Genomic DNA, 57,671 nt, shown 5'->3' on the forward strand with positions numbered 1-57,671 from the left:
TACACATATCAAAACCGTCTCTCGATAAAAATTAACGATTTATGAAACACCCTCAATTAATTCGTGATGGTTCTTATGAATTCGGCAAGCCTCTTGATATTAATGTTCAAACATTGATTGGTGAAAATGGCGAAGTAATTGTATCACCACACGCTGACGAATGGATTGCAGGTACGCTTAAAAAGATAGTTGGACGGTGTGGATTCCAATTTCCCGTCAACCGATCAAAACTGTTAGATCCGCCAGATTGAAAAGGCATGCAGACACAATGAAGAGATGTCCGAATGTGTGATCGCTGCAGATGTGAAGCTTTAGGAATGTACAACCACTAAAGGTTCCCGACAACGATCCAGTATAAAATCATAGCAAATCCCTAAATCCCATAAATCACAGTTCAGACCATTAACCCCAAAAATCCGCGCAATCCACGTCATCCGCGAAAATCAGCGATTTGCGGCGTACGTGAAGAAACCCCCAAGCAAAAACCCCAAATGCGACCTGCATTCAGACAATTAACGGCTGATCGCTACATCAAATCCCCATACGGAGCGCAACCGCAGCGAGCAGAATCAACAACGAAACCACACCCATCAGACTGGATATAACTGACATCTGCGAGCGGAGCGGCTTGATTTCGGGTGGAAGCTCTTCAAGTGTCGGATCTAAATCCTCTATCGCTGCCGCCAAGCGGGGTGCGAAAATCATACTGTGCAAGACCGTGAGGATAATCAACACGAAGAAAAGTCCGATTTTGATGAGAAGGGTTCGCATAAACGCATCAGAGATTGGACTTGCGGAAGTGATGTCAACGGAGAAAAAGATGTTAACGATGCCGGTAAAAAATAGCACACCGATACAACCCCAAACAACAGGCTCAAAGCGTTTGCCAATCTGCGTCAAGAGTCTGATACGTTCGACAGGTGGTAGGTTCTGTCTGAAGTGCGGGACAATCACCATCGCTAAAATGAGGTTACCCCCGACCCATACAACAGCGGCAATAACGTGTATCCAGAGAACCAAGAGAGAGAATATATCCATAGTATCCATATTAGCAATTCCTTATAGAGTTATCGGTTATCGATTATCAGTTATCGGAAAGTTTTATAGTAGATTTTGAAATTACTTATACACTTGTTTCTTACCAGAGCAGCGTTTGTAGTAGGGCAATTCATTGCCCGTCTCTTCAAAACGTGCGCAAATAATTACGGGCTCTACTATAAATGCCTCGCAGTGACCCTAAAGTGGTTAACAACTTTAGGATACTTCGCAACTTTAGATACACTCGCAAACTTTCTGACCGCTGATAGAAACTTCTTACCTGACGGCTAATTCGCTGATAACTGCTTCGGCGCGTGCGATTAACGTGCGACGCTCGTTCGCCGTGAGCGGCACGGGTGCGAAGCGATGGTAATCACATTTCGTAAGGAGATCAACGAGCTCTTCAAGTGTAGCCTCGGGGACACCGGCTTGCACGCAGACCTCGCGCGCCGTGTCAATATTGCGTTGTGCCAACCCAAGTGTGTCCTCAAGATATTGATACAATGTCTGTGCGAGTGTATTCGCAAACGCCGTCGCTGCATCTGTAGCATCGTTGCGGGCGAGTGCTATAAGCGCATCACGTGCTTCTGAAATAGGCGGTGCGGTTTCCGTTTCCGCCTGTCTTCCGCTGCGTCCTTTCGGTTCGTTGTTGTTAACCGGCACCGTTCCGGTCGTCGCGTTTACTGCCGTATCCGTAGCCCTCTGAAACCTAACACGGTACCAGAGAAAACTTGCAACCAACACACCGAAACTCAGCACCACCAATAATACTATCCATATCCACCACCGTGAAGACTCGGTATCAACAACACCAACGGCATCATTCGGATTTGGACGCACGGAGACAGGAATAGGGTTCGTCTGTACCGTTGCATAAACCGCCCGGCTTGGATCGAAGTAGATATAGGCAATAGCAGGGATACGCAGCGTTCCCGATCGAGCAGGAATTAAGGCATACGCGTAAGTTCGAGTTGTCGGTGCAGAGCCTTCAACGAGGTTGGGTCCGTTCACAACAACACCCGGTATCGCTGGCAGTTGAGGTGCTGTGACCGTTTGCATGCTGCCCCGTCCAGAGATCTGCACGGACAACGTCAGCGCACGTCCCGCTTCAATAGCACTCCGATCCGCATAAGCGGAAATTTGGTATTCGCCGACGGCACCGCTGAACTGCGAAGGCTTTCCAGTTTCGGGCAGCGGTTGGACAGTCAATTTCAAGGGGTTCGTTTTCAACGTCTTACGTCCACGAGGAATCGGGAGTATTAATGTTGCAGGTTCGATGACAAGTTGTCCTGTCCGCTGTGGATATAACCGGCGCACCTGTTCCTGCACCCAAAATGTTCTCCCACGAATCCGCTGCGTCTGTGGGGACAGCGGTGGGAGTTCCTCAACTAAGAAGTCGGGGAACGTTGGGAGCTGTGGGGTTGGCGACGCTTGCGTCGGCAGCACCGCGGTATAGAGATAGCGAAAGGTATATGTCAGCGGGGCATTGAGATACGGTTCGGCGGTACTCACCTCGGCTTCAACTTGATGAACGCTCCGCGTCGAAACATCCGTATAAGTGTTGGCACCACTGACGCGGATGGACCCGGGATTCGCGAAATAGGTGTTGCCTTGGTAGGCAAAACGGACATCGGAGAGTGAAAAGTCGCCGATTGCCTGTGGAATCAGTTCATACGCCCACGCCATAGAAACGGCAATCTTATTTGATTCCAATCGGGGTGTCGTTTCGGAATGTAGCGGGACCGCGAGAAACGCAGGCAGGAAATTGAACTTCGGTGCCTCAATGTGCGCGATAGCGGTATCCCCTGAAAGCGTGAGGTCCAACCGTGCCTTCTCGTCAAGCTGAATCTGACGTGGATTTACCACAGCAGCGACATTGATAATAGGCTGCGCAGCCGCTGCTACCAGACACAGGTCAGTGGTGAGAAGCCCGGATAGGCAGAGAAGTACCGTGAAAATAACACGGATCGTTTTTCTTTGCGGTTTACCAATCCTTCTCACGTCGAGGTCCGCTCTTGCGCTGTTGCTGCAGTAATTTTTGCCGTAGCCTATTTTCATTCTTACCAAAACGTTTGAGGAGTTGAAGTGCCTCCGCTTCGCCAATATCGTCCGGTTTAGTTTGCGGTTCCGCGTTTTTATTCGCACGCTGCTGTTGTGCTAAATCCTTTTGTTGTTGCGCGAGTCGAAGCGCCAATGCAAGGTTGTGTTGGGCATCAGTATCCTGTGGGTTCAAACGGAGCGAGTGCCTGTAAGCATCAATAGCGCGCCCGAGATCACCGGTTTTAAATTCGGCATTTCCCAAGTTGTAATAGATATGTGCCAGATTTAGCGTCCGCTCGGTTTTTCCACTGTGCCTTGCCAACGCTTCCCGAAACGCCTGTCCTGCTTCGCCAAACCTACCGCTTCTATAGAGTACAGTGCCGAGATTATAATAAGCGACCGGATTATTAGGCTTCTGAAACGTCGCCTCTTGAAAAGCGATTTGTGCCGCGTTATAGTCTCCTTGCAGATACGCCTCGTGCCCGGTGTTCATCCCGCGCGACCAACCGCCGATCCAGCCGACGAGCACAGAAGCGAGTAAAATTAAGAAGCAGATAAGGCATGTATGTCGCATAGGCCGAGTTAGGGTAGATGCTGTGGAAATATTTTAACGTGCCAATCCGGATTTGTCAAGTTTAATAGTTGTCAGAGGGGATAGTTATCAGAGAAAATAGTTATCAGTTATCAGTTATCAGTCTGGGTTTGGATTCATTAACGTCTTTTTGTTACGGTTGTTTCCCAAATCCATAACAACGCTTACAAAGAGATGATAGACTATCAGAAACCTCTTAACTGAAAACTGACGACTGACAACCGATGACGCCTTTAACTGAAAACTGACAACTGAAAACTGATAACTATTAAAAAAATAAGGCGCGCCGTAAGAAGCGCGCCTCGAAAAAATAGCGATAATAGATGGCTATTTCCGCTTGATGTCTGCCCAGGTTGTAGTCAACTTCCCGGCAGGTTCAACGGAGGTCAGCGGTGCGATTTCATCGAAGAAACTCTGCTTATCCGTTGCGTCTTTCGGGTAAATAGTGACTGCGTCATGGGTTGCATCATCAAAGTGCAGGTTGAAATATGCGGAACCGCCAGATTCGCCGCAGCGATACAGGAGTACGTTCCCGCCTTTTTGCAACTCGACTTCAACATTGTGAAGAATCGTTCGTGCCGCCCCTGTCCATCTGGAGTTGTTGTGCCATTTCTCGCCGTTAATCCAGATGTGGGCATGGTCATCGTGTGCAGGAGACATGATAGAGGTCATAGCACTCGGCGCGTCAATAACAATAACCGCATAGGTTTCGATATTATCAGCAGGACCGTCTCTGTTCATGTTGTTCCCATCTGCGGGATCAATTTCAAAGACCGTCCAAGCACGTGTGCCACCGTGGTCGTCTCCCCATTCCACATCAATATCTTGTGTCATGAGCAAGCCTGCCATAGTTGAAAGCGAGGCATCGGTAATTTGTCCGCCGGTACCTTCTGCTATAACGTCAACGAGTGCGGAAGCTTGAAAACCACCATTGTTTTCATAGTTGCCATCGGGCCCATACCACTTCGTAATCCAGTTTTCATTGTCAGCGTGATCTTCTCTCAGATCGTCCCCGTTCGGGTCTGGGTCTTCCAAGTGTGCGTCTTCAGCCAGTGGGCCCCCTTGGATGAGGTCAGCCGCAAATAGATACTGCGAGCCACTGATAACGAGTGTGAAAACAATTGCAATCGTAAGTGTGAGAATGCTAAATTTTTTCATTCTATATCCTTTTTTGTAGACTAATAGTTAAGAGTCCTAAGTTAAACGACAACGTAACTTAGACTTCTCTGTAGATTAATAACGTTGAAACAGCGTTCAACATTACAAATTATTATAATATCTCAACGAAAATTTGTCAATAGAACTATTAGGACTTACGCATCCCGCTTTAGAGTCCCCCTGATAAGGGGGATTTAGGGGGTTTATAGTGAAGCCCATAAATAAGTGAACATCTTTGTAGCATAAACTTTTAGTTTGTGCCAGTCTGAATGCCTGTTATAGGCATTTAGACTGTTTGAGAGTGCCCAATTAATTATAGGTTTTACTATAAAAGACGGAAATTCCAACTTTTTGCATAAGTCCTGACTATAATGAACGCGAGGAAGGACTTCGGGTTCACTAACGGTTTTGCTTAATATCTGCCCAAGTCGTTGTCAACTTCCCTACAGGATCGACATCAAGGACACCAGCGACTTCGTTAAAGAAACCCTTCTGATCCTTCGATTTATTCGGGTAAATTTTGGCTTTGTTGTGGGTCTCATCATCAAAATGGAGGTTAATATACGCGGAGCCCCCGGATTCACCAACCCGATAGAGCACTACATTGCCACCCTTTTTCAAATCGACTTCGACATTGTGAAGGATCGTTTGTGCGGCACCCGTCCATCTGGAGTTGTTGTACCACTTTTCGCCGTTAATCCAAATTTGGGCGTGATCGTCATGTGCGGGGGACATGATGGCTTTTCTCGCTATAGGCGAGTGAATAACGATCATTCCATAAGTATCAATGTTATCCACGGGGCCACCGCGGTTCATGTTGTTCCCGTCTGCCGGATCGAGTTCAAAGACTGTCCATTTTCGTGTCCCGCCGTTCCCAGCTTTCCACTCCATATCAAAGGTCTTTGTAAGGTTCAAGCCTGCGGCTGTCGAAAGTTTGGTTTCCGTGAGTTTACCGTTGGTGCCTTCATCAATAAGATCTCTCCGAGAAGAAGCCTGAAAACCACCGTTGTTTTCATAGTTGCCATCGGGACCATACCACTTCGTAATCCAATTTTTGTTGTTAGCGTGGCTTTCTCTCAGACCGTCGCCGTTCGGGTCTGGATCTTTCAGGAGTTCGTCGGCCTTCAGGGGGCCCCCCTCGATATCGTTCGCTTGCGCGAACACAGTGTGCGAAGTTCCAATAACCAGTGCAAAGACAATCGCGATTGCGAATGTCAGTCCATAAACAATTTTCATTAAAATTTGCCTCCTTATAGACAATTCATAAAAATAGCAGGCTTTAGGAACCTACTATTTTGTGAGCAGATTTTGAATCCGAATGTAATTGGGATTCATAATAGGATTTATCGCTATGTATATAGTATACATTCTAAACGATAATTTGTCAAGAAATAATTCGCAGCTGCTACACACCACACCCATTATTTTTTATTCGGTTGGATAAGCATCTAAAGCGGTTTGCCACTTCGTGAGCTGCGCGACGCGTTGTTCGGGGTCCGTGGTCATTTCAAGCGGTCTGCCGCGCGTATCAACAACCAAACCAACAACACCGCCTATCGCCTCGGTTTCAATGGCGTTCCCGTTCCCCGCCCCGAGATCAAACCGACGTGCAGGTTGGAGCTTCAATGTCGCTTTCTCGCCCAATGGCAGCGGGTAGCGACGGAGTTCACCGAACTGAATGTCTTCACGTGTTGACGGTATATCTTCACCACTGATTTCGATAGTCAGACACTCATCGCCAGTATGCCCTTTACCGATCGGAGCAATAGCGGTGCCTAAGTGGATAAGACAGTCGCGTTCAAAGACGTGTGTAGCCGCTTCAGGATTGACTTGCGCAAGCACACCGAGTTGGGGCATCATGAAGATGCTGTCAACGGCGAGATGGGTTATGCCTTCGGGTTGAAACGCATCTATCATCATGAGCATCGCCTGCTGCCGACGCGGCGCGTGCGATAAAACGCCACCGCTTCCGATGAGCATATCCAAAGCAAGCATATTCACAAGCGTCTGACCACTTTCCGCCTGATCAAAGGCTTCAGAGATCGTGCGCTGTTGCTGCACACCCCGCAACTCAACTGCGAGTTGTTTGTGCTGTTCAAAGGCAAGTCTGAGCGCCTCACGCGCAATCGCTTGCTCCAGGATTAACTCTTGCAAGGTTTGCGGAATCGTTGTCGGACGAATCATCTTGTTCTTGACACGATTACGCAGATCCCCCACTTCAATATCGAACGGTACCCATCGGAGCACGTTTTCCAAACCGGCTTCAGCGAGGACATTTGAGACACTGTAACTCATACCGAGGTTCGCACTCACGGTCCGGTTAAAGATCGGTGCTGCCTCTTTATTTTTAAAGACAGAAAAGACATCCGTCGTTGCACCGCCGATGTCTACACCAACCACTTCAATATCCTGTTGTGCAGAGACCGTCTGGATGATTTCACCCACTGCCCCAGGGGTCGGCATAATCGGGGCATCTGTCCAGTCGATGAGTCGTTTGTAACCCGGGGCGTGCGCCATGACATGCTCAAGGAACTGTTCCTGAATTTTATGGCGTGTCGGCATCAGGTTTTCACGCTCTAAAACGGGACGCAGGTTATCTACCGTCTGGAGTGCCATGACATCTTGCAAGCGTTCCTGAATCGATTCTCGTGCGTCTATATTCCCAGCATAGATAAGAGGGAGTTCATAAGCGATACCGAGCCGTGGTCTCGGACGTGCAGCGGCGATAATCTCAGCCAATTCAACGACGTGTGAAGTCGTCCCACCGTCAACCCCGCCAGAGAGGAGTAACATATCAGGTCGGAGATGTCGAATGCGCTCGATTTTTTCATGTGGAAGCCGTTTGTCGTTAGAAGCGATGACATCCATGACGATCGCACCAGCACCGAGCGCAGCACGTTCCGCGCTTTCGCCTGTCAGGTTACGGACAACACCCGCTACCATCATCTGCAACCCACCTCCAGCACTACTCGTCGAAATATAGACATCAACACCGGTGTCCCCGCTTTGTGGTTTTATGATAACACCGTTATCAAGGAGTTTGCGTCCAGCAAGTTCCTCAACTTCGGTGATGGCGTTAATAACGCCTGCGGTTACATCTTCGACAGGTGCCTCAACAGTAGTAGGTGCTTCACCACGCACGATGAGTTGATACTCGTCGCCGCGTTTTTCAATCAGAATCGCCTTGGTAGTTGTGCTGCCACAATCCGTGGCAAGAATAGAGCGGATATCGCCCGCTGGTTTGTTCATATAATTCGTCTCCTCTTTCCGATTTTCCCCAGACCCAGTAGGGTTTTTGCTTGGTGTCTTTGATAGGGGTATTTGATAGGGTGTTTCTGCGTATTTCTGCGTATTCTTCACGGTTTGCAACCGCACCGGACTTCCGGCTTCCATCAACTATCAGGACGCATAGGTTTCTTCTGTCCGTCTGACAGCTGATAAATTAGAGCTTTACTGGCTTTACACACCGAAATCCGAAAGTGTAGTCCGAGTGCAAAGCATCATACGATGATCGAGAGTAGACACGCACATGTATCGGTTCAGTGTTAGGCTCCCAATCCGTATCGTAAGCACCGCCGCGTATGACACGCCTATTTTCAATAGTCGTGAAGTTATTTATAATATCCTCTATACTGCCACCAGCAACTGGGTTCCGCCGCGGTGAATTCGCATAGAAATCCTCTTCATACGCATCGAGAACCCATTCCCAGACATTACCCGACATATCATATAAACCGTAGGCGTTCGCTGGATATGTCCCGGCAGATTTGGGACTACCAAACCTATTTCCGTAGTTTGCCATATCGCGATTTAGTTCATTGCCCCAAGGATACTCTTTTCCCTCCAAGCCGCCGCGGGCTGCTCGCTCCCATTCTGCCTCCGTCGGTAAACGCTTGTCTGCCCACTTCGCATACGCCATTGCGGCGTGCCAATTCACCCCGGTAACAGGTTCATTATCTTTACCCGCAAGTACGCTGTCCCCTTTCCAACTCGGGAAGTAAGTGGCGATATGACGGTTTTTTGCTACAACTGCCTCTTTTTGCCAGTCTGGGTTCGCAGCGACAAACGCTTTAAACTCCGCATTTGTCACCTCTCGGACATCCATATAGAATGCGTCAACATAGACAGTATGTACAGGTTTTTCGGAGGCATCCGCTTCAGCGTCATTACTCCCCATCTGAAACTCACCTGCTGGAATCAGTACCATTCCCTCTGGCACCTTCGGCGGTTCACCGTCCCCACTTATTGTGAAAACTAAAAGCAAAATTGGGAACAACGCGGTAAGAAATTTAATTTTATTTTCATATTTCATCAGACATTAGTATCCCAATTGCCGCAAGTACTCCCGATTCACTGTCATCCGTTCTTCATCTGAACGGTCCTCGACCATACCCGGGCACGCCGTAATCCACCGATCATAATTGAGTTCCGCTAAGGTAGACATGATGCCTGGAAAATCCATCACATTTCCAGCACCCACATCAACCCAATCCACATCGTATGAGCTATCATCTCCGCCAGTGTAGCCGGAATAATCTTGAAGGTGGACATAGACGAGGACATCGCTATAACGCCGAATGGACGCAATCGGATCATAGCCCCAGAGTGCGGAATGCGACACGTCTATGCATAACTTGCACTTCCGGAGCAGGCTCATATATTTCGCCCAGTCGTCAATCGAATCAACGGTGGTGTTCGTGTGGATATGGTAACAAACATCCAATCCGTACTGTGCAGCGTATTCCGCCCAATCTTCGGAGACATCGGCAAGTGCTGCGAGGTCGGAACTATCAACAGGACGATCTTGCGGTTTGCCTGCGCCCATGAACATGAAACAGTCGGCTTCGACTTCTGCTGCGAAATCAATCCTTCGTTTATTGAGTTCCATCTGTTCCGGGTTTTTGTCGATCGGCAGCCCACGTGCTGTAATCGCAGCGATAGGCAGATCAACATTATCACAGACCTGTCGGATCCGCTGCGGTGTTCCGACCCAATCCAAGGATTGACGCATCTCCCAACCGTCCCAACCTGCGTCCTTGAGTTGCGTCAACAGTTCTTCAAAATCAGGTTGTTGCCAGCGTAACGTGCTATATCCAAATTTGAAACCCATAGTGTTCCTCCTATCTTGGTTGTCAGTTATCGGTTATCAGCAGTCGGTAAAGAGGTTTCTAATTAAACCAAACGCCTCCTTTACATTATAACACAATTGCAAATAAATTGCAGTTTTCAATGGTTATTATAGTGAACCTAAAAATAAAGAGACACTTTACCTCCCCCCGGTAAGGTTTTTGATAGGGTGTTTCTTCGCGGTTTCCTAACCGAACCGGTGTGGAGTGTCCTGTTAATTCTAAACTTTACTATAGTTTTCAGTTTTCAGTTAAAAGAGTTCTTGTGGCAGTTGAAGTTACTGGTCAAGCAACAGCAAACCTCTTTAACTGACAACTGACAACTGACAACTACTGACGACTGAAAGGTTTTTCGGAGAAAAACCGTACTGAAAACTGACAACCCTTAAAAAATAAATTGCTTGCTATATAACAGCGGGTTTTGTTAAACTATAGCAGTAAAACTTAGGGATTTTGAAATACCCATTTTTAAGGAGAAAATATGGATAAAGTGAAACTCGGTTTTATCGGGACCGGCGGTATGGCAGGTGCCCACATGCGCAACCTCAAAGATAACTTTGAGGATGTCGAATTTTCTGCGATGTGCGATATTTCGGAAGACCGCGCCAAGGCCCGCGCCGAAGAGTATGGCGGAAACGCTTATACCGACTACCGTGTCATGTACGATAAAGAGGATTTGGACGCGGTTTATATCTGCACACCGCCCTTTGCACACGGCGAACAAGAACGCATCGCTTGTGAACAGGGCATCGCAATGTTTATTGAGAAACCGATTCATTCTGAACTCGAACCGGCAATTATCATCAACGAAGACGTTGAGCGGAGTGGGGTCATCACGAGCGTTGGTTACCATTGGCGTTATGGTGGCAACGCGCAGAATGCGAAGGCGATGCTTGAAGAACAGCCACAAATTCTCGGCGCACTCGGCTACTGGATCGGCGGTATGCCCGGTACGCCCTGGTGGCGGGTTCGCGCACAATCCGGCGGACAGCACGTCGAACAGACAACGCATATCTTTGATCTCGCACGGTTCCTCGTCGGTAGCGACGGTAAAACCGTACACGGTGTCGCCGCAAGTGGTAGCATGACGCACATCGAAAACTACGATGTAGACGACATCAGCATGGTGAACATTGAGTTTAAGAACGGCGCAGTCGCGAATATCGTCTCAAGTTGCGCCATGGAAGGCTTCGGTCGTGTCCATCTTGAAGTGTTCACCCGTGGACTCGTTGTCACCGTTGGCGGTCCGAATAACGTCAACCGAGGGGGCGAGACAGAACCGCTCTCCGGCGACGGTGGGGCAGACAGAGACCGGGTCTTTATTGATGCTGTAAAAACAGGTGACGCCTCTAAGATCCTATCGCCTTATAGCGACGCCTTAGAGACGCTCCGCATCATGCTCGCAGCAAGCACCTCCTTCTGCACCGGTAAGGCTGTTGATCTGTAAAACTTGAACTTTGAGGGACGGTTCCACTACCGTCCCAATGCAAACTCAATACAAAGAAGAAAGAGAGAATTATGCCAATTAATCAATCCATCTGTTTTGGCGGTTTTAGTCGGGGTAGAGACCCTGTAGAGGTTATCAAGAAAGCCGCTGACATCGGTTATAAATCTGTTGAGATGCTTCCCGCAGAATACTGGTCCGTCGTGCAAGACCACGGGATGCGGATTGCGATTATCGTAGGGCACGCGTCCCTGCCGTCCGGATTGAACGATCCAAGCAACCATGATCGGATAGAGGATGAAATCCTCAAGAACATCGACATCGCAGCGGAAAACAATATCCCCGGACTCATCTGTTTCTCCGGTAATAGAGAGGGTAGATCAGAAGAAGAGGGACGCGATAACACAATCGCAGGGTTGTCCCGCGTCACGAAATATGCTGAAGAAAAAGGGATTAACCTCTGCGTTGAACTCCTCAACAGCAAAGTCAACCACCCCGATTATCAATGCGACACGACAGCGTGGGGTGTTGAAGTCTGCAAGGGTGTCGGTTCACCACGGGCGCAGCTCCTCTACGACATCTACCACATGCAGATTATGGAAGGCGACCTCATCCGTAACATCACAGACTACAGCGATTACATCGGGCATTACCATACTGCCGGTAATCCGGGCAGACACGACCTCGATGACGAGCAGGAGATTTACTATCCTGCCGTGATGCGCGCCATTGTAAACACCGGATACGAACTCTACGTAGGGCACGAATTCGGTCCCAAAGGTGATGCCTTTGACGCCATGCAACACGCGTATGACGTATGTAACGTCTAATTAAAGTCCACAGTGTTATAGGGACAGGTCTCCCTATATCTGTCCCTTTTTTCCCGCATCGAATGCAGACGGGGTTTGCAACCCCCCGCTACTTAACCGAACACCACATATAGGAGGAATTCTAAATGAGAACCCTAAATTGGCTCATACTCACAACACTCATAGTGACTGTTTACCTGACATCGGTCGCAAGTGCTGGTCTGAATGACGGTTTACTGATCTATTTGCCTTTTGACGACCGTTCAGGACAAACTGCTGCTGATGAGAGCGGAAATGGCAACGCCGCTAAACTTATTGAGGGTGCCAAATGGAAACCGAATGGCGGTAAGATTGGCGGTGCTGTGGCACTTGATGGTGCGGGTGCTGCCGTTGAAGATGCGAAAGGTGGAGACTATATCAACGGACTTAAGGCTTTTAGCATTTCTGTTTGGGTAAAATCTGATTCCGTTGGACACGATAGAGGTATTGTCTTTGGTAAGGACCCTGCTGGCGGCGATGATGTTTTCGGATTCCGCTACGATGCCGCAAGTTGGGCAACGAAAGGTGGTACGAATCTCGTCAAGGGCGCAATTACGACAACGGGTGGCGGTCAAGCGTATGAGGGTAAAAGCGATGTGCAAACGACTGACTGGCAACACCTCGTTTTTACTTGGAAAAGTGGTGAAAAACTGGCACTCTATATTGATGGCGAGCTTGATGATGATCCTATACACAATGACGATGGTAAACAGGGAGAAATCTCTGGTGCCACCAAATTAATCATTGGTAAAGGGGCAAAGGATAATAATGGCACATCGTGGCCTGGACTCATAGACGACCTGCGCATCTATGACAGAGCACTTGATGTAGCAGAAATCGAGCAGTTGGCGAGCGGTATTCTCGCCGTCGAAGCGGACGGCAAGTTAGCAACCACTTGGGCACACCTTAAGCACAGATAAGTCGATAATAGTATGTAGCGCGCGTTTGGGTTCCCCAATACGCGCGCGCTCCGAAATGACTGTGTTCAAAGCTGGAAAACACGCCGAAGAGGTATCCATAAATGCCAACACCAAAAGAAGTCTTTGATAATCCTCTGCAGTATCTTGATTTCCTTAAGTCTGCTGATTTTGAAGGGCAGTATTTTGAACGTAAAGAAGTTCGCATTGATACCAACAATCAAATCAATACACTGAAGGACAAAATCAAACAGTGTATTTCCGCCTTCGCGAATCGAAACAGAGAAGGTGGGATCTTAGTGCTTGGGATCACAGATGAGGGGAATATCAAAGGCACACAGCATGTTGATGAATCGACGATGAATAGTATCTTGCAAGTTATCCGGGATTTAAATAACCACGCGACACAGGTGCAAGACCTGGAATTACCAAATTCAAACGGAAGACAATTACATATTCTTTATACCCCATGGACACCGAATGCAATTTGTGGAACGGTTGGCGATTTTCCAAAAGCATGGAAAAGGGCTGGGGCACAAAACCTTGCCTTGACGGAACCAGATAGGGAGCATCTTAAACGGGAAAAAAGAATAGTTGATTTTGAAACATCCTACTGCTGCCCCTATGATCCCGATGAACTTGATATAAAAGTGGTCGAAGAGTTTAAGAAGGCTTACCTTGAAGCAGCAGGCGCGGAGTACGATTATACAACAGAAGAGATTTTGCACCGAGCCGGTGCACTGATAAAAGAGAAAAGGGGATATGCATTTACAAACGCAGGTTTTCTGTTTTTTTCTTCAAACCCTCGGAGGCTTTTTGCAAGTGCGTATGTAAGAGTACTACGCTTTGAAGTGGATGTGGAGGAGTCTCGAGACCGAGGCGCGACAACTTTTGATAAAGATTTCGATGGAGCACTTCCAAACATTATCCGTAAACTTCAAACCTTTTTCAAAGATTCGGCTCTTTTTCGGACGATGATAAGGCGAAGCTCTCATGGAGGATTCATTGAGGACCCTGAGTATCCACTCTTGGCAGTTGATGAAGCCCTTATAAACGCTGTTATTCATAGAGACTATGGGGCTACCACAGCGATTCACAGTATCGCGTACCGGAATGGTCTGGTCGTGGAAAATCCAGGCGGCATTCCTCAACCGGTTCCACAGCACTTCAGCCTTTCGGATACAGTCCTTGATTCTGTTCTGCGTAATCAGAGAATTGCCGAGTGGATGCGTCTTTTGAAAGATGAACGCGGACAGCCTTTGGTGCGCGCCTTGAGAGAAGGCACGAGAAGAATGCTTCAAGAAATGGAAAAAGTAGGGCTACCAGCCCCACATTATGAAACGACTTTTGTGAAAACTTCTGTGACACTCTATAATCGTTTTGAAGAGAGACTGGAACCCCACGCATACACACGTACTAAAGAAACACGGGATAACACACTTGCAACATCTTCTGAACAAGGCAGCGTAAAGAAGGCACTGCGTTCTATCGGTGAACGTCTCGCCAAAATCGAATAAAAATAAAGCGAATCTATAACATTGGTATGAATCGTTAAATTTGCTATTTGAAGGTGCTATCGTTGAAATAGGCATTGTATTTGACGAAAATCTGTGCTAAAGTCAGGACATATTAAGGAATTTATCTCATAATAGAATATCCAGACAGAATTAGATAGTAAGGACTAAATGAAAACACACCTCCTTGAAAACCTCCTCGGTTGTAATATAGAAGATACACTTGCTGCGATTTCAGCAGATACTACTGCACTTGAAAATCTCCTTTCCACACTTCCCGCAGACACACTTGAACACCAACTCACACCGCAATGGGTAGTCCTCGCTGCTGGTAAAGGCACGCGGATTGATCCCACGGGACGTTTGAGCAAAACGTTGGACATCACCTTCGGGGAACAGAACACGCTCCAACACGCACGACGTTACTTGCCCGGCAGTCGTTCTGATATTGTTGTCATCAATTCACAGATGGCATCGCGTATTGAGAACAACGAATCTGCAGAGCAGTTGTTAGGTCCCAATGCTACTTTTTGTATTCAAGAAGAGATGAACGGCACGGGTGGCGCGCTGCAAGCAGCTCTTCCAGCACTTCGAGACTCCGACGCTGAGTGGATCGGGGTAGCGTTCGGTGACGAACCCTTTTTGGAGCGCGAGATTTTCGCACAGACACTGCTCTCACATTTTCTCTCCGGTGCGGATGTTACACTCTGCGGCAAAATCCCTGAAACTGTTGAGGATAAGGGCGGACTTTTCTTTGATGCTGAAGGCAGACTCACACGGACCAAAGAGTGGTACGATATGACAGAAGCCGAAAAACAGGAGATGTGGGACCGCTGGCACAATGGTGAAGCATATACTAACACAGGTATCACACTTATTCGGAAAAGTGTGTTGTTAGAACGGATACATCGGTTGGAACCCCACGCAAATCGGAACGACGAACTCCACCACGTCGATCTCATTCGCCACTGTTACGAAGACGGGCTGAAAACGAACGCCTTTATCTATCGCGGCGAAGTATTGTCTGGCGTGAACCGCTGGTCGAATGTTTTATCGGGCGAAGCAGCACTGTATGCACAGGTTCGGGAATCCCTGGCGCGAAAAGGCGTTCGCGTCGATCCGAATGCCCAGATAACATTGGCAGGTGATGATATTGAGATCGGTACGGCGTGCTATTTTATCGGTAGGGTGCATCTCGGTGAACAGGTGCAGGTTGGCGACTATTGTAGACTTGAAAACGTTACGTTGCTGGGTGCAACAAGGGTAGGAAACGCTGTCGGATTGCAGGATGTCTCCGCGAACGATACGACCTTTGAACCAAACCCACTCCCAGAAACACTGGCAGCACCCGTACGTGGACTCGCGACAGGCAGCACGATCAAAAACGCTACATTCGATGCAGCGTGCATCGGCACGGATGTTCAACTTTCGGGAATTGTGGCGCGCGGAACCGTAATTCCGTCCAGTGTCGTTCTGACGGATCGGACGCTCGGTGTCCCACCCGCACAAGTCCCGCCTGCTGTACCAAAGCCACTATTCGATCAGATTGTGCCGTCGGATTACATTCCTGGGGTCTTCACTTTCGGAGAAAAGAAGGAATTACCGGATTGGGAGAACCTCCGGCAACACGTACAATCGCATAGTGCTGCGGAACTCATTCCGCGTGCGACGCGCGATCCGCAGTTACAGCAGACGACTTGCGATGCTGTAAAGACCCTCTTGGATCTGCGACGCGCAAACTCTGATTACCTCATTGAATCGCTCACACCAGAAGAACTCTGGGGAAGTATCTTCGAGTTGGTAGCACTCCATACCGGCAATCCGAATCCATATCATCATGATAAACTCAAAGCGCGGCAGACTGCGCTCGACCTACTGCCGGAGTTTTGGGATAATAATTGGCTGACACGTCTAAAACTGGTTGTCGCTGGAAATATCATCGACTATAGCAGCGAGCGAGTTGTTAAAAAATTAAAAGCGAATCCCGATTACTTTTCTGAAGCTCTACGCGCAGCGGTCGAAACCCGTTTCACTATTGACTGTTACGAAGCATTCCGCGAAAAAGTGCTTGAAGGGACACCGCAGCACATTCTCTGGCTCGCTGATAATGACGGAGAAGTAATATTTGACATCGCTTTCATTCAGGATCTTGTCGTGTCTGGACACCAGATCTCTGTTGTTGGGAAAGCAGACAACGCCAGTAACGACGCGACGGTGGCAGACCTGCATACAATCATCAACTATCCACAATTTCAGGAACTTCAGGCAGCCCTTCGCGACGGTACGCTCCAACTGCTGTCGTCAGGTGCGGTAACGATCGGGAGCAATCTCTATCAGGCGACTCCAGAATTCATTAACGCCCTGTCAGGAGCAGATCTTGTTATTTCAAAAGGACAGGGGAATTTCTATACCACACCGGGATGGGGAAAGGATACCTTCTATCTTCTACTTTCCAAGGGTTTGACAGCAGAACGGAGTACCGGTGTTGTGGCGGATCGGAATTTGCCGATTGATGGGATGATTTTGGCTTATGTGCCAGCAGGCACAAAACGGGACGCGCCTTTGTTGGATATTTGTCGGGAATGGACGACGGAAAGCTAAAGTCCGCGTACCTATACTTTTGAAATCGTGTATTCCCGCTTTCCTGACTCAGGAATCGGAATATAGTCTACAAATTTCACAGTGACAACGACATCTCCACCGAGTGCCTTCTGGATACACTGAACGAGGTAACGGCGTGTTGACTCTGTCCACTGCCTATTAACAACCACTTTTAAGACACAATGCTTAAGGGTCTCTTGGATGATCTGGAACTGATTCACGCCTTTGACCCCGTAGAACTGTCGTGTAAAATAGCCACCGTGTATCAATGTCCCAATTCTCGTACGGAAAGTCGCAGTGGTGCGTCCAAGCAATTCAGCCAAAACAGGTAACGCATTACCGCAGGGGCACGGCTCGGCTGAAAGCATACCGACATCTCCAATCCGATACCGAATAAACGGCATAGCATAATTATTCAGCTGCGTGACGAGAATCTCTCCGGGTTCAGTGTATGGATCGGGACTGTCTATTTCAAGGTAAATATCGCGACAGTTGATATGCATCCTGCCTTCTGCGCATTCCATTCCGATTAACCCGACTTCCCGTCCACCATAGCGATTATAGACTTTCGCCTTGAAAACAATCTCGGCTAAGGCGCGGTAATGTGGGTGTAACATCTCAGCGGAAGATATAATGCCCTTCAAATTCCATCGCGGGATCAAGCCATTATCTGAAAGAAACGCAGCAAATTGGTAAAGTGATGACGGATAAGCGAGGATGGTCTGAGGGGATGATTGATTCATCTGTTCAAACGCCGCCAGCATCGCTTTTTCTGTAAGGTGAAACCCGTTGAGCCAATACTGATTCCGCCAGAAGTTGCTGACCCGATGCTTCCAGTGTCCATCGTCTTCCAAATCTACCGGAGCACCCCAGATAATCAATTGCGGTTGCCCGAAATTCCATCCCGCCCATCGATCGAAATAGTAGACACTCAAGTTTCGTTGATTCCAATAGTTCCTATCCTGATAAAACTTCAGTGGCGTACCTGTTGAGCCACCCGTAGCGTTCTCAATCCGTTGCTCCGCTGTGAAGACTGTAGAACAGAGTCTCTCGAATTGTTCCCGGATATCCTGTTTCTCAAGTGGCGGAATTTGCGATATATCAAGCGTTTCCGTCTTGAGTAATTCACGGTAATAAGGTGTTGTCTGGTAGGCGTGCTGGAGGAGTCTTTTCAAACGCTCTGCCTGAAATGTTTCAATAGTTTCGCGCGGCGCATCTAATAACGCAGCGGTTTGCGACAGTTGTGAATGGTAGTGTACACCTTTACGATAAATGTTATAGGCGTGCCATCCTGCCTTTGAAATTAACGTTTTAATAGCGCGATGAATAGGCATAATTCAAGATTGTATGTATAGGTAACATGTCCGAACTTGTTTTTTTAAAGAAAACGGAAAATCACAAAAATCGTTTCAAATAATACGTAATTATTAATTTTAATATGCTTCAACACGACAATTACCTAAGCACTAAGCAAATTTCATGCCAAAGACATGTTTGTATTGCAACATCTAAAACGCTGAGAATATTTCATCGTCATCCGCCTAAAACAAAGGAAGCAACTCGGATTACCGCTGCTAAAAACCCGGATGCTATTCACAATTCCCGTTCTATTATGAGTATGTAAGAATTGTGAGTGACACGCAAGAATTGTAGTATATAACGCAAAAATTGCACTACCCGTCAATTTCAGATCGCCGTATTGCCTATAGATCGAAAATTTTTAACCTGTCCGGGTGAACAGACTTCAATTATTGCCTCGCACTCAATTTCTAAGTGTGTCCACACTCGGTGAATACCCCGGTGGAAACTGATCGCTCACAGAACGTCCATCTTGGAAGAGTTGCCCAGCGTCCGGATTCTCAGGTTCAACGGGTGGCGGGAAGTCTCGCCATCTATTACCGTCAAGAGGAACTTCATAGCCGTCGTCGCGGAGCCATTCAATCAAACGTTTTCGATAAGCGTTCAGCACCCTGCCATACCCAGGATTACCCCCGAGGTTCCGCTCGTCAAGTCTGCCTTGCATACGCTTGAAAAGCCATTCCTGCCGATCAGCAGCAGAGTAGATGTATTTGTAGTCGCTGGTTAGGAGCATATAGAGGCCTGTATTTTCCTGTCCGAGTTGACCGATAATCGTATCCCGTTGCGCATTTCCGGTAGCAAGTGCCGCGAGATCCGTTCCGCTGCGATCCGTCTGTGATGGCAAACCCGCTGCACCGAGACAGGTCGGTAGCACATCAACAAGACTCACTGGTGTGTCACACTGCGCGCCTGTCTCAAAACGTTCAGGATAACGGACAAGCAACGGAATCCGAGCAGCCGCATCAAGGAAGGCGCGTTTACCGTAGCAGTCATAATCGCCGAGCAATTCGCCGTGGTCGGAAGTGTAAAGGATTAACGTGTTGTCCAATTCGCCTTCCGATTCAAGGTAGTCAAGGATGCGCCCGACCTGATAATCGATGAAAGAGATGGCTGCATAGTAAGCGGCACGCATTGTCCGAAGGAGATTCATATCTCGTCCTTGGTCGCGGTATTTGTAACGATTTTGATGGCGGTTCCAGTAGGTATGCAGGTGCTCGTAATCTGCTGGCAGAAACGGTAACGGCATCTCCACGGTTCGGTAGAGCCTGTTCCACGGCACTGGTGATTCAAACGGTGGATGCGGCTTAATAAAACTGCTCCAACACAAAAATGGGCGGTCGGTATCGCGCTGTGAGAAGAATTCAAGCGTTCTATCGCCTACCCACTGCGTATGATGTAACCGCCCGGGGAGTTGTGAGGGCTGCGGGATATAATAGTATTCACTCCGCTCACCGTGCGGTGCCACAACGTGGTCATAACCGTTTTCAACCAGAGAAACCGTGAAATCGTCAGGACCGGGACCCTCTTCGGAATAGTCTCGCGTCTCAAATCCCCACATTTTACGCCCTTGCGGCGTGAAGTGCATCTTGCCGATCCCGTGTGTCTGATAGCCTGCATCGTTGAGCAGCTCCATTACTGAGACACGATCTTGGGGCATTGCGGAATTGCTTGTGCAGCCTGTCTGATGCGGCCATTGTCCAAGTAGGAAACTACAGCGCGATGCAACACATACAGGCGACGGACAATAGGTTGAAGTGAAACTTGTACCGTCTCGCACAATTCGGTCCAACGCCGGGGTCTGAATAATAGGATTGCCGAGTGCACCGATAGTATCAAAACGCTGCTGATCTGTCATGAGAAGAAGAATATTCGGTTGTTTTGCCATGAGGTGTTCCCGTCCTTTCAGAGAAAATGCGCTTTGGTTTGTGTCTGAAATATACGGATAGCATAGCACTTTTTCGTGTAGAATGCAACCCATCTTTCAAGTTAGCCATCAGCCGTCAGCAATCAACACGCAGTCGATGTCGCTATTACCGATAACCGAATATCTCAGTTCTGACTTTATACGGGATTTTCAAAAGAAAATCAACAAAAAATTTATGTAGACATTAATGAATTTATGTGATATACTTTAATAACTGATCAACTGGTAATCCCAGTTAGCAGTGCCGCGGTAGGTGCAACGGCAATTGCACCTACCACCCAATAATTTTAGAAATACGCTTTAAAAAAATATAAACAGATGCAAAAATGGTATGAAAACAAAAAACTCCTGAACACCTTCATTGTTGTGATGTGTGCCAGTTTCATCGCCTACTTTTTCTTTAACTGGCATTGGGGGTTGCCTTTAACACTATGTCTCGGCACAGCGATCATGGTGAGAGGTGTCGTAAAAATCACGATGCGGATGCGTGGGAGAAAAAAGCAGAAAGAGAAATAACAGTCAGCAAAGAGGCAGGCGGTATATTATAACCCGCTTTTTCAGAAGCACACGTAGCTTGAAACGAAGTGGAAAGCGGATATACGGCGAGCGACACGAAGGTCTCAAACCCAGCTGACCGAACCGCAAGGAAAATTAAAATAATGAAAAGACGCAGGTTCATAAAACTGAGCGCGATTAGTGCCGCAGGGATGGTACTCCCCCTTCAATTGGAAGGAAACGCAGCAGCGAAACCGCTCCTTAAACCGAGTACGCTGATTACTCCCAACGCTGACTTCTATATTTTGCAGATCGGTAACCCTGCCGTCCTTGACGCGAAGAATTGGCGGATGGCAATCACTGGCTTAATCGAGAAACAGCCGCTCTCCTTAGGACTTGCGGATATCACAGCGATGGAAGCCGCTGAGGCGATGCGGACTTTGAAATGTATCGGTGACCCGATTGGCACGGAACAGATGAGCAATGCGAATTGGAAAGGTGTTCGGCTTCGGGACCTGCTTGAGAAAGTCGAACCCAAACCCGAAGCAAAAGTGGTTGTTTTCCGTTGTGCGGATCGGTATCATACAGCAATTCCACTCGAAGATGCGATGGGCGAAGAGACGCTCCTCGCCTACGAAATGAATGGGGTACCACTTCCCACGGAACACGGCTTTCCTATCCGACTCCTTAATCCGGGACACTACGGCACGAAAAACCCGAAATGGATAGTGAATATCCACTTGGCGAAAGCGCATGAAAGTTATTGGGAGAAACAGGGCTGGGATCCGATTGCGAATGTGAAACTCGGTACAATGATTGGGACTCCGAGTGAGGGTGAGGAAATCATTGGCGGCAAGGTTTACACAGTCAGCGGCGCGGCGTTTGATGCGGGCAACCACGGCGGTATCAAGAAGGTAGAAGTCAGCGTTGATTTCGGACAAACATGGCAAGAGGCAGAAATTTGGGCGAAGGATACACCACTGGCGTGGGTACTCTGGAAATGGGATTGGCACGTCCCAGCGGAAGCGAATCCCGTCGAAATCTATGCAAGAGCCACTGCGAATAGCGGTCTCATACAAGACGAAATCGGTATTGAAGTGGAACCAGTTGGTGCGATACCTTACCACATGATTGATGCGAAGATTGTAGAACCCTAACATCCGGTGCGGAACGATATAATATGCGCCAACTTTGGTCGGGCAAGTTTTGGCTGGCGATCGTCGCCAAAATGTGCCAACTGTTTACAGTTTATCTCCCTGTCCTACTCATCGATCTCGCTTTTAGCGGCATCATCACCAACACCTCCTTTTATACCAGTTACTTAGGACTCTCCTCAACCTTTTTAGGCATGCTGAAAGCAGTCATGACTGCCTTCTTCGTGGTCCTTGCGATCCCGTTCGGACGGTTATCAGATCGAATAGAGCGGCGATATGTGCTTTACGCAGCGTGTCTGGTGCTCAGTGCTGTTAGTATCGCGCTACCGCTATGCCGAAACAGCCTGCACCTGATGCTTATTTTTCCGGGCATCGGCATCAGTATGGCACTTTTCTGGCCAGCTTATGAGGCCTGGCTCGCTGAACGCGAAGGTGAAGGTCAACTGATCCAACGGGTTATGCTCTTTAACCTTTTCTGGAGCGTTGGGGTCACTTTAGGACCAGCACTTTCAAGTTACCTCTATGGCGATACGAACCCGTTTAGATCGTTCTATCTCGCAGCGGTCTTCAGTTTACTCACCTTAGCGACAATTGTCGCGAACACTCTCCGAACATCGGATGTACCAGAAACCGATGCTGCCTCTCAAATCGCTTCGGAACCGCCTGAAACGCTTTATCCACCTCAACCCGTGCGAACGACTTATCTTAACCTTGCGCGGTGCGCGAATTTCACGTCGTGGTTCCTGCTTGGCGTGTTGCGCCGCCTCGCGCCAAAACTCACGAAGGAAATGGGGATGCCGCCGACAACATTCGGCAACCTGATGTTGACACTTGGCGGTATGCAGACGTTAGCCTTTCTTGTGCTTGGGAGTGGCTACTCGACCCGATGGCACTACCGTTTCGCCCCCATATTGATCGTTCAGGTGTTGGCAGTTGTCAGCTTTCTCGGAATATGGAAAATCCAACACACGACTCTCTGGGTATTCGCGTTCGGGGTTATCGGCGTGTCTGCCGCTTTCACCTATTTCAGTAGCCTCTACTACGGTTTGGATCGGCATGCGGACAAGGGGAATAAGAGCGGATGGCATGAGGGGATATTGGGGTTAGGGATTCTGTTGGGACCTCTCTTAGGGGGCATTCTGGCGGATTCGAGATTCGGGACACAGAGTCCGTATCTGCTCTGTGCAGTGGCAATCCTTATCGCTATTATTGTTGAAGTCTTTATTATATCTAAGAATAATCGATCTTCAGGAGATTCGCCTCAATATAGTCCTCATCAGGCGTAACACCGAGTCCAGGACCGTCCGGAACTGTCACAACATGGTCGTGTATTTCGACACCACACACCGCCATCGTTTCCAAAAAGGCGGGGGCATTGAGTTCAGCAGGAAGTACGAGATCCAAAGTCGCAAAGAGGTGAACACTGGCGATGAAACCGATACCGGCTTCCGTCAGACCGCTACCGAGGAGTTCCAACGCATTGGCTTCGGCGACATGAGTGCTTTTGAGACATTCCGCTAAACCGCCAGATTTACACACCTTCAAAACGACGGCATCTGCACATTCCAAGCGCGCTATTTTCGCCAAGTCGAAGTAAGTAAAGCAGCCTTCGTCAATAGCGATCGGAACGGGTGCGTCCTCCCGAACCCGTTTCATCCCGAACCAGTCTTGGCTCGCAACGGGTTGTTCCATACAGTAAATTTCCCGGATGTCTCCGACACGCTTTAGCAATTCCAGCGCATTAGACGGTGTATAGGACTGATTCGCATCAATCCAAAGCCTCGCATCCGGCATCGCTTCATGGACTGCGCGTAAGCGGTCTTCATCAGCCGCGGGGATCCCCGCAACTTTCACTTTGAAACAAGAACAGGGTGCCAAGGCTTTCGCCTTCAATCCCATTATTTCTGGCGTATCAATACTCAAGGCATAACAGAGCGGAAGTGTGTCGTGGCGTTTACCACCGAAGAGGGTGTGTAGCGGAACATCAAGGATGCGGCCACACAGATCATGCAAAGCAATATCCACTGCTGCTTTTGCGAAGGGGTGTCCGTTGCTGACAGCAGGTTTCAATGCGTTATAAATAGCAGAATGGATGGCATTGAGATTCAGTGGATCTTGTCCGAGCAGTAGCGGGGCGATGTGGTGTCGGATAGTAGTTGTGATGGATTCGGTCGTTTCGTAACTCCACGAGGGGAGGGCGCGTTGTTCGCCCCAACCTACGTAGCCGTCGTCTGTTGTGACTTTGACGAAGACGTGGTCCCCTGCGGAGCCGGTATCTCCGACAAAGCCGGTCCCGATATTAAAGACATCTTTCATCCCGACAGCAGTCGGATAAACGTCTACGTGTACTATTTTACGCATGTGCGAATAGAATCCCTGTTATTATTGTAGTTAATTTTCGCGTAGATAACCACTGCGAAACCCATAAACATCAATAACCCTAAATTGATCTCCATGAGTAGGTTCTGGTTCTACCCAACTTACGCCCTGTCCATATTTTAGCACAGCGACCACGAATTAATCAAAACAATTTCCCAAAGGTAGACAGCTGTCAGTTATCGGTTATCGGAAAGTTTTAAATGCCTCGCAGTGAGAGTAAAGTGGCTAACAACTTTAGGATACTTCGCAGCTTTAGATACACTCGCAAACTTTCTGACCGCTGACCGAAACTTCTTAACTGATAACTGACTGCTATTAGACAATTTCCGTTGACATCTTCGGCGTTATCAACTATAGTAATAAGCATTATAGTTGCTGTAGATTGTTAGAAGGAAACGCGCAATGCTATTTGTTATTTTTGTAATTTTCACACCGATCGCTGTTTGGTTGATTCTGCATCTCACGTCTCGGCAAAAAAAAGGGGATGAGACGGATGAACCCAAAGACCCCATAGAACTTTGTGCGGTTTGCCAAGAAGAGTTCCCGATGAACCAACTGCTTGAAAAAGAGGTCGGCGGATATGGCAGGGTCTACTGTTTCTGTGGGCAGTGTATTGAAAATCTTTATCACGAATATCAGAATACAACAGACATCAAAACAGGAGAATGATATATGTATGATTTAGTCACATTTGGAGAAGCGATGATTCGTCTCACCTCGCCAGAGTTTATGCGTCTTGAGAACGCGACATCGCTGTCAATCACGGCTGGCGGTGCGGAGATGAACGTCGCTGTCAACGCTGCCCAGCTCGGACTGCAGACAGCATGGGTATCACGACTCGTGGATAACTGGTCGGGTCGCTACATCCGCAACAAAGGACGCGAACTCGGGGTCGACATGTCCAACATCGTCTGGGTGGACTTCGACGGTGTCGGCTTTGAACGTAACGGGTTTTATCACCTCGAAATGGGGGCGGGACCGCGTGCGAGTAGTGTTACTTATGACCGTGGATACTCGGCAATCTCCAAAGTGCAACCCGGTGAAATCGATTGGGCATCTATTTTTACCAATGCACGGTGGTTTCATCTCAGCGGGATTACACCGGCGTTGTCGGAATCCGCGGCTGCCGTCTCGGCAGAAGCACTTCAAGCGGCGCGTGCGGCAGGGGTCAAAACCAGTTACGATCTGAACTTCCGCTCTAAATTGTGGAGTGCGGAGGAAGCACAAGCAGCAAACCGACCCATGATGGAGCATGTTTCTGTTCTCATCGGTAATGAGGAAGACTTTGAGAAATCGCTCGGTTTCGCAGCGGAAGGGGCAACCGAATCCTATAGTAAACTTGAACCTGAGAGCTACAAAGCGGTTGCTGAGCGCGTCAAAGACGCTTTTCCGAATATTGAGATGATCGGTACGACACTACGCGATGCCAAAACCGGTTGGCTCAACGATTGGCGGACGCTCTTGTTTGATGGTGAAGACTTCTATTTGTCACGTATCTATGAGAACTTAGAACTCGTTGACCGTGTCGGTGGCGGTGATAGCTTCTCATCAGGGTTAATCTATAGTCTCTTGAACGGCAAATCGCCACAGGAGGCAGTCGATTTCGCTGGTGGGTATTCCGCCTTAGCACACACCTTCCCTGGAGATTTCAATTGGGCAACGGCAGAAGAGGCAGAGAAGGCGATGCAAGCGGGCGGTGTTCGCATCAGTCGCTAAACACATAAAACTATGGAAACCAAAATTTTACTATCTCCTATTTTTGAAAATACCGAATTCGATACTGCGAAACGCCGGGCAGCGTTGGCAGATTTGAAGAAACTTGGTGAGTTGAGTATCCATCCACCGGAACTGACAGCGGAACACGCCGATGGTGTTGTTGGCGTGATCGCGGGCGGAGTACCCTTTCATGAAAGCTTCTACGAAGCGGCCGAATCGCTCCGAATCATTGCGCGGTGGGGTGTCGGATACGAAACTGTTAACGTTGATTTGGCGACGGAGTCCGGTGTCATTGTCACAATCGCGCCTGAACACATGGTCACTGTCGCTGAGTATGCGATTGCGCAGTGGTTCGCAACTATGAAGCGGGTCTACACGCTCAATAGAGCCTCCCATAGCGGAGATTTTGGACTTATCAAGACCCATGAGGTGATGGGTTCTACGCTCGGTTTATACGGTTTCGGTCGGATTGGGCAAGAGGTTGCCCGTCGTGCGCGACCGCTGCTCGGCGAGGAAGGGCGACTCTTGGTTTATGATGTCCGTCCGGATATCGCTGAACTCGCAGCGGAATTCGGGGCGGAGGCTGTTGATGCCCCCCTGACCCTCTTCAAAGAGAGCGATACCGTATCTTTGCACCTATCGGGTGCGGATACTGTTGTCGGCTACGAGGAATTCTGTGCCATGAAACCGCATGCCTCGCTCATTAATCCGTCACGTGGAAACCTTGTTGACGATGCAGCAGCGAACCGCGCTGTTAGTGAAAATCGACTCTGGTATTATGTCGTGGATGACCCAGTTAACGGAACACGAGCGATTCATAAAGATCATCCGCGTATCATCTCTACGAATCATAATGCAGGCATGACTGTTGAATCCGGGATTCGGTTGGATCTTCGGACAATTGAGCAGGTTACAGACGCGATTCAAGGACGTGCCCCGGCATATATTCTCAACCCAGCAGTGTTGGAGCATCCGAGAGTTAAGGCATTTTGCAAGGATACTTCACAACCCCTTAAACTGTGACTTTAGTCCTTATAGGTATTTTTTTTCTAAGAACGTGGGATAACAAGGTTAACTGAGACAACAAATCCAGATTCGACACCTCGAAAAATCGGTGTCTTGCAGGCTTCATTTGCGATTAGGAGATAAATTATGTCCTTCAACATGCTGATGCTTATGTGTGTGATTGCTGCGCCGGAGCCTGAGACGAACGAGTTACCCGGGGATCCAATTTTACTTGCTCACCGCGGTTTGGTGCAGCACGCGCCTGAGAACACTTTGCCCAGTTTTGGCGCCGCTATTGCATTGGGTCTATCAATCGAATTGGATGTCTATCAGACACGCGACGAGCACCTTGTCGTCATTCACGACAAGACTGTAGATAGAACGACTAACGGCACCGGTGAAGTGACCGAAATGACGTTGGCAGAAATCCGTAAACTGGATGCCGGAAGTTGGTTCGATCGGCGTTTCACTGGCGAGAAGGTACCGACATTGGAAGAAGTATTCAAACTCATTCGTGAACGTCAACGAACACCGGTAACCATCGCACTGAATATGAAAGTCATCTCGCCAGGGATTGAGCAGAACATCGTCCGGCTCGTCGAAAAATACGAACTGTTCGATCAACTCTTCGCCTTCGGTCAGTCCAGCGATTCGAGTCACCGTTTCAAACAAGCCAACTCCAAGCTGCGGACCACAGTGTATCTAAATGATAGTGAAGCCGATCAGTTTGCCACAGCCTTGCGCGATCCGCTCGCCGATTGCCTGTGGGTGCGATTCATTCCGAGTGCGGAAGCGATGGAACAGGCTCGTCAACTCGGTAAACAAGTCTGGCTCGCCTTGCACATTGGCGAGAATCGACCTGATATCTGGGACGAAGCCCGCGCCAATAAAATAGACGGTATTTGTACGGATTGGCCATTGGTGTGCAGCAGACATTGGCGGCTCGGTGCAAAACCCAAAGGCAATTAGGTAAACTTCAAATAAGAGGCACGTTTTTCTCAAGAAGAAAAAGAAATTCTCGGTTTGGCGTTTCAGCGTCATTTATCCATTCGTCTGTCCATTTCATACCTGCCATGACGTTCTTTTTATAGTCAAGCTCAAGGACAGCGAGGAGTTTTCCGTTGTCTTGCATGACTTCGTTCAGCTGCTGGGCAGTCGCACGACCGCCGGAACTGTAGGAGAGCAGAATCCAACGCGCGTGCGTTTCACGAATCAACTTGGCAATGGCCTCAACAGCGATGAACCGTCCGTCATCGTTACGGCGGAATTCCTCAAATACAGAGGCGGCGAGAGGGTCTGATGTATCTTCTCGCCGTTTTGCTTTGCCGAAAAGGGTGGGTTTATCGAAGAGCACAACGCTTTTCCAGAGATGGTAATAGGCAGCATACCTAACACGGGACGGCGGCATTTTCTCATTATTTGAACCATAAGGCGGATCGAAGTACGCAAGGTCTACAGAGACACACGGCACGAGGTCAAAGATGTCGCTTTGGTAAACCTGATGGTTTCCTTCTGAGATGAAAATTTCCGGGACTTCAAGCACTAATTCTTTATAGGCACGCGGTGCCCAATCCTTGAGATACGAAGAAAAGTGACCAAGGGTACTATCAACGCGATCGAGTGCCAGCATCAGGCTCGTAAGCGCGACCGCCTTATCGACTGGCTCAAGATTCAAGTCCTCGATCTCCTGACGTATTGCATCCAGTTTACGGGTGTTATGGAGCTGCCACGGTTTCTTGAATCCGTCTGCTTGGATTGCGTTGCCACCATTGGCATGTCCGCCGTAGTGTTCTGTGAACCAGCCATCAACAGGCGACACAGCGTTGAGGTGATCAATAAGCGGTTGATATGCTTCTCTCGGTTTTGTATTGAGTAGATAGCAGGTACCGAAAACCTCTGACCACGGGGCAACATCGTTGCAGATAACGGTATAACCGAGTTTAGCGAGGGCTTGTGAGACACGGGTTGTGCCTGCAAAGCCGTCAAGGATTGTTTTAGCGTTGACTTTTTTGATGAGTTCAAGGACATGTGGAATGAGTTTGAGTTTGGAACCGATGTATTTGATGCCTTCGGTGGGTGGTGTACGGAAATGCGGAAGCGTCTGTTGCATGGATTTATGTCAGATTCTCAGCGCAAATAGGTTCTTATGATCTGGTTGTATAAGTCTTTATCCCATTCAGTATCCTGACGGACACCCCAAATTTTAGGATCAATCGGTGTCTCGTGAATGTGAAGGAAACCCAAGGCTTTCTTGAGGATGTTCTTTTGCTGTGTTTCTGTTTCTAATTCTTTATACCAAATTGTGAGAGGACTAATCTGATTTTCTTGGAAATAATAGCCCCACGACATATCTTGCGCTGTCAGTTCAAACGTGCTATATACGATCTCATCATCTGTAATTTTGATTTGATTGAGATCATCATCTTTCCGAGTTTCATTTGTCTCATGAAAGCAATTACGTTTGGTAGCCTTCAAAAGGGAGATAGCTTGTTTAATTTTATTTTCTCTGCGGAGCCAGATGCATTTTACCTTTTTAAAGTCTATAAACTTTTCAACAATATGTTTTTGCTTGTACATCACTTGTATTCCGCAAACACCATTTGGTGAAGTGCTAACGGATACGTATTTTTCGTATGTTTTTGGATCAGTTATATCCAAATCTTTTAGTGATTCGTGTTCTTCATGGTATTCTCTCGGATATCCTGCTATATCGGATGAAATCAACAAGTCACATAAAACGGTGCTTCGTGTGCGAGGTGTTGTGCAGATGACGTAGTCCATTTATTTTTTCCTATAGGATCCGTTTTCCAGAGGTTCGCGACCAGCAGTGTAGGTTGGGTAGAACGGATACCACCAAAATCGTCCAAACCATAGAAAAACTAAACTTGCCCTATATACGCTACATCAAACAGAAACCGAGTGAAACCCAACGTTTTTATGATGAGGTTCCCGAGGTGTAGACAGGCTGAAGTTGGGTTTCACTCCGTTCTTGATTGCCTCCGATGGTCTGTTAAATGCAAAGTATATTTGAACCGCCACGCCTGCCTTCTGAGTTCCGTTCAACCCAACCTACGGCATCCCTAATTCAGTATGAGTTTTATGATTCCTTTCGCATCACGCTCAAAAAATCTATTCAAAAAGTTGAGAGACTGGACATGTAAATCCTTCAACGACATCCTCACCTGTCAATGTGTCCTCATAGTTCAGTACAGTGAAATCGGTCTCGGATCGGTAGACCATCACTGTTTTTGCGACGGGTTCAATCACCCAGACAAGGCGCGTGCCTGCTCTCAAATAGGCTAACGCTTTTTCGGTGACATCATAGTGTTTGTCTGATGGCGAGACGACTTCAACCGCCAAATCCGGCGGGACAGGTGATGCCTGCTCTCTATTTTCGGGTAATCGGTCGGTCGAAACAAACGCAATATCCGGCTTTACTGCTCGGTCATCCAATTGAAATGTTGTTTCGGCAATATATAATTGTCCTAACCGATTTTCCTCAACGTGCAGACCTAAGCGTATATGAAGTTTACTACTGATTTGACCATGTATCATCGTCGCTGGTGGCATCGGGACTAATTCTCCTTTTACATATTCATATCCCTCTAAGTCGTTTTCAAGAAATTCCTCCAGCGTCATTGTATCGGGCACCGATATTTCTTGAATAGCCTCAGGGGTTGTTTGCGAATTAAGCATCAGTTGCCTCCCTTCAATTGGATATTGGACTTTGCTTTTACAACCGTTTTTACGTATGTCGGATAGCATCAATAGGCGTCATTTTCGCGGCTTGGCTGGCGGGGTAGTAGCCGAAGAAGATGCCGACGGCTGCACCCGCACCGACAGAGATTAGCACGGCTTTCAACGTAATCACAGCGGGCCACGACATTTCGTCTAAAAACTTGCCGACTATCCACGCAAAACCGTTCCCAACCACAGCACCTAACGCAATACCGAGCAGGCTCCCAATCAGACATAACAGCACAGATTCCGTCAGGAATTGTAAGCGGATGTCAAAACTTTTGGCACCGACCGCTTTCCGTAATCCGATCTCCGGTATCCGCTCTGTTACGGAGACGAGCATGATATTGAGAATCCCGATACCCGCAACAATCAAGGAGACAGACGCGATGACAACCAAAACCGACTCTATAATAAAGATCATCCGCTTTCCACTTTCAATCCCCTTCTTCGCGTTCCACGTTCGGAAAAAGGTGTCATCGCCACCGTGATTGCGTGAAATAACGGTTTTAACCTCTTTGAGTGCCTGATCAACGACATCAATGCTTTTCGCACGCGCCATAATCGCACCGACGCGATTCCGGCCGCCAAAACGGGTTTGAGCAGTGGTAATAGGGACGAAGATCATATTGTCATCACTTCTACCGCGCTCCAACCCATCGCCACGACTCTCCATGATACCGACAATGGTAAAACGTCTGTTGTTGATACCGACCTCTTTACCAATCGGATCCCGTCCTTTAAACTGCTCCTTCCAGACCTTTGCACCAATAACACAAACTTTATTCCAGAAATCCATATCGGTATCAGCGAGGAATCTACCGTATTCCGTTTTCCATCTGCGAACGGCTTGGTATTCGTTAGTTGTTGCGCGCATGTAGGTTTGCCGATGCCGTCCTTCAACTTCAAAATTGATGAAATGACTTCTTTCGACAGTAGCGACCTCAACAGAAGGGCAGTCTGTCAGAATATCGTGCAGATCTTGCATGTCCAAATAATGCGGGCTGGTGTTGCGCTGCCAACGGTTATTTTTCCGAATATGCCCGGGTCGGTAAACGCCGAACATACTGGGGCCACCGATATTCTCAAATTCTGCCATCATGAGTTTTTCGGCACCCGCGCCAAAGGACATCATCGCAATGACACCTGCAATACCGATGGTAATCCCTAAGAGTGTGAGGACTGTGCGGAGTTTACTTCCGCGAAGCACAGAAAACGCTGAGATTAGATTCTCCAGCACGAGCATGATGGGTTACCTTAGAAATTTGTCAAAAAGCATTGTGACCAGATTTATTACTTTCACCAACAAGCGAAAGTCCTTCAATGAAATTAGCACCTAAAATTGTATCCTGAATGAAAGCACTGGCGTTGAGGATTTCAATCCCGATAAGTTCCCCGTTTTCATTCAGTTCAGCCGTGATATTAGGACTTAGTTCTAAACTGTCGCTTTCAGGTTCATCGGAAATTACAAGATGCAATATATCTTCTTTTTCAAAATAGGTCATCTTCGGTTTATTCAAGGGTATACCTCCGTGTTCTAATCCGAAATCGAATTTGCTGACGGGTCGTTGTGTGAATTGTTATAGGGGTAAACGAAGTTTGATCTGTTTCATAAGCAATCATAACTAATTTTGTGCCATGGTGTCCGATAACAACCCATCGACCTGTTTCAGTATCGAAGTAGCGTTCTGTCGAATATCTAACTATATCCTCAATTTGAGTCAGATCAAATCCGCGTAACGCTGCTCTGTACTTCATATAATCAGTCCACACAAACTCCATGTAACCATCCAGTCCAACTATGAAAAGGAAGCATTAATAAATTCCTTTTTCCAAAAGAACAGAAGTCCTACGACTTTCTGACTACGTATGGCGGATAGCATCAATGGGGGTCATTTTGGCGGCTTGGCTGGCGGGGTAGAACCCGAAGAAGATGCCGACGGCGGCACCCGCACCGACGGAGATTAGTACTGCCTCCGGGGTAATCACTGAGGGCCATGCAAGGTCATCTAAAAACTTACCGACTATCCAAGCGAAACCTTTTCCAGCAACCGCACCCAACGCAATACCGAGCAGACTCCCGATGAGACATAAAATCACAGATTCTGTGAGGAACTGCATTCGGATGTTAAAACTCTTCGCACCGACCGCTTTTCGGAGTCCGATCTCCGGTATCCGTTCTGTTACAGAGACGAGCATGATGTTGAGAATCCCGATACCCGCGACAATTAAAGAGACAGACGCGATGACGACCAACACCGACTCTATAATAAGGATCATTCTTTTCGCTTGTGCGATGCCCTGTTTAGCGGACCAGGTTCGGAAAAAGGTGTCATCACCGCCATGGTTGCGCGTGATGATCGTCTTTACCTCTTTCAACGCTTGCTCAACGTGCGTCGGACTTTTGGCACGCACCATGATATGTCCAACGTGATCGTGCCCCCAAAACCGTTTTTGTGCGGTTGTAATCGGAATGAAAAGCATATTATCATCGCTTTTGCCGCGCTCTAAACCGTCACCGCGGCTCTCCATAATCCCGATAACTGTAAAGCGTTTGTTGTTCCCAAAGTTATTGATGATGACCTCTTTACCGATAGGATCTTCTCCCTTAAACTGCTCTTTCCAGATCTTTGAACCGATGACACACACTTTCGTCCAAGCGTCCATATCGGTATCAGCGAGGAATCTACCATATTCCGTACGCCATTCGCGAACGGCTTGGTATTCGTTTGTTGTTGCACGGAGATAGGTGCGTTGAAATTTCCCCTCAATGCCAAGGTTGATATAGTAGCTGCCTTCAACAGTGGCAACCTCAACGGAGGGACATTCGGCGAGGACATCGCGGAGGTCTTCCATCTCAAGGTGGTGTGGACTGGTATTGCGTTGCCATCTCCCGTTCTTTCGGATATGTCCGGGTCGATAAACACCGAACATGCTGGGACCGCCTATCTTCTCAAATTCCGCCATGATAAGTTTTTCAGCACCCGCCCCAAAGGACATCATCGCAATGATCCCAGCAATCCCAATCGTAATCCCTAAGAGCGTGAGAATCGTCCGTAACTTGCTCGCCCGAAGGACAGAAAACGCTGATATAATATTTTCTAAAAGCCTCATACCTATTCCCTTTTTTGGAGCCTCCAAAACCGTGTGTAGGAGCGATCTCCGAATCGCGATATCTAACTAATAACTGACAACTATCTTGTAGAAACGTCCTCCGAATCGCGACAAAATCTCGATAAAATTGACGAAAACCGAAAACGCAATGGCTCTGAGGATCGCAAACTTTTGATTGCATGAATTCCCAAGGTGTGCTAAACTTTTAGTATAAAAATCGAAAAATTACGAACCTGTACATATCCTCAGCATTAAAAGTATATCACAAAATATTTAACAGTTGCAAATTTTTTGGATAGGAGTTGGCAGTTGTGCAGACGGATGCTTTTAGCACGGGAAACGTGCTATCGTGGCAGAGGACGCAAAACGCAGCAGCACATCAAGCGGAATTACGACGAAGCAAACAGGCATGGGTTGCGTTGCCGTCCGCTTTACTGCAAACGCGCTATCAATTGGACGCGATAGACCTATCCTTCGGCGATGCGGAAACAGCAACAACAATCCAGCCCGCGCTTCGGAATTCTCAACTATCGGACGGAACAGGATTTAATCAATACTACTTAATCGCGGAACCACACGCCGATGCGCCGTGTTATAACATCAGCGACTATATTCAGCGATGTGTGGCAGGTGACCTCACGATTGCAGAACGGCTGCGTGGACGAACGGTAATTAACCTCTACCAGACAGAAGGGGTGACGGACGATCTGCTAAGTGACAACGGCGTATCTCAGTTCATAGAGCGGATGCTGAGAGGCTACTTAAAAACTTACGGCAAGCAACACCTCATCGGTTTTACCTGTGAACTCCCGAAATTTCTGTCTTTAGCGAGTGTCTTAGGTGCCGGAACAGCATCAGTACCGTGGAGTCCTGTGTTACTGGACGCGTCGGAAACGACACTCGCAACATACCTGCCGTTAGTGTTCTATGAAACTTACAACTCGGCGGCGGTCAGAAACACTTTCTGGAAAGCGTTGACGACGCGATTCGCGACCTGTTTCCTTGGCGGTTTACGTAATTTCTGTCATCAAGAAGGACTTCGGTTCGCTTTAAGCCTCCCAGCGAGTGCGAAGACGTTGGAGTTTGAGTTAGGATCCATGCTCGCAGAAGTGGACTGCCCTATTCTGAACACCACCGAAATAGATACACCAAAGCGGTTCGTCGTTGCTAAATGGGCGTGCAGCAACACACAATATGCAAGTATTGCCCGGAAAACAGGTAACAAAACGGATGCGCTCACGCCAACATCGCGACGCCTTGAAGATGCGAGCCTCGGTTTCAACTTGTGGATGAACAGAAATAGTGCTGCTGATAGTGTCCCGCAAGGATTAACAACGGGTTACCCGAAACGACCAATCCTAATGGTAGCACCGACGCAGAGCCTCTGGACAAAGCCCGATGAGAAATCGTGGAGCGGTGTCACAAAAGCGTGGGGATGGTTGTGCCAAAGTGTATGGGAATTGGCTTACGATTTCAGGATTGTCTCGGAGCAGGAACTCGGTGCCACAGAGGTTATAGACGCTGCCGCCGCGAGAAAACTCGGTCATAAAAACGGTGGTCTCTGTTTCCCGGACGCCAAAGCGAGCACCAAAGAGATTTATAGCGTTATTTTGCTTCCGAGTTGCATATCGCTTCAAGAAGAAACCGTCAAACGTCTAAAGGCATTCACGAAAGCGAAGGGGAGGCTGATCATAGATGAACCTACGCCGTATCTGCTGAACGGCAGGATAGGACTTGAGCCGTACCCGCTTGAGCAACTCATTTTCGGACGACGCACAACAATTCTCCGAGGTCCATCGGACGAGAAGTTGTTAAAACTTGAAAAACGGCTCCGAAAATGGGTGCCCCGTATTGTCTCAGTGTACGTAAAGCCGGACAACAATCCGACAGATAGCGTTCAAGTCCTCCATAGGGAAGCGGAAACCTCCGAAATTTTCTATCTATTCAACGCAAGCAGTGAACCGATAGATACTTTAATCGAGATACAGCGAAAGGCATTGAGCGTTTCGGAGTTTGATCTGCTCAACGCAACAAAGGAAAACGTTACGTTTTGGCACGCTGATGAGAAGACCTATCTAAATAGTGTATTCACACCGAAACAGGGACGACTCTTCGTGGTATCATAGAGTAGTAGAATTGAGACTCAAACAGTTTCTGTCATTTTAAGAATACGAAAGGAGCAATTATGACAGGTGGCGATATTTTTGTTGAATGCTTGAAAGCACAAGGCGTTAAAGATATTTTCGGTTTACCGGGTAACCACTTGGACACCGTTTACGAGGCATTATATAACAACCAAGACAATATCCAGCACTATGTCACACGGCATGAAGGCGGTACGGCGTTTATGGCAGACGGCTACGCGCGTGCTACTGGCGATGTCGGTGTTTGTATGACTGTGCCGGGTCCTGGATCAAATAATGCTTCTGTCGGCATCGGTGAAGCGAATACTGCTTCGTCACCAGTGCTTTGGATTACCGGGCAGAACCCATCCTACTTAGCACAACGGGATCCGAAGAAAAGTTTTCACGGTTTGGATCAGAGAGCCGCTTTCACGCCGATGACTAAACATCTGGAGATTGTGCATCGCGTCGATCAGATTCCGGGGGCTATCAACCGGAGTTTTAGTGCGCTCCGTTCAGGCAGACCGGGACCTGTCCTGATTGAACTCGCAAAAGATGCGTTGGATGCAGAAGCCGATCTTCCCGTCCCGCCACGGAACAACGGTATTCAGACGACAGCAGCTCCCCAAGATATTGATGCTGCCATAGCACTCCTCTGTAAAGCAGAGCGTCCACTGATTATTGCAGGCGGCGGTATCAATCATACCCGCGCCACTGAAGAAATACTTGCGTTCGCGCAGCTGCTGGACGCACCCATCGTGATGACGGGTTTTGGAAAAGGTTCGGTGCCGGAAGACTCGCCACATTCCATCGGTATCTTCCGAGACGGCGTTGCGCAAGCTGCAATGAACGTCTCTGACCTCATCGTTGCTGTCGGCACCCGATTCAACTATCGCGATACCGGCAACTGGAGCCTCAAGATTCCGCAACCGCTGTTGCATATTGAAGCCGACCCCGAGGAGATTCACAAGGAATACGCTGCGACTGTCGGCATCGGTGCAAATCCGAAATTGGTTTTACGCCAGTTGAACGCTGCGCTGAGTGATGAGAAGCGGATAAGCGGTTGGGGTGAAGGTTTACAAGAATTACGCCGCCAATTTATGGCAATTGAACGTCCTCGCATCCTCAAGGAGATGCGCGATGTGATGCCCCGTGATGCCATCTTGTCGGTTGACGTTAACATTACGGGTTATGGTGCACTGCCACATTTCCCTTGTTATCATCCAGGGACTTACATTTTCTCCGGTGTGTCTGTGGCAATGGGCATCGGATTGACGGGTGCTATCGGTGCGCAAGTCGCCTATCCTGAGCGGAAAGTTGTCGCGCTGAGCGGTGACGGCGGGTTTTTAATGACGTGTCCAGACCTTGCAACCGCGGTGATGTATAACCTACCCGTTGTGACGCTCGTGATGAATGACAATCAATACACCTCAATTGAGCGTGGGCAGCTGCGCCGGTTCGGCAAACGCATTGGTGTGGAGTTGGTGAACCCAGACTTTGTGCAATTCGCTGAATCCTTCGGTGCTGTCGGATTACGCGTTGAAGACCCTAACGACTTTAAGCCGATGTTTGAAAAGGCACTCGCTCTGGATAAGCCGGTTCTCCTTGAAGTCGTTAAGTAGGTATTATCTTCTATCATAAAGGAGTTTTTTATGAAAAAAAAGATTGGTGTTTTAACAGGGGGTGGCGATACGAGCGCGCTCAACGCTACCCTTAAAGGCATCGCGCTGAAAGCCGAAGAACTCGGTTTTGAACTCATCGGATTCATGGAAGGCTGGCGCGGTGTTTTGAAGGGTGGACACTACTTTACGCTAACGCCTGATCTGATTGACGAAAACCGGGGAGGGACGCTTCTAAAGAGTTCACGCACGAACCTGATTAAAGATGATAAGTTAGACGAGGCAGTAGAGAATCTTAAAAAACTCGACATTAGCGGACTCATTCCAATTGGTGGAGATGATACCTTAACGGTTGGCACAGCACTGTCTGATCAATTTACAACCACATTCGTGACGAAAACCATTGATAACGATGTCGGTGTTAATCCACCAGAGGGAGACGCTGTTGACTACTCTAAAATGGTGAACTATTTCTGTCCCGGCTTCCCTTCATCCGCAAATAGCGTTATCAACTACGTCCGAGACTTACGGACAACGACCTATTCCCATGACCGTGTGATTGTCGTTGAAGCGATGGGGAGAGACGCGGGTTGGCTAACGTTATCTGCTGCTTACGGGCAAGCTGACCTGATCGTTGTCCCAGAAATACCGTATCAACCGGATAGACTCGCAGAAGCGATCCGTGAAAAACACACCGAACAAGGCAATGTTATTGTCGTTGTCTCGGAGGGTATTCGGAATGATGATGGCGAACTGATGATTACATCGGAAGCGGAACTCGACGCTTTCGGGCATACGAAACCGGGCGGATGCTCAGAGATTATCGTTGAAGCGATGAAGAAACGGCTCCCAGATATTTCGGAGTCGGCGTTCCGTGCCTTGATCCTTGGGTACCTCCAGAGGTGTGGCAGCCCGATACCCTTGGATAGAGACATCGCTATGAAGGCGGGTGCTATGGCGGTGCAAGCACTCTCAGACGGGATGTTCAACGGCGTCGCAACGATTACGCGAACAGATGCCGGTATTGAACCGACACTAATGCCGTTAGAGCAAGTCTTAAAGCGGGATGCGTCTGGTCACGTTATTCGGAGAAGTCTGGACCTGCGGTTTTACGATGCCGAACGGTATCAGATGTCCCCAGCGGGTGCCGGATATTTCCGTCCGTTGTTCGGGGACTTACCCCGCCCAGAATTATCATTGGATGATCGATTGATTGAGATCGGCGAGATTGGATGATAGCGAGAGAATTTCTGTAAATGTAGGCGCGGTTTGAAACCGCGCCTACTGAAGTTGAGGCAACTCGTCTGTTTTTAGTTTTACAAAACCAAAGGAAAACAAGCGATGAAAAAAGAACAAATCATGTCTCAAAATCCACGTGTGATGCACGGTGCTTTAGTTTTCGCTGGCACTCGGGTACCAGTCGAAATTCTGATTCAGTATCTTGTATCAGGTGATTCACTTGATACATTCCTCGCTGATTTTCCGACAGTCTCACACGAGCAAGCGGTTGCTTACTTGGAAATGACCTTGGAGTATGCGAATGCGCGTGTTGCTTGATGAAAACCTTCCGCATCAACTGCGCCCACTTTTTGCGGACTCAATTGAAGTTATTACAGTTGGTTATCGCGGTTGGAACGGAAAAGAGAACGGAGAACTTCTGCGAATGGCTGCGGCGGAATTTGATGCCTTTGTGACAACAGACAGAGGCATTTTGTATGAACAGAACTTGAAGGAGATTGAACTTGGTATTGTTCTGCTGGAAGCCAATAGGAATCACTACGAAGCACTTGCCTTGCTGATTCCTCACGTAAATACCGTATTGAAAACACTCCAAAAAGGGCAGGTTGTGCGCGTGAGTGATTAGTGCTCAGTTGGGTTCACCGCATTCTACGCAATGGGGATTTACTAATTTTGGGTATAAATGCTTTTCCCCTCCCCGTAGTAAGAATCATAGATGTGCTGATAAAGGGAAACCAGAGATGGAAAGGGTAATCGGTTTCTATAAACATTCTTAAAAAATGCCCAAAGAAATAAATCCTACAGGACTCAAGAGGCGTTTTGAGTGGATAAGGTTTGTGTCTAAAATCCGGTGCGGTTGGGAAACCCCACCTACCGGATTTGGGACTGGAGGGGTTGGGAAACCCCACCAATGACATTTGGTTGTTTATGGACTCACAACCTTGTAGAGTTCTATTTGTCCGTTCCGGATCGTGTTAATGACAACGCTTTTAATCGGATGACGATTGGCATTGTAATGCGAAATAAACGTTGCCCCCTGGTGGCTGGTGATATTTGAAAGGGCATCCCGAACGGCAGCAGGATTGAGTGTTTGCGCTTCTTCTATGGCAGTCGCTAAGAGGGACATGGCATCATAACCCGAAGCAGCCGCGCTATCTGGCGGGGTCATAAACAGGGCTGTATAAGCCTGGACAAAGTGTCCGGCACTCGGCACTTCTGGGCTAAAATCTGCAGTAAAGTAAGCTCCCTCTAACGGTGCATTATCAGTTAATGTGCTGAAAAGTTTCTGAGCTTCATCCCAACTCCCAGGCCCAAGAAAAGTTGCTTGAATACCGATCTTTCTGGCTTGCGCCATTACGAAGTGAATATCTGGAATAATTCCTGCAATATACAGCACATCGGGTGCTGCGGTTTTGATGTTTGTTAGTTGTTCATCAAAGGTGTTACCGCCAACCTGATAAACTTCACTGGCAACGATTTTCCCTCCGAGTTCCCGAAAGTTATCTTCAAAGGCTTCTGTTAGGCTCTCTGTGTAAGCACTCTCAGTTTGACGGATAGTCGCGGCGGTTGTTGCGCTGAGTTCGGACGGCTCGATTGCGAATTGTGCCATTACCGCGCCATGGGCTGATGTCGTAGGGGCGACGAGAAACACAAAGTCTCCCGCAGCGGTCACATGATCGCCAGCGGAGCCGGGGATGATGAGACGCTGAAGTTGCTGGACAACAGGTCCAACCGCTATGGAATTGTTTGAGAATATAGGCCCCAGAATCGCTGAAACCCCGTCTTGTTCAATTAGTGTTTTTGCGATGCGGATACTTTCCGCTGCGTCGGGGACGAAACGCGTTCCCTGATTATCTCTGACGATAAATTCAATTTGCTTGCCGAGAACGCCACCGCGCGCATTGATTTGGGTCCGAGCGAGTTCTGCCCCTTGGCCGAAACCGGTGTAGTATCCGGAGGGTTGAATCACACCAATTTTAACAGTAGAGACAGCATCAGTGGCGGGAACATCAGGGACAATCACCTGTTTCACGCGTTCGCATCCGGTAAAGGATATAACCACAAATGCGATGAGGGTTAAGAAAATTTTTGTTTTCATTATTGACTCCTTGTCTGAAAGGGAAATTGCGCTGCGACGACGAATCGGTCATCTGTTTCAGGCGATCGGTAGATAAGACTGATGGCATCCACCTCACATCGTATCGGTTGCCATTCGGTTTGGAGACGCTGCTGTTGGGTCTGCAAGACGCGGTGTTGGAATTGTCCGACGGAAAGATGTGGGTGGAATCCGCCAGCAAATCGTGCTGTGTCGTCGTAGTCGGGAAGATGCTGCAGCAATATGTTGTGTAACTTCACGATTTCGGTCGCCGGTTCAGGAACAAGAAACATCGTACACGACTTTCGGTGTTGGAAAGCATCAAAGCGAGCGAGTTCAATGGAAAAAGGCGGGACCTGTTGTGCGACTCCTGTGAGCGCGGGCATGATCTCTGCGAAATCGCGACGTGCTGCGAATGGATAGAGCAGCGTTATATGAGGCATCCATCGCTGGAAGTTTCGGTCGTGAATCTGTCGGATGGCTTGGATGGGTGACTGTACGGTCTCTGGTGGAATAAGAACAACGGCTGTGGTGTGCGTTTTGCTTGGCATAAATGAAATAATGGCTGTCAGCAGTCAGTAGTCAGCAATCAGCGACCAACAGACATCCCCCATCGACCACCATCAACATGTAGCGTCTGTCCCGTAATGTAAGAGGCATCGTCGCTAAGGAGGAAAGCGATGGCGGATGCGATCTCTTCGGGGCCGGCACGGCGTTTCATAATGCAGGAATTGATCGGCGTTTCCTCTAATTCTTTCTTCCGAGCAGCAGGGTCGGGTGCTTTGCCGAAATGCATCTCCGTAACGATCCACCCTGGCGCAATCGCGTTGACGCGGATGCCATATTCAACGAATTCATAAGCCATTGTTTTCGTGAGAGAGACCAATGCGGATTTAATTGCATCGTAGACCCACCCACCGGGCCTGCCGAGAAAACCGCCCTCTGATGAGAGATTGACGATAGCAGCACCTTCCTGTTTCAAAAGCGGTAAGAGATGTTGTGTGATCAGTACCCAACCTCGGAGACCGATTTCGGTTTCGGGTTGCCAATTTCGGATCCATGCGCCGTCTTCTATTGTGCCAGAACGCGCGATAGCAGCGTTATTGACGAGGACATGAAGCGCGGAAAACTTTTCGGTGACAGCACCTGCAGCGGCGATAACGCTTTCATCATCAGCAAGATCAACTTCTACAAAAAGTGCCTTCCCACCTGTTTCTTGGATTTCGGCGACTGCCTTGTGCGCCATTTCGGCGTCGTTGTCAGCAATGATGACCTGTGCCCCTTCGGCTGCGAGACGGTTCGCCGTCGCCCTACCGATACCAGAAGCACCCCCGGTTATCAATGCGACTTTATCTGTAAAACGGATTGTTCCCCATGGATTTGTTTGCATGTGTAGTTTCCTTTTATCTACCTGTCAGCGACCAGCCATCGGCTGTCAGAAATCGTGAGCAGTGCTCACTCCTACAATTGGGTTGTCAACAATTAGCGATCATCTGCCAAAAGTCGCGAGCACGGGGAAACACCCCAGCAAAAACACTCGCGCCTACAAGAGATATAAGATTCTTTTTATACACCTGCGGCGAAGCCACCGTCAACGAGGAGAGAGGCACCCGTAATCCATTCTCCGTCGTCGGAAGCGAGGAAGACACAGGCACGTCCAATGTCTCTCGGCAGACCGAACCGCGGTAATGCAGTTTTTTCGAGTGCTTCATTGATCTGTTCTGGCGTGAGGTAGTCCTGAATTGCTGTTTCAATATAACCCGGACAGATGGCGTTGACAGTTATGCCGAATTGTCCGATTTCTAACGCTGTATCTCTGACCATGTTGACGACAGCGGCTTTCGCTGGCGCATACGCAGGACCTGCACCACCGCCATAAGCGTGAACAGAGGCGATCTGGATGATTCTGCCAAATTTTGACTGTTTCAGATGCGGGATTGCGAGTTTCGTCGCGACGAAAACGCCACGGAGATTAACACCAACGACTTGATCCCAATCGGCGATTGAGATATCCTGCGCGCCACCGGGGATGTGGATACCGGCATTATTGACGAGAATGTCAAGTCCACCGAAGTGTTCGACGGTCTGCTGTATCGCCTCAGCGACTTGTGATGCGTCAGCGACATCAGTCTGAACGAATATCCCTTGTGCACCGAGTTTTTCGATTTCCGTGACGGTGGGTGTCGTTACATCGGTTTCATGATATTTGCCGCGGAGGGGTGCTTTCTGCTTATCTATAACGGCGACACGTGCACCCTCACGGGCGAATTCAAGTGCGATACCGCGCCCGATGCCTGAACTCCCACCAGTTACAATGCAGATGCGATCCTTGAGTAGCATGAGTATCTTTCTCTCCAAAGCAAACGGACAGCGCTACGTAACAAAAACTCGCTGGTAGTTGGCTGTTTTGTCTGAAGGCTTAATATGAATTTCAACCTTGCGGTTCAGTCTCTTGAGAATCATTAGCAACCGCTCCACGGTGAAATTAAAATCCATTTCCTTCAGGCGGGACACATCAGACGGATCGAGTCCAAAGCGTGCTTCTGCTTTTGCCGGGGTTAGTTTTTGCTCCTCAAGAAGATGATAGATTGCGAAGGCGAGGTCTACCCTTAATTGTTCGTATTCCGCTTCTTCCTCAGAGAAACCGATGTCCAAAAACACATTCCCAGAACTCTCCTCAATTTTGATTTCTTCACTCATTTTTCCCCTCCATCTCTTGCACTATTCTCAGGCGTTGTTTAATCAGGTCAATTTCTCTTTTGGGCGTGCTGATACCACGAGTAGATTTCTTCTGAAATACATGAAGTACATAGATGTTCTCGCCAATCTTAACAGTATAAACCGCACGGTAGGTGTTCGTATCGTAACGAGCGACAATCTCAAATACACCTGAACCTACTCCTATCAGAGGTTTGGCATTCCGATGTTTACCTCCAATTTGAGCAATACGTAATGCCTCACCTACTGCATCTCGTGCGGGTTTGGGAAAACGCCGTACCCGGTCACGAGAATCTCCAACCCACCTCACATCTTTCATCGATTGATCCAAAATTCTACCTCTTTTGTATTATACCGTATCTTCCAAAATCTTTACAACATTTTCAGGAATGCATCCCTCAAGTTGTAGTAACTGTTGGCTTGCTTGACATCGCCTTCAAGCCCGTGGACAGCGAGGTTCATTTTGCAGAATCTGATAGTTTCGGCGACACGCTCAACGCCGCAAAACTGCAGCTACCAAGTAGATTAAGCACTAAAAATAAGACCTACCGAGTGAATTCCCGGCACCGAATGCGTTGTAAGGTGTCCCCGCAGGTAATGTGCGGATGCCCCACGTTTCCGTCGTTGCGTCATAACCGACACCCATCGAAACCGCAGGTTCTTGGATGAGGTTCACCTGGAACGTGAAGTCTTGACGGACATTGTCGTAAGGCGGCTCTCGTTTAATACCGATTCGACTCCAAGAAATTCGGAGATTCCAATCGTGTAGGTTACGTGTCATACTTAAACGTTGTTGATAAAATTGCCCATCAATCGGATAATAGATGAGACTGGCATTAAATTCGAGGTTCCGGCTCAAACGGTAACGCCCAGTAGCCGTGATAGACCGCGAAGCACGTCTTGCGGTATGTCTCTTGCTAAAAGAACTCCCGATACTGACATTCCAAGACTGTCGGGTGTAACGGATGTTGGAACGGAATCCGACCATCTTGAACTGTTTTCCGTCATCTGGATGCGGGTTCGGATCGTGTGTAAAACGGAATGTCATGTTAAGGTTTCGACTCGGCAGCGGGACGATTGTAAAATCGCTCTCAATAGGTTCAAACTGACGCTCATCTAAGGGATCAAATTCTGTGAAATCCGCGGTAAGGCGTGTATCAAAATAGAGGATCCGATGTGGCGATTGGCTCCGCCGAGTTTTGATCTCAATACCTGTGTTAAAACTATAGGTAAGACGTTTTCGCTCATAGAAATAGGTGCTGGGACCGAACGGATAGAGGTTCTCATCTCTGTCAACAGCAGGTTGATAATCGTAACGGAGTGAGGACTGAATCTCGTGCCGTAATTTCCGTAGTCCCGGGACAAAACCGACGTTGTAGATGCGGAAGAGCGTATTTGTAGCCGATCCGTTAAAACTGAAAACGCTCCGAAAAATGTTCTTGTTTTCATCCTGGTCTCGGTCGTGCCAAACCGTATTTGAGTTGAGGTTAAGGCTCAGCTGCAACTCTCGTAAAGGCGTAATCAGAAGTGTTGATTGTTTGCGGACATCAAAACCGAGGTCCATTGTTTTCAGGAATACATCTCTCTCTTCCTCACCATCTTTATTCCGAAAAACCTCCCTAAAGAAGTTGCCGAGTTCAATATCAAGGTCAACACTTGTGCTTTCAAGCGTTGGAAACGAGAGCATTGAGAGGAACGGTTTCTCTGTTTCAAATTTTTCAGCAACCGTTAACATGCTGTCGTTGAGCGTCTCGAAGAGAGGGAACGCGCTGAGGCGCATCCGTGAAAAATTCACGGTTAATCGAGGAAGTTTCTGTAACGACCTCGTACCTTCACCCGTGAAATCGTGGATGTGCCGGATTTCCAGTCTACTTGTGATATCGCCAATAGTCTCTCGTGAGAACTTCAGATTTCCATTTGCATCAAGGTCTTCGAGATCAAAGGTTGATAAACCCGTCCCATAAGTAAGAATTGCAAAAGAGTTGAGTGTAGATTGCGCCGGGAGCTCGTATTCTTCCTTATAACTCTGGGATCGAAGTTCCGTCCTGCCAGTGAAACTAATCGGCCTTCTACCTTCTTGACGGTTATCCCATGGCGTATAGATGGAATGTGTATGCGCCCATCGCGCAATTAGGTTGTTACCGGTTCGGACGGCACTCTGTCGTTGTCCAGAATAAACATCTTTAGCGTAGATATAGAAGTCGCCGCGATAGGTCCGCTTTCTATCGACTTTGATGAGCCGGAAAGATTTCTTGGTTTGAATAGGTCGTCTCCCCAAGTCGCCAGCATACAAACTCTGTGCTTCCGAGGCTACCGGACTCGGGTCTTCCCACCGTCCACGGAATCCGTGTTTTCGATAGATTTTAAGTTCTTCTTCACCTTCTGCGTCCTCTCCTGCGTCCTCTTCTGCGTCTTCTCCTATGTCTCCTTCGGCAGTTAAGTTTTCTGCGTCCTCTCCTGTGTCTCCTTCGGTGATTAAGTCTTCAGGATCAGTTCCGTTTTGATTAGGAACTGCACCGTCCTGCGTGTCCACCTCCACTTCGTTCTGCTCGGCACTCTGTGCGCTATCACCATCATCCGTTTCGTTCTGCTCAACATTCTGTCCATCATCCATACCAGTGGTCTCAGCCTCTTGAACAGGAGCCTCGTCAGTGGGAGCAGTATCAGTTTCTTGTAGCTGAATATCCTCAGTAGTATCTTGCGGTGTTTTATCCGTTTCAGTTCCTTCTTCAGTCTCTTCAGGTGCAGGATTCATTACGTCTTCGTAAAACGTCTCCCATTCCGCCTCAAATTCCGCTGCGATCACTTCAAAGGTAGGTGTCTCCTCTTTTCTGATTAATTGGAAGATATAGAGACCTTCAGGCATAGTAATAGGTCGGCGTTCAATAACATCCCCCGGTTTCTCTAAACGTCTAACAGAGGATTGCCAAGAAGACTCCATCTCGTTTAGTGGCAGTCCTTTGCCTTCATTAACTTCGGAGAGTGCCGGTTGCGCTACATCAGCAAAATCATCGGAAAGACTCTCCATCATGTCCGAGGATATTTGCACGAGTTGTTCAAAGGGTTCACCTTCGTGGGCGCGTTGGAGCATATCATCCGCTAATACGCGTAGCGCGTCCTTTGTATCACCGCTGGCGGTAATAGCGATATCAATACGGCGGAGTTTAACCTCACGTTCACCATAGACATCAACAATCTGATCGGCTTTGAGGATGTGAAATGCGGATTCGGTTTGGACGATAGCACTAATTTCGCCTTCTGGTAATGTGAAGGCAGCTGCTTCCAAAGTGGGATCAAGTATCGGTTCACCGTCCTCGTCGGTTTCGCCGAGGGCAAGGAAACCGAGGTCGCCGCCCTCATAACGGGTATCCGAGTGGTCAGAACTACGCTGCGCGAGTTCCGCAAAGTCTGCGTCTTCTTCTTGAAGCTGCTTGAGAAGTTCTTCCGCCTGCTCTCTGGCACGGGCAATATCGGCATCCGTAATTTTATATTCCAGAAAAATCTGCTTCAACCAATAGCGATCATATTCACCATCAAGCCGGTCCTGCAATTCTTGGGCTTTTTCCTGTAACTTGGTCCGTTGATTAGGGGTTACATCCGGCGGAATCGGGATGTAAATTTCTTGGAACTTTGTATCCGAGAATCGATACTTGCCTTCAAAGCCGTAGCCTTGTCCGCGTCGCGCGCTTCTATCATAAAGCAGTGCCCCATCATAACGCCGTTTCCGGGCAATAGGCTGGATAATACTGAGGTAAGGGCCTTGATAACTATCTGTCCCAATTTTGACGATAATCTTGGCTACTTTTCCTTTACGGAGATCACGTCGAATCGCGGGGAAATAGAAGAGCGGAAATCCACCAATACGCAAAACGATGTTTTTCGCGATCAACTCCTGATTCATTCGGACAATGACTTCGGTGACGCTGAAATAGTAGTGTGGGTGTTTCAGTGAACAGGTGGTCAACGTCGCGCCTCGGATATAGGAGCGATCCTCCTCTATTTTAAAGATTTCACTCCCGCCGAAGTACCACGGGTCGCTATATGTGAAGCCGTTGCGTGCAATCCCTTTTTTGTTTTCAAGATTGAAGATGAGTTCATCGGAGTAGGTCTCTTCATTGCCGACCTTGAGATGAACGTTCCCTGATGCCCGCAACAGATTCTCGTCGAAATCCGCCCAGACATTATCCGCCCGCAAGATGACATCTTCAAATTTGATGAGAGCATTCCCGTGAATTTGAACGAAATTATCAACGATAGACATATCGTCGCCATCGCCGATGACCATGCCTTCTTCGGGGACATCAGTTTCCGGATTTAACCGTTCCGAACCACCTTCTTCTTCCTCTTGTGCCGGTTCCGCTTCGGCATCGGGTGGCTCTGCCTCAGCAGCAGGTGGCTCAGCGGGTTGCGCGTCGCCTTCTTCGGCGGTATCAGTCTCAGGATCCAACTGTTCTGAACCATTCTCTTCCGCTTCGGCATCGGGTGGCTCTGTCTCAGCAGCAGGTGGCTCAGCGGGTTGTGCGTCTTGCGCTATAACCGATTGCATTGGGGAAAAGAGATATGCAATGACGAATACGACTGCCGCTATGCACACACACTTCAGCATGAAAACGAGCAAGGTGCGTATTCGCGACGGCGGGTTTGTTTCACAAAGGGACACTGCGTTTGCATATTGATGCTGGTGATGGATAGGCAAATCGGAACCGCTCTTTCTCACAGGTTTCTTACTCTTTCAGATTAATTTTAATGTAGGCGTTTTCAAGCAGTTTGTCAGTATATGCGTCCCATTCTTCCTGAAATCGCTGTTGACGGAGTATTACGGTAATCTGTGCCTTCTCCGCTTCAGCCAGACCGGGACTATCTCGTTCGTCAACTCTGAAGATATGGAGTCCAAGTTCAGTTTCATAGGGTTGGCTGTAGGCACCGGAAACCAGCGGTTCAACGACTTCTCGCGTTTTAGGATTGAGCTCCGATAAGGATCTTATCCCAAGATCTCCACCGTTTTCACGTGTTTCACCATCATCAGAATGTGCCAATGCGAGTTTACTAAAATCTTCACCAGCTTCCAATTTTGCGTAAACTGCGTCAGCGCGCTTGCGCGTTTCTTGTATAGCCGATGGGCTTGCAACCAAGGGGACAATGAAATACCGAAATTCAATCATCTCGTCAGTTTTCTTTTCAACGGTAAATATATAGAGGCCTCTGTCGCCTTCAATAGGTTCACTGAGCGCACCTACCGCCAAATTTGTGAGTGAATCCTGAAATATCTTCGGAAATTCACTGAGCTCTTCGGTAGACGCTTTTACGAGACTGCCTGCCTGCTGAGAGGTATCATTACGTTGTGCTACCTCCTCAAACGTCGCTTTTCCTGTTTCGATTTCATTCAGTGCTTTTTTCACGTTTTCATAAGCGGCATCGCGATCGGCTTGGTTGGGTTTAAAGGCGATAAAAATGTGTCTTAAATGGACTTTGTCTGTTTTGGTTGATAATTGGTCCCGATTCTCTTCAAAGAATTCTTGGATTTCGCTGTCGCGTATCTGTAGCCTGGGGACAATTCTACCCATAACGAGTTTCTCTGTTTTGAGGTTCCGCTCTGATTGTTCACGAAATGCCGCGAGTGTCATCCCCTCTCGGTTCAGCTGTCTCTCAAATTCCGCGTCGGTCTCGATTTGGTATTTGTCTTTAAAGTCTTTGATGTACTGCTCAACCTCTGTATCACCGACAGTAATCCTTAATGTCAACGCTGCTTCCAAAAGTAGCATTTGCCGGATAAGTCTGTCCAACAATTCGGAGCGTTGTCGTTCAGCCTCATTGAGTGCTTCGCGCTCACTAAAGCGATAAACTTGCTGGAGTTCCATGGCACGTTGGTTCACTAAGACATCAAGCTCGCGTTTGGTGACAATGTCGTCGTTGACATAAGCGACAATTCTATCAAATGTACGAGCATAAACGCTTGAGATACCACCGCTGATAAGAAAAACGATCAACGTAAGATAGACACCTTTTTTGTACAGCATGTACCTGCTCCTTTATAGAGGTATTCAGTTGTCAGTTATCAGTTAAGAGGGTTCTGATTAAACCATATCCCTCTTGTAACTAACAACTGACAACTGACAACTACTGACAACTGAAAGGTTTTTCATGCCTCGCAGTGAGAGAAAACCGAACTGACAACTGACAACTATTCTTCTGGTTCTGTCGCCGCGGGTGATTCCTCTGATTCCGATTCTGCAGCCGGTTCTTCGGGTGCTGCCTCTGGAATCCGGTCAATATAGGTTTTGACCTCGGCACGTTCGCGGAGTTTGCTGACCCATTCCGTCATAAGGGCTTCGCGCTTTTCACGGTCAGCCTTTCTCACCACACTCTTGTGGACATCCTCGTCCTCAAAGGGTTTTTGGTATTCATCGCGAGCCTCATCCTTACGGAACATCATGAAGTATTTCTGACCTTGGACTTCGACTGCAATAACGTCATCGTGGACTTGACCGATCTCTGCAGAGAACGCTGCATCTAAGAAAGGTTCGGTTCCCGACGGATAAGAATCACGACTGAAGTAGTCGGTATCACCAGGAGAGGATGCATTCGCGCCAGGCCCGACGAGTTCGCCTCGGTCAGAGAGTTCTTGTGCGGCCTCGGCAATGTCTTTACCGCCTTTGATTTCTGCGGAAACTTCATCAGCCCGTTCCTTATTTATGAGGGTGATACACAAAAGCTTGACTTGCGCCGGACGGACGTATTCCGCTTTGTGCGCTTCATAGTACGCCATATAATCAGCGTCAGACAAGGTGAGCTTATCGTCAACTTCTTGGGTGGTAATTCTCTTAACCATCAACTCGTGAAGATAGTCCTGAACCTTCTTGAGAATTTCCGGGTCTTCGTTGAGCTTATGGTCGCGAGCGAGATTGAGAATTAAGCGGCTCTCCGCCATAAGGAGCATGTAAGTCTCCAACCCCTCTTTGTCCGCATACTGCCGCTGTTTGTATTCTGGCAGTTCGCTAATCTCCTGCATCATTTCCTCAAGGGTGATGCGCTGTTTACCGTTCCACTCAAATTCAGCAATAACTGTTCCGTCGCCCCAACTATAAAAGACGGGATGTGTAGCAAGAATCCCGAGTAAAAGTAAAGGGACGACCGGCAGTCGAAGCTGGCAATCTATTCTACCCATGGATTGGGTAATTCTTGTGAGCATTTTCAATTCTAAACTCCTTTTCTTATCGCTATCAACCATCGGAAACCATTAGCAATCAGCAAAAAGGGTTCTCTGTAACAATTTACAGCGTCCTACGAGTACGCAAGATAGGATCTATTGTTACAGACTTACGACTTCACTGACTGCTGATGACTGATGACTGATGGCTAATTGCTACTGTTCTGACTCCTCGGTCTCCGCTTCTTCGGGTTGCGGTGGCGTTGGAATATTCTCAGGATAGGTTTTCAACTTACCTTTTTCAGAAATCTCGTTGACCCATGCATTGATACGCTCGCGTTTCTTTGTACGCTCAATCGTTCTTTCGACGTTGCTTTTGACCTCGTCAAATTCCTGCTGGCGTTCGGGTTGATGCTCCTCTTTACGGAAGATAAGGTAAAAGGTTTCGTCGTTGACATCAGTTTCAAAGACTGCATCTGTCATTTCGCCGACTTCTTGCGCGAAAACAGCCTCAATGAATTCCGACCAGCGCGCTGAAGCAGCTTTTGTGAAGAAGTTGGTATTACCCGGATCATCTTCGTTAACACCGGGTCCGTTGGCGAATTTCCCTGCTTCAGCGAGTTCTTTCGCCATATCAACGATGTCTTTTCCTGCTTTAATAGCATCAAGCGTCTCGTTGGCGAGGTCCTCATCATCAAGCGTGATGCAGGTTGCGCGAACTTTTGCTTCCTCAACGTACTCACCGAGATTTTCCTGATAATATGCCATAAGGTCGTCAGTCGTATAGACCACCTTGGCATCAACTTCCATCTCGGTTAATTTTTCAACCATGAGTTGGTGCGTGTAGTCTTCGAGTTTCTTGACGTGTTCTGAGAGTTTATCAAACCCCTCGTCAGTCGCCCGGAGGATTTTGAGCCGTTCCTCTATCAACTCTCCAAGATATTCGGCTTTATCGGCTCGACTCTCATAGTTCTGTTGGCGGTAAATAGGAAGTTCTGCGATAGCGGCGTTCAGGTCCGCCAACGAAATTTGGTGTGTGTCGCCGTTCCACTTGTACGCTGCCACAATCACCTGGCTCTCGTCCATAACGGGAGCTGGCTCCTCATGACTATCCGATTGGACGAACTTCCAAGTCAATAGGCAGGTCATGGCGACAACTACAAAAATAGTAATCGTTCTTTTCATGTGCTAAAATTTCCTTTCGTCATAATCTGACAAATTTAGGATTTACGCAATTTTTTCCATGAGGTATCATGTTCCAAAATCGGGGTTACAAACCCCTCCTACAAAGAAACTATTACATGTCAACAAACACCTTAAGTGTTCGTTGTAATTCGGTTAACATATTCACTCCAGTCATCCCCGGCATCTGAATCTTGAGTTGTGCCGGTGGTTGCAACTGAAGGTTGCTATTTTGGTGGATTATTTCAATGAATTTCTTCACATTAATTCTCGGTTTTTGTTCGTTAAAAGTGACCTTTACCTGCTCTTTCCCCGCGACGATCGCGGTAATGCCGAGGTTTTGGCTAAATTGCTTTACACTGGCGATTTCAAGTAACATCTCAGCGGGTTCAGGGATTGCACCATAGCGGTCCTGAAGTTCCGCGCGGAGTTCTTTCAAAGCAGCGTCGTCTTTCAAACCTGCAATTTTTTTGTAGATGGAGACCTTTTGACGGCTATCAGGGACATAATCATCGGGCAGATAGGCTTCTATGGGTAGACTAATTCGTGTTTCCAGTGTCTCCTCAACCTTCTCACCTTTTAGAGCCATCACTGCTTCTTCAAGAAGTTTACAATAAAGCTCATAACCAACAGTGACGATATGTCCATGTTGCTCAGCACCGAGTATATTTCCGGTGCCGCGAATTTCCAAATCCCGGAGGGCAATCTTAAAACCTGAACCGAGGTCAGTGAATTCCTCAATAACGCGAAGCCGTTTTTGCGCGCCTTCAGTAATGGATCGCTCCCGTGGATAGAATAGATACCCATAAGCCTGAGCATCGGCACGTCCGACGCGACCACGTAACTGATAGAGTTGCGCTAAACCGAGCGCATCCGCCCGATTAATCAAGATCGTGTTAACGTTCGGGATATCCAGTCCTGATTCAATAATCATTGTACAAACGAGTATATCGTGTTTGTGGCGGACAAACTCAAGCATAACAGATTCTAATTCACGTTCTGGCATCTGCCCGTGTGCGACTGCAATACGTGCATCCGGCACGAGTTCCTGAAGCGTTATGGCAATATTCTGAATATCTTGAACACGGTTATGGACGAAAAAGACCTGACCGTCACGTGCTAATTCTGTTGTGATCGCTTCTCGAATGACCTCCCTATCGTAAGGCATCACATACGTCTGAATCGGCAATCGATCTGCTGGTGGCGTATTGATGACACTGAAATCCCGGATGCCGACAAGCGACATGTGGAGTGTCCGCGGGATCGGTGTCGCTGTCAGTGTAAGCACATCAATAGTCTCTTTAAATTGTTTGATTTTCTCCTTATGCTTAACACCAAAGCGATGCTCTTCATCAACGATGAGAAGCCCAAGATTTTGAAATTTTACTGTCTTGGAGAGTAGGCTATGTGTCCCAATAACAACATCAACAGTGCCTGCCGCCAATTTTTCCTTAATCTGTTTCATCTCTTTCGGTGTGCGAAACCGGTTTAGCATCTCAATATTGATAGGAAAAGACTGAAACCGTTTCTCAAAGGTGTCATAGTGTTGCAGTGCAAGAATTGTTGTTGGCACGAGAATTGCTGCCTGTTTTTCTGCCATAACGGCTTTGAAAGCAGCGCGTAAGGCGACCTCTGTCTTTCCATATCCAACGTCTCCACAGACAAGCCTATCCATCGGGCGCTCATCTTCCATATCAGCTTTAACGTCCTCAATCGCCTGAAGTTGGTCATCGGTCTCCTGATAGGGGAAGAGCGCCTCAAATTCGGTTTGCCACGGCACCTCAGCGGGAAAACTGTACCCTTTTCGAGCTTGCCGAAGTGCGTATAAGTTGAGCAATTCATCCGCCATCTGTTCAATCGATTCTTTAACTCGCCCCTTTCGTCGATGCCATGCTGTTCCACCGAGCCGATCCACGCGAGGTTTATGCGCGTTGTCTTTGCTCCCAATATATTTCTGAACGAGGTCCACTTGGTAGGTAGGCACATAGAGGATATTGCTATCACTGTATTTAAGAATTAGAAAATCTTGTGATTTGCCATCAATTGCCAACCGGCGTATCCCGTCATAGATAGCAATACCGTGGGAAACGTGGACAACATAATCTCCGACTTTTAGATCAATCAGACTAAGAATCGGTGTGCCATCTGTAGGCGGACGGCGTCGAATGGGACGGTGTTGGCGATTTCCGAAGAGCTCGTCTTCAGAAATAACCATGAGATCTAACGCTTCGTTGAGAAATCCCTCACTGATTGCCCCGACACTGATGTCAATATCTGGTGGAAATAAGTCACGCTCGGCTAAGATCTCAGTTACGCGTTTTAACTGCTGCGGCGTTTCGCAAAAAAGATGTATCCGTCTCCCCGCAACTACCCATGTCTTAACCTGATTGATAATCGTTTGATAGTTGCCAGATGGGAGGGCGAGCGGTTTCATCTCAAAATGCAGGGGTGCCAATTGACTCTCGGTAACTTCACGCGGTGGTGCCAAAGATGATGAGATGACGGGATACCTCTCTAATTGCGTGCTAAGCGTTTCAACGGCGGCTAAGAGCGTATCCGGTGGTACCATGAGGCTGGATTTATCAATCTTCTTTTCATACAATTCCTGTGTCCGTTCGTGCATTTGTGAGGCTTCGCGCTGTTGCCACTGTGGTTCTATCAAACAGACAATTGTATCATCGGCCAGATAGTCCGTCAGCAATTCGGTTTCTGGGACAAGCATCGGTAAAAACGCCTCTATTGCATCATTGAGAGGACAGTCTTGAAGCGGATATTGAGATGTTGCTTTTGTCAAGTGCTGTGTTACTTCCCGGACAGCATTTATCAGTTGCGGTGTGGGTTGTGCCTGAATGAGCGAATCCGTTTGGGCGCGCCAATGTTCAACGGATATATCCTCGGAAAGCACTTCTCGCAGCGGGGTCAGGCTCACCGATTGAATCGATGCCGTTGAACGTTGCGATATCGGGTCGAAGGTGCGGATGGTATCAATTTCATCCCCGAAAAATTCAATTCGGACCGGGGTATCGGTTGTAAGCGGATAAACATCAAGGATGTCTCCTCTGCGTGCAAACTCGCCTTTGACCTCCACGAGTTCAACGCTCTGGTATCCGCCGCGCATAAGCATTGCTGCGACATCGTCGGGATCTATCTCGTCCCCAAGATTAAGGACACGACAAGCGTCGGCAAAATGCTGTCGAGGCGGAAGTTTGTAAAGCATCGCTTGGCTTGTGGTTACGACAATGCTCCGTTCTTTCTGCAACAGGCGTTCGAGACACCGCATCCGGTCTGTGACGATGTTTTTAGGAGGCGCGATGCCATCAAAAATTTTGCGGTGCCAACTCGGGAAAAAATGAATACCAGATTCTGGAGTCGGGGTGGGTGTCGTTTCTAAAGTCGGATACGCCCGGTATGTACAGATTTCCGCCATCACCTGTTCGGCTTCACGTTGTGAAGGAAGGAGAATTAAAAAAGATTTCTTCGGGAAATCGTCAATGAGCGTTGCAAGGAGATACGCAGTCGATGCGTTTGCCAATCCTCTAAGCCAAGGGAGTTTCTTGCCATCTTTGAGGCGCGCCACCAACGTTTGGTAATTTTCTGTTTCACGTAAAAGTTCTATCACTACAATTTCCTTGACAAGTCACCGGCGGTATCGCGGGTACAAGATGTTTGTTTTAAGTCCTAATCCGCCAACTCAACATCCGTTAAAGTGGCTTTTATCGCGCCTATTTTGCTTTCTGTCTCAATTTTGACAGGTAACCGTCGTTCATCATCTGTAATCCAGAAGCGACCGCCTTCTGATGTTCGTAACACAATTGTTCTAACATTGCCCAATTTTTTATTTTTAACGAACGCTTTGCGTTCAACAGTGAGTGTGGCTTTCAGTACCTTTCCTTTAACGAGCAGCGGGAAGAAATAGGTTTCGCCGAGCACAAGTTGCTTAGAACGTAGAAAGTAGATAAGCGAGAGTTCATCTTGGGTGCCGGGCGGTATTTCCAGTACCTTTGCCTCGCGCTTTTGTGGTGCCTCTCGTTTTGGACGCGAGACTCTTTCATAGTCCGCCTCACCATCACGGAAATCAATTTTGACTGTAATAAGATGTTTTCGATCCTGTACATGGTTCTGGAAACGGACAGGTGAAAGTGTTGTCGGATTAAAGTGCGTTTCCTGCTCGCTTCGGAATTTATAGGGTCTGAAAAGGGCGCGGGTTTTCATTTTCGATTGGATACGATATACATCTCCACCCTTCAGTGCTTCTTCTTTGACAATCCAGTCTGTCCGTTCTCCGGCTGGTAATCTTTTCCAACTGATACTATAGGTTAACTTTTCGCCGACACGTAGCGGGTTCGGGATGATGTTCCCTTCCCCAACAAGAAACACGGAATTACCGCTTAAGGCGATGTTCCCGACGAAGAGCAGTGCAAAGATGAGATATTTTGCATAACGCACATTTTTGTCCTCGCAATTGGCGTTGAAATAATACGTCTTCTACGACAGTTTTAGAATCTATGGGTGAAAACCAGAGATTGAAGACCATTACCTGTTTGTTGCACCTGAAGCGAAAATCTTCGATTATTATACGCTTCAGCGGTCTTAGGGGCATCAAGGATATTCCAGATGTGGATCCCGATGCCTGTTGCGAGGAAAATACCGCTGAAAAACACATGATTTCTCATGCGAGCCTGCCCTTGTTCATGTGTTAAAAATCTGTCAGTCCGATCGTCTTGGAATCCAGTCTCAAATACGCTTTGTTCGTTGTAATGCAGGGCGCGAGCGATGTTATATCCAGCAAGCGCGAAAGTGCCTAACTCGACGGTTAGGAACAGTGTCGCTTTTGTGTAATTACCAGCATAAGCCTGTCCCAATCCGGGCATAAAAGCGGATAGCCGTCGCGCTTTTTGAAGATCAAGTTCAGGGTAGTACCGCTCTGGATGCGACCGAAACAGTGAATAATCCGGTTCCGTTTCAGGTGCGTCCATATAACCCGGCACAAACGGTAGAAGAGGTTTCTGGTTCTCAGTGTCGGATTGTGTATCCGCAGCGGTGTCCGTTGCAACCGATGAAGTTTCGGCGGTTGCGCTGACAATTCCAATGCTGAGAAAGAGTAAGAATGTAAAAAATATGTATGATAGAGGCAACAGCAATGTCGCCCCTCCATCTTTTCTCATAAGGTCCACTCCTTATCACGGACGTTTGAGAGAGGGTGCCAATTGTATATTTCCTGGATCGGTCTGGTATGCCCAATCGAAAACGACTGCATCCTCATAAAGTTCACGCACGTGAATCTTTGCAAAGTTATTATCTGGTGTATTGATGGCATAGACATGCCCCTCAATGAGTTCAACAAATAACTCTACATATCCATCTTTCGGTACTATATCTACGGCAT

General features: G+C 48.1%; 50 protein-coding genes (1 of these 50 running past the window's edge). 18 read left to right on the top strand and 32 right to left on the bottom strand.

Annotated features, from left to right (window positions below; all coding sequences use genetic code 11):
* Positions 1–41: 41 nt before the first annotated feature.
* Positions 42–251 carry a hypothetical protein gene (locus OXH00_22195; GenBank protein ID MCY3743735.1) on the top strand — a complete coding sequence of 70 codons (210 nt, stop codon included), beginning with the start codon at positions 42–44 and terminating at the stop codon, positions 249–251.
* A gap of 280 nt (positions 252–531) precedes the next feature.
* Here the strand turns inward: OXH00_22195 and OXH00_22200 are convergent, their stop codons facing one another.
* From OXH00_22200 to OXH00_22235, 8 genes are all read right to left on the bottom strand, one after another.
* On the bottom strand, positions 532–1,047 hold the full coding sequence (locus OXH00_22200) for a CopD family protein (protein ID MCY3743736.1): 516 nt from the start codon (positions 1,045–1,047) through the stop codon (positions 532–534).
* Between the two features lie 267 nt (positions 1,048–1,314).
* Complete coding sequence (locus tag OXH00_22205; GenBank protein MCY3743737.1) at positions 1,315–3,039, bottom strand: BatD family protein; 1,725 nt, start codon at positions 3,037–3,039, stop codon at positions 1,315–1,317.
* Complete coding sequence (locus OXH00_22210) at positions 3,023–3,652, bottom strand: tetratricopeptide repeat protein (protein ID MCY3743738.1); 630 nt, start codon at positions 3,650–3,652, stop codon at positions 3,023–3,025. The genes OXH00_22205 and OXH00_22210 overlap by 17 nt, the downstream gene beginning before the upstream one ends.
* Positions 3,653–3,997: 345 nt before the next feature.
* Positions 3,998–4,828, bottom strand: coding sequence for a hypothetical protein (locus tag OXH00_22215; GenBank protein ID MCY3743739.1), 831 nt, complete (start codon positions 4,826–4,828; stop codon positions 3,998–4,000).
* A 399-nt stretch (positions 4,829–5,227) separates the two neighbouring features.
* Entirely contained in the window at positions 5,228–6,064 is an 837-nt protein-coding gene (locus tag OXH00_22220; protein ID MCY3743740.1) for a hypothetical protein, read from the bottom strand.
* A 192-nt stretch (positions 6,065–6,256) separates the two neighbouring features.
* Positions 6,257–8,077, bottom strand: a complete 1,821-nt coding sequence (locus tag OXH00_22225) for a glutamate mutase L (protein ID MCY3743741.1) — start codon at positions 8,075–8,077, stop codon at positions 6,257–6,259.
* Between the two features lie 193 nt (positions 8,078–8,270).
* Positions 8,271–9,140 carry a formylglycine-generating enzyme family protein gene (locus OXH00_22230; GenBank protein ID MCY3743742.1) on the bottom strand — a complete coding sequence of 290 codons (870 nt, stop codon included), beginning with the start codon at positions 9,138–9,140 and terminating at the stop codon, positions 8,271–8,273.
* Between the two features lie 6 nt (positions 9,141–9,146).
* A complete protein-coding gene (locus OXH00_22235) occupies positions 9,147–9,938 on the bottom strand; it encodes a sugar phosphate isomerase/epimerase (GenBank protein ID MCY3743743.1) in 792 nt (263 codons plus the stop codon).
* 497 nt (positions 9,939–10,435) lie between these two features.
* Between OXH00_22235 and OXH00_22240 the strand changes: the two genes are divergently transcribed.
* The 5 genes from OXH00_22240 (at position 10,436) to OXH00_22260 (ending at position 17,278) form a co-directional block, all read left to right on the top strand.
* Positions 10,436–11,401 carry a Gfo/Idh/MocA family oxidoreductase gene (locus OXH00_22240; protein MCY3743744.1) on the top strand — a complete coding sequence of 322 codons (966 nt, stop codon included), beginning with the start codon at positions 10,436–10,438 and terminating at the stop codon, positions 11,399–11,401.
* Positions 11,402–11,472: 71 nt separating this feature from the next.
* Positions 11,473–12,228, top strand: coding sequence for a TIM barrel protein (locus tag OXH00_22245; GenBank protein ID MCY3743745.1), 756 nt, complete (start codon positions 11,473–11,475; stop codon positions 12,226–12,228).
* Between the two features lie 125 nt (positions 12,229–12,353).
* Positions 12,354–13,166 (top strand): LamG domain-containing protein, encoded by an 813-nt coding sequence (locus tag OXH00_22250; GenBank protein MCY3743746.1) that lies wholly within the window; start codon positions 12,354–12,356, stop codon positions 13,164–13,166.
* Positions 13,167–13,267: 101 nt separating this feature from the next.
* Positions 13,268–14,680, top strand: coding sequence for a putative DNA binding domain-containing protein (locus OXH00_22255; protein ID MCY3743747.1), 1,413 nt, complete (start codon positions 13,268–13,270; stop codon positions 14,678–14,680).
* Between the two features lie 168 nt (positions 14,681–14,848).
* Positions 14,849–17,278 (top strand): ARMT1-like domain-containing protein, encoded by a 2,430-nt coding sequence (locus OXH00_22260; GenBank protein MCY3743748.1) that lies wholly within the window; start codon positions 14,849–14,851, stop codon positions 17,276–17,278.
* An 11-nt stretch (positions 17,279–17,289) separates the two neighbouring features.
* Here OXH00_22260 and OXH00_22265 read toward each other — a convergent pair whose 3' ends face one another.
* Positions 17,290–18,612 (bottom strand): hypothetical protein, encoded by a 1,323-nt coding sequence (locus OXH00_22265; GenBank protein ID MCY3743749.1) that lies wholly within the window; start codon positions 18,610–18,612, stop codon positions 17,290–17,292.
* Between the two features lie 428 nt (positions 18,613–19,040).
* Positions 19,041–20,522, bottom strand: coding sequence for a sulfatase-like hydrolase/transferase (locus tag OXH00_22270; protein MCY3743750.1), 1,482 nt, complete (start codon positions 20,520–20,522; stop codon positions 19,041–19,043).
* A gap of 357 nt (positions 20,523–20,879) precedes the next feature.
* Between OXH00_22270 and OXH00_22275 the strand changes: the two genes are divergently transcribed.
* From OXH00_22275 to OXH00_22285, 3 genes are all read left to right on the top strand, one after another.
* Positions 20,880–21,077, top strand: a complete 198-nt coding sequence (locus OXH00_22275) for a hypothetical protein (GenBank protein MCY3743751.1) — start codon at positions 20,880–20,882, stop codon at positions 21,075–21,077.
* A 143-nt stretch (positions 21,078–21,220) separates the two neighbouring features.
* Positions 21,221–22,213 (top strand): molybdopterin-dependent oxidoreductase, encoded by a 993-nt coding sequence (locus OXH00_22280; protein ID MCY3743752.1) that lies wholly within the window; start codon positions 21,221–21,223, stop codon positions 22,211–22,213.
* A 23-nt stretch (positions 22,214–22,236) separates the two neighbouring features.
* On the top strand, positions 22,237–23,496 hold the full coding sequence (locus tag OXH00_22285; protein MCY3743753.1) for an MFS transporter: 1,260 nt from the start codon (positions 22,237–22,239) through the stop codon (positions 23,494–23,496).
* On the opposite strand, the gene OXH00_22290 is transcribed toward OXH00_22285, so the two are convergent.
* Positions 23,441–24,571: a muconate cycloisomerase gene (locus tag OXH00_22290; GenBank protein ID MCY3743754.1), complete on the bottom strand. Its 1,131-nt coding sequence runs from the start codon at positions 24,569–24,571 to the stop codon at positions 23,441–23,443. The genes OXH00_22285 and OXH00_22290 overlap by 56 nt on opposite strands.
* Positions 24,572–24,991: 420 nt before the next feature.
* On the opposite strand from OXH00_22290, the gene OXH00_22295 reads away from it, so the two are divergent.
* The 4 genes from OXH00_22295 to OXH00_22310 all read left to right on the top strand — a co-directional run bounded on the left by OXH00_22295 (position 24,992) and on the right by OXH00_22310 (position 28,279).
* Complete coding sequence (locus OXH00_22295; protein MCY3743755.1) at positions 24,992–25,258, top strand: hypothetical protein; 267 nt, start codon at positions 24,992–24,994, stop codon at positions 25,256–25,258.
* A gap of 3 nt (positions 25,259–25,261) precedes the next feature.
* Positions 25,262–26,305, top strand: coding sequence for a sugar kinase (locus OXH00_22300; protein MCY3743756.1), 1,044 nt, complete (start codon positions 25,262–25,264; stop codon positions 26,303–26,305).
* 12 nt (positions 26,306–26,317) lie between these two features.
* Positions 26,318–27,328, top strand: a complete 1,011-nt coding sequence (locus OXH00_22305; GenBank protein ID MCY3743757.1) for a hypothetical protein — start codon at positions 26,318–26,320, stop codon at positions 27,326–27,328.
* Positions 27,329–27,457: 129 nt separating this feature from the next.
* The gene (locus tag OXH00_22310; GenBank protein MCY3743758.1) at positions 27,458–28,279 is read left to right on the top strand and encodes a glycerophosphodiester phosphodiesterase family protein; all 822 of its coding nucleotides are present in this window, start codon (positions 27,458–27,460) and stop codon (positions 28,277–28,279) included.
* 7 nt (positions 28,280–28,286) lie between these two features.
* Here the strand turns inward: OXH00_22310 and OXH00_22315 are convergent, their stop codons facing one another.
* The 7 genes from OXH00_22315 to OXH00_22345 form a co-directional block, all read right to left on the bottom strand.
* A complete protein-coding gene (locus tag OXH00_22315) occupies positions 28,287–29,420 on the bottom strand; it encodes a DNA adenine methylase (protein ID MCY3743759.1) in 1,134 nt (377 codons plus the stop codon).
* Between the two features lie 17 nt (positions 29,421–29,437).
* Positions 29,438–30,091 (bottom strand): Stf0 family sulfotransferase, encoded by a 654-nt coding sequence (locus OXH00_22320; GenBank protein MCY3743760.1) that lies wholly within the window; start codon positions 30,089–30,091, stop codon positions 29,438–29,440.
* A gap of 348 nt (positions 30,092–30,439) precedes the next feature.
* Entirely contained in the window at positions 30,440–31,006 is a 567-nt protein-coding gene (locus OXH00_22325; GenBank protein MCY3743761.1) for a Uma2 family endonuclease, read from the bottom strand.
* Positions 31,007–31,055: 49 nt separating this feature from the next.
* The gene (locus tag OXH00_22330; GenBank protein ID MCY3743762.1) at positions 31,056–32,294 is read right to left on the bottom strand and encodes an ABC transporter permease; all 1,239 of its coding nucleotides are present in this window, start codon (positions 32,292–32,294) and stop codon (positions 31,056–31,058) included.
* A 22-nt stretch (positions 32,295–32,316) separates the two neighbouring features.
* The gene (locus OXH00_22335) at positions 32,317–32,568 is read right to left on the bottom strand and encodes a DUF2283 domain-containing protein (GenBank protein ID MCY3743763.1); all 252 of its coding nucleotides are present in this window, start codon (positions 32,566–32,568) and stop codon (positions 32,317–32,319) included.
* Positions 32,561–32,806 carry a hypothetical protein gene (locus OXH00_22340; protein ID MCY3743764.1) on the bottom strand — a complete coding sequence of 82 codons (246 nt, stop codon included), beginning with the start codon at positions 32,804–32,806 and terminating at the stop codon, positions 32,561–32,563. The genes OXH00_22335 and OXH00_22340 overlap by 8 nt, the downstream gene beginning before the upstream one ends.
* A 105-nt stretch (positions 32,807–32,911) precedes the next feature.
* Complete coding sequence (locus OXH00_22345; protein MCY3743765.1) at positions 32,912–34,162, bottom strand: ABC transporter permease; 1,251 nt, start codon at positions 34,160–34,162, stop codon at positions 32,912–32,914.
* A 311-nt stretch (positions 34,163–34,473) separates the two neighbouring features.
* On the opposite strand from OXH00_22345, the gene OXH00_22350 reads away from it, so the two are divergent.
* From OXH00_22350 to OXH00_22370, 5 genes are all read left to right on the top strand, one after another.
* On the top strand, positions 34,474–36,288 hold the full coding sequence (locus tag OXH00_22350; protein MCY3743766.1) for a hypothetical protein: 1,815 nt from the start codon (positions 34,474–34,476) through the stop codon (positions 36,286–36,288).
* A 59-nt stretch (positions 36,289–36,347) separates the two neighbouring features.
* Positions 36,348–37,907: a thiamine pyrophosphate-binding protein gene (locus OXH00_22355; protein ID MCY3743767.1), complete on the top strand. Its 1,560-nt coding sequence runs from the start codon at positions 36,348–36,350 to the stop codon at positions 37,905–37,907.
* A 30-nt stretch (positions 37,908–37,937) separates the two neighbouring features.
* Complete coding sequence (locus tag OXH00_22360) at positions 37,938–39,140, top strand: 6-phosphofructokinase (GenBank protein MCY3743768.1); 1,203 nt, start codon at positions 37,938–37,940, stop codon at positions 39,138–39,140.
* Between the two features lie 105 nt (positions 39,141–39,245).
* Positions 39,246–39,461, top strand: coding sequence for a DUF433 domain-containing protein (locus OXH00_22365; protein MCY3743769.1), 216 nt, complete (start codon positions 39,246–39,248; stop codon positions 39,459–39,461).
* Positions 39,445–39,768, top strand: coding sequence for a hypothetical protein (locus OXH00_22370; protein MCY3743770.1), 324 nt, complete (start codon positions 39,445–39,447; stop codon positions 39,766–39,768). The genes OXH00_22365 and OXH00_22370 overlap by 17 nt, the downstream gene beginning before the upstream one ends.
* Before the next feature lie 300 nt (positions 39,769–40,068).
* On the opposite strand, the gene OXH00_22375 is transcribed toward OXH00_22370, so the two are convergent.
* The 14 genes from OXH00_22375 to OXH00_22440 all read right to left on the bottom strand — a co-directional run.
* The gene (locus tag OXH00_22375) at positions 40,069–41,241 is read right to left on the bottom strand and encodes an ABC transporter substrate-binding protein (protein ID MCY3743771.1); all 1,173 of its coding nucleotides are present in this window, start codon (positions 41,239–41,241) and stop codon (positions 40,069–40,071) included.
* Positions 41,241–41,789 carry a 2'-5' RNA ligase family protein gene (locus tag OXH00_22380; GenBank protein MCY3743772.1) on the bottom strand — a complete coding sequence of 183 codons (549 nt, stop codon included), beginning with the start codon at positions 41,787–41,789 and terminating at the stop codon, positions 41,241–41,243. Before OXH00_22380 ends, OXH00_22375 begins: the two co-directional genes overlap by 1 nt.
* A 38-nt stretch (positions 41,790–41,827) precedes the next feature.
* Positions 41,828–42,628, bottom strand: a complete 801-nt coding sequence (locus OXH00_22385; protein ID MCY3743773.1) for an SDR family NAD(P)-dependent oxidoreductase — start codon at positions 42,626–42,628, stop codon at positions 41,828–41,830.
* A gap of 176 nt (positions 42,629–42,804) precedes the next feature.
* Positions 42,805–43,578: a glucose 1-dehydrogenase gene (locus OXH00_22390; GenBank protein MCY3743774.1), complete on the bottom strand. Its 774-nt coding sequence runs from the start codon at positions 43,576–43,578 to the stop codon at positions 42,805–42,807.
* A 33-nt stretch (positions 43,579–43,611) separates the two neighbouring features.
* Positions 43,612–43,938, bottom strand: a complete 327-nt coding sequence (locus tag OXH00_22395) for an XRE family transcriptional regulator (GenBank protein MCY3743775.1) — start codon at positions 43,936–43,938, stop codon at positions 43,612–43,614.
* Positions 43,931–44,275 carry a type II toxin-antitoxin system RelE/ParE family toxin gene (locus OXH00_22400; GenBank protein MCY3743776.1) on the bottom strand — a complete coding sequence of 115 codons (345 nt, stop codon included), beginning with the start codon at positions 44,273–44,275 and terminating at the stop codon, positions 43,931–43,933. Before OXH00_22400 ends, OXH00_22395 begins: the two co-directional genes overlap by 8 nt.
* Positions 44,276–44,488: 213 nt before the next feature.
* Positions 44,489–48,673 carry a peptidylprolyl isomerase gene (locus OXH00_22405; GenBank protein MCY3743777.1) on the bottom strand — a complete coding sequence of 1,395 codons (4,185 nt, stop codon included), beginning with the start codon at positions 48,671–48,673 and terminating at the stop codon, positions 44,489–44,491.
* A 7-nt stretch (positions 48,674–48,680) separates the two neighbouring features.
* Positions 48,681–49,973 carry a peptidylprolyl isomerase gene (locus OXH00_22410; GenBank protein MCY3743778.1) on the bottom strand — a complete coding sequence of 431 codons (1,293 nt, stop codon included), beginning with the start codon at positions 49,971–49,973 and terminating at the stop codon, positions 48,681–48,683.
* A 164-nt stretch (positions 49,974–50,137) separates the two neighbouring features.
* A complete protein-coding gene (locus tag OXH00_22415) occupies positions 50,138–51,145 on the bottom strand; it encodes a peptidyl-prolyl cis-trans isomerase (protein MCY3743779.1) in 1,008 nt (335 codons plus the stop codon).
* Between the two features lie 174 nt (positions 51,146–51,319).
* On the bottom strand, positions 51,320–52,288 hold the full coding sequence (locus OXH00_22420) for a peptidyl-prolyl cis-trans isomerase (protein ID MCY3743780.1): 969 nt from the start codon (positions 52,286–52,288) through the stop codon (positions 51,320–51,322).
* Between the two features lie 112 nt (positions 52,289–52,400).
* Positions 52,401–55,904, bottom strand: coding sequence for a transcription-repair coupling factor (mfd, locus tag OXH00_22425; protein MCY3743781.1), 3,504 nt, complete (start codon positions 55,902–55,904; stop codon positions 52,401–52,403).
* A 59-nt stretch (positions 55,905–55,963) separates the two neighbouring features.
* Entirely contained in the window at positions 55,964–56,731 is a 768-nt protein-coding gene (locus OXH00_22430; protein ID MCY3743782.1) for a DUF3108 domain-containing protein, read from the bottom strand.
* 50 nt (positions 56,732–56,781) lie between these two features.
* Positions 56,782–57,450, bottom strand: a complete 669-nt coding sequence (locus tag OXH00_22435; protein MCY3743783.1) for a hypothetical protein — start codon at positions 57,448–57,450, stop codon at positions 56,782–56,784.
* A gap of 15 nt (positions 57,451–57,465) precedes the next feature.
* On the bottom strand, positions 57,466–57,671 hold the 3' portion of the coding sequence (locus OXH00_22440; GenBank protein MCY3743784.1) for a hypothetical protein. 592 nt of this gene lie beyond the right edge of the window; 206 of the gene's 798 nt are visible here — the last part of the coding sequence; its start codon lies beyond the right edge, outside the window; the stop codon is at positions 57,466–57,468.

This window comes from Candidatus Poribacteria bacterium, assembly GCA_026706025.1.
Taxonomy (GTDB): domain Bacteria; phylum Poribacteria; class WGA-4E; order WGA-4E; family WGA-3G; genus WGA-3G.

What these genes read in the sequence shown, in the direction of transcription:
- OXH00_22225 (MCY3743741.1), bottom strand. Translation starts at nt 8,077, where the DNA reads ATGAACAAACCAGCGGGCGATATCCGCTCTATTCTTGCCACGGATTGT.
- OXH00_22195 (MCY3743735.1), top strand. Translation starts at nt 42, where the DNA reads ATGAAACACCCTCAATTAATTCGTGATGGTTCTTATGAATTCGGCAAG.
- OXH00_22370 (MCY3743770.1), top strand. Translation starts at nt 39,445, where the DNA reads ATGCGCGTGTTGCTTGATGAAAACCTTCCGCATCAACTGCGCCCACTT.
- OXH00_22355 (MCY3743767.1), top strand. Translation starts at nt 36,348, where the DNA reads ATGACAGGTGGCGATATTTTTGTTGAATGCTTGAAAGCACAAGGCGTT.
- OXH00_22235 (MCY3743743.1), bottom strand. Translation starts at nt 9,938, where the DNA reads ATGGGTTTCAAATTTGGATATAGCACGTTACGCTGGCAACAACCTGAT.
- OXH00_22340 (MCY3743764.1), bottom strand. Translation starts at nt 32,806, where the DNA reads ATGAAGTACAGAGCAGCGTTACGCGGATTTGATCTGACTCAAATTGAG.
- OXH00_22275 (MCY3743751.1), top strand. Translation starts at nt 20,880, where the DNA reads ATGCAAAAATGGTATGAAAACAAAAAACTCCTGAACACCTTCATTGTT.
- OXH00_22295 (MCY3743755.1), top strand. Translation starts at nt 24,992, where the DNA reads ATGCTATTTGTTATTTTTGTAATTTTCACACCGATCGCTGTTTGGTTG.
- OXH00_22395 (MCY3743775.1), bottom strand. Translation starts at nt 43,938, where the DNA reads ATGAGTGAAGAAATCAAAATTGAGGAGAGTTCTGGGAATGTGTTTTTG.
- OXH00_22400 (MCY3743776.1), bottom strand. Translation starts at nt 44,275, where the DNA reads ATGAAAGATGTGAGGTGGGTTGGAGATTCTCGTGACCGGGTACGGCGT.
- OXH00_22360 (MCY3743768.1), top strand. Translation starts at nt 37,938, where the DNA reads ATGAAAAAAAAGATTGGTGTTTTAACAGGGGGTGGCGATACGAGCGCG.
- OXH00_22300 (MCY3743756.1), top strand. Translation starts at nt 25,262, where the DNA reads ATGTATGATTTAGTCACATTTGGAGAAGCGATGATTCGTCTCACCTCG.
- OXH00_22385 (MCY3743773.1), bottom strand. Translation starts at nt 42,628, where the DNA reads ATGCAAACAAATCCATGGGGAACAATCCGTTTTACAGATAAAGTCGCA.
- OXH00_22220 (MCY3743740.1), bottom strand. Translation starts at nt 6,064, where the DNA reads ATGAAAATTGTTTATGGACTGACATTCGCAATCGCGATTGTCTTTGCA.
- OXH00_22265 (MCY3743749.1), bottom strand. Translation starts at nt 18,612, where the DNA reads ATGCCTATTCATCGCGCTATTAAAACGTTAATTTCAAAGGCAGGATGG.
- OXH00_22290 (MCY3743754.1), bottom strand. Translation starts at nt 24,571, where the DNA reads ATGCGTAAAATAGTACACGTAGACGTTTATCCGACTGCTGTCGGGATG.
- OXH00_22330 (MCY3743762.1), bottom strand. Translation starts at nt 32,294, where the DNA reads ATGCTCGTGCTGGAGAATCTAATCTCAGCGTTTTCTGTGCTTCGCGGA.
- OXH00_22240 (MCY3743744.1), top strand. Translation starts at nt 10,436, where the DNA reads ATGGATAAAGTGAAACTCGGTTTTATCGGGACCGGCGGTATGGCAGGT.
- OXH00_22415 (MCY3743779.1), bottom strand. Translation starts at nt 51,145, where the DNA reads ATGCTCACAAGAATTACCCAATCCATGGGTAGAATAGATTGCCAGCTT.
- OXH00_22315 (MCY3743759.1), bottom strand. Translation starts at nt 29,420, where the DNA reads ATGCAACAGACGCTTCCGCATTTCCGTACACCACCCACCGAAGGCATC.
- OXH00_22285 (MCY3743753.1), top strand. Translation starts at nt 22,237, where the DNA reads ATGCGCCAACTTTGGTCGGGCAAGTTTTGGCTGGCGATCGTCGCCAAA.
- OXH00_22420 (MCY3743780.1), bottom strand. Translation starts at nt 52,288, where the DNA reads ATGAAAAGAACGATTACTATTTTTGTAGTTGTCGCCATGACCTGCCTA.
- OXH00_22230 (MCY3743742.1), bottom strand. Translation starts at nt 9,140, where the DNA reads ATGAAATATGAAAATAAAATTAAATTTCTTACCGCGTTGTTCCCAATT.
- OXH00_22215 (MCY3743739.1), bottom strand. Translation starts at nt 4,828, where the DNA reads ATGAAAAAATTTAGCATTCTCACACTTACGATTGCAATTGTTTTCACA.
- OXH00_22310 (MCY3743758.1), top strand. Translation starts at nt 27,458, where the DNA reads ATGTCCTTCAACATGCTGATGCTTATGTGTGTGATTGCTGCGCCGGAG.
- OXH00_22390 (MCY3743774.1), bottom strand. Translation starts at nt 43,578, where the DNA reads ATGCTACTCAAGGATCGCATCTGCATTGTAACTGGTGGGAGTTCAGGC.
- OXH00_22270 (MCY3743750.1), bottom strand. Translation starts at nt 20,522, where the DNA reads ATGGCAAAACAACCGAATATTCTTCTTCTCATGACAGATCAGCAGCGT.
- OXH00_22320 (MCY3743760.1), bottom strand. Translation starts at nt 30,091, where the DNA reads ATGGACTACGTCATCTGCACAACACCTCGCACACGAAGCACCGTTTTA.
- OXH00_22245 (MCY3743745.1), top strand. Translation starts at nt 11,473, where the DNA reads ATGCCAATTAATCAATCCATCTGTTTTGGCGGTTTTAGTCGGGGTAGA.
- OXH00_22375 (MCY3743771.1), bottom strand. Translation starts at nt 41,241, where the DNA reads ATGAAAACAAAAATTTTCTTAACCCTCATCGCATTTGTGGTTATATCC.
- OXH00_22365 (MCY3743769.1), top strand. Translation starts at nt 39,246, where the DNA reads ATGAAAAAAGAACAAATCATGTCTCAAAATCCACGTGTGATGCACGGT.
- OXH00_22435 (MCY3743783.1), bottom strand. Translation starts at nt 57,450, where the DNA reads ATGAGAAAAGATGGAGGGGCGACATTGCTGTTGCCTCTATCATACATA.
- OXH00_22410 (MCY3743778.1), bottom strand. Translation starts at nt 49,973, where the DNA reads ATGCTGTACAAAAAAGGTGTCTATCTTACGTTGATCGTTTTTCTTATC.
- OXH00_22250 (MCY3743746.1), top strand. Translation starts at nt 12,354, where the DNA reads ATGAGAACCCTAAATTGGCTCATACTCACAACACTCATAGTGACTGTT.
- OXH00_22200 (MCY3743736.1), bottom strand. Translation starts at nt 1,047, where the DNA reads ATGGATACTATGGATATATTCTCTCTCTTGGTTCTCTGGATACACGTT.
- OXH00_22305 (MCY3743757.1), top strand. Translation starts at nt 26,318, where the DNA reads ATGGAAACCAAAATTTTACTATCTCCTATTTTTGAAAATACCGAATTC.
- OXH00_22255 (MCY3743747.1), top strand. Translation starts at nt 13,268, where the DNA reads ATGCCAACACCAAAAGAAGTCTTTGATAATCCTCTGCAGTATCTTGAT.
- OXH00_22260 (MCY3743748.1), top strand. Translation starts at nt 14,849, where the DNA reads ATGAAAACACACCTCCTTGAAAACCTCCTCGGTTGTAATATAGAAGAT.
- OXH00_22280 (MCY3743752.1), top strand. Translation starts at nt 21,221, where the DNA reads ATGAAAAGACGCAGGTTCATAAAACTGAGCGCGATTAGTGCCGCAGGG.
- OXH00_22210 (MCY3743738.1), bottom strand. Translation starts at nt 3,652, where the DNA reads ATGCGACATACATGCCTTATCTGCTTCTTAATTTTACTCGCTTCTGTG.
- OXH00_22325 (MCY3743761.1), bottom strand. Translation starts at nt 31,006, where the DNA reads ATGCTTAATTCGCAAACAACCCCTGAGGCTATTCAAGAAATATCGGTG.
- OXH00_22345 (MCY3743765.1), bottom strand. Translation starts at nt 34,162, where the DNA reads ATGAGGCTTTTAGAAAATATTATATCAGCGTTTTCTGTCCTTCGGGCG.
- OXH00_22380 (MCY3743772.1), bottom strand. Translation starts at nt 41,789, where the DNA reads ATGCCAAGCAAAACGCACACCACAGCCGTTGTTCTTATTCCACCAGAG.